55 protein-coding genes, 1 tRNA gene and 1 pseudogene (1 of these 57 running past the window's edge) are annotated in these 57,671 nt (G+C 44.4%); 12 read left to right on the forward strand and 45 right to left on the reverse strand.

Annotated elements, in window-relative coordinates; genetic code table 11:
• The first annotated feature begins 220 nt into the window (after positions 1-220).
• Both ADH49_RS06220 and ADH49_RS06225 read left to right on the forward strand, forming a co-directional pair.
• Positions 221-1,399 carry a hydroxymethylglutaryl-CoA synthase gene (locus ADH49_RS06220; RefSeq protein WP_048690801.1) on the forward strand — a complete coding sequence of 393 codons (1,179 nt, stop codon included), beginning with the start codon at positions 221-223 and terminating at the stop codon, positions 1,397-1,399.
• On the forward strand, positions 1,392-2,660 hold the full coding sequence (locus ADH49_RS06225) for a hydroxymethylglutaryl-CoA reductase, degradative (RefSeq protein ID WP_048690803.1): 1,269 nt from the start codon (positions 1,392-1,394) through the stop codon (positions 2,658-2,660). Before ADH49_RS06220 ends, ADH49_RS06225 begins: the two co-directional genes overlap by 8 nt.
• A 46-nt stretch (positions 2,661-2,706) precedes the next feature.
• Here ADH49_RS06225 and fni read toward each other — a convergent pair whose 3' ends face one another.
• From fni to ADH49_RS06260, 7 genes are all read right to left on the reverse strand, one after another.
• Positions 2,707-3,723 carry a type 2 isopentenyl-diphosphate Delta-isomerase gene (gene fni / locus ADH49_RS06230; RefSeq protein ID WP_048690805.1) on the reverse strand — a complete coding sequence of 339 codons (1,017 nt, stop codon included), beginning with the start codon at positions 3,721-3,723 and terminating at the stop codon, positions 2,707-2,709.
• The gene (locus ADH49_RS06235) at positions 3,701-4,726 is read right to left on the reverse strand and encodes a phosphomevalonate kinase (protein ID WP_048690807.1); all 1,026 of its coding nucleotides are present in this window, start codon (positions 4,724-4,726) and stop codon (positions 3,701-3,703) included. Before ADH49_RS06235 ends, fni begins: the two co-directional genes overlap by 23 nt.
• Complete coding sequence (mvaD, locus tag ADH49_RS06240; RefSeq protein WP_048690809.1) at positions 4,716-5,666, reverse strand: diphosphomevalonate decarboxylase; 951 nt, start codon at positions 5,664-5,666, stop codon at positions 4,716-4,718. The genes ADH49_RS06235 and mvaD overlap by 11 nt, the downstream gene beginning before the upstream one ends.
• A complete protein-coding gene (gene mvk / locus ADH49_RS06245) occupies positions 5,648-6,526 on the reverse strand; it encodes a mevalonate kinase (protein WP_048690811.1) in 879 nt (292 codons plus the stop codon). The genes mvaD and mvk overlap by 19 nt, the downstream gene beginning before the upstream one ends.
• Before the next feature lie 119 nt (positions 6,527-6,645).
• Entirely contained in the window at positions 6,646-7,599 is a 954-nt protein-coding gene (locus ADH49_RS06250; RefSeq protein WP_023027285.1) for a serine hydrolase domain-containing protein, read from the reverse strand.
• Between the two features lie 35 nt (positions 7,600-7,634).
• Entirely contained in the window at positions 7,635-8,369 is a 735-nt protein-coding gene (locus ADH49_RS06255; protein WP_048690814.1) for a CppA N-terminal domain-containing protein, read from the reverse strand.
• A gap of 105 nt (positions 8,370-8,474) precedes the next feature.
• The gene (locus ADH49_RS06260) at positions 8,475-9,752 is read right to left on the reverse strand and encodes an HdeD family acid-resistance protein (protein WP_023919173.1); all 1,278 of its coding nucleotides are present in this window, start codon (positions 9,750-9,752) and stop codon (positions 8,475-8,477) included.
• A 101-nt stretch (positions 9,753-9,853) separates the two neighbouring features.
• Between ADH49_RS06260 and ADH49_RS06265 the strand changes: the two genes are divergently transcribed.
• The 3 genes from ADH49_RS06265 to ADH49_RS06275 all read left to right on the forward strand — a co-directional run bounded on the left by ADH49_RS06265 (position 9,854) and on the right by ADH49_RS06275 (position 13,443).
• Positions 9,854-12,133 (forward strand): Xaa-Pro dipeptidyl-peptidase, encoded by a 2,280-nt coding sequence (locus ADH49_RS06265; protein ID WP_048690817.1) that lies wholly within the window; start codon positions 9,854-9,856, stop codon positions 12,131-12,133.
• Positions 12,134-12,245: 112 nt separating this feature from the next.
• Positions 12,246-12,761 (forward strand): DUF536 domain-containing protein, encoded by a 516-nt coding sequence (locus ADH49_RS06270; protein WP_048690819.1) that lies wholly within the window; start codon positions 12,246-12,248, stop codon positions 12,759-12,761.
• A gap of 88 nt (positions 12,762-12,849) precedes the next feature.
• The gene (locus tag ADH49_RS06275) at positions 12,850-13,443 is read left to right on the forward strand and encodes a 3'-5' exonuclease (RefSeq protein ID WP_048690821.1); all 594 of its coding nucleotides are present in this window, start codon (positions 12,850-12,852) and stop codon (positions 13,441-13,443) included.
• A gap of 39 nt (positions 13,444-13,482) precedes the next feature.
• Here ADH49_RS06275 and ADH49_RS06280 read toward each other — a convergent pair whose 3' ends face one another.
• Both ADH49_RS06280 and ADH49_RS06285 read right to left on the reverse strand, forming a co-directional pair.
• Positions 13,483-13,782 (reverse strand): YbaB/EbfC family nucleoid-associated protein, encoded by a 300-nt coding sequence (locus tag ADH49_RS06280; RefSeq protein ID WP_048690824.1) that lies wholly within the window; start codon positions 13,780-13,782, stop codon positions 13,483-13,485.
• Between the two features lie 140 nt (positions 13,783-13,922).
• Positions 13,923-15,269 carry an Nramp family divalent metal transporter gene (locus tag ADH49_RS06285; protein ID WP_048690827.1) on the reverse strand — a complete coding sequence of 449 codons (1,347 nt, stop codon included), beginning with the start codon at positions 15,267-15,269 and terminating at the stop codon, positions 13,923-13,925.
• 287 nt (positions 15,270-15,556) lie between these two features.
• On the opposite strand from ADH49_RS06285, the gene ADH49_RS06290 reads away from it, so the two are divergent.
• The 3 genes from ADH49_RS06290 to ADH49_RS06300 all read left to right on the forward strand — a co-directional run bounded on the left by ADH49_RS06290 (position 15,557) and on the right by ADH49_RS06300 (position 18,882).
• The gene (locus ADH49_RS06290; protein WP_006595548.1) at positions 15,557-16,087 is read left to right on the forward strand and encodes a hypothetical protein; all 531 of its coding nucleotides are present in this window, start codon (positions 15,557-15,559) and stop codon (positions 16,085-16,087) included.
• Positions 16,088-16,174: 87 nt separating this feature from the next.
• A complete protein-coding gene (locus tag ADH49_RS06295; protein WP_048690830.1) occupies positions 16,175-17,347 on the forward strand; it encodes an NAD(P)/FAD-dependent oxidoreductase in 1,173 nt (390 codons plus the stop codon).
• Between the two features lie 197 nt (positions 17,348-17,544).
• Positions 17,545-18,882 (forward strand): sodium-dependent transporter, encoded by a 1,338-nt coding sequence (locus ADH49_RS06300; RefSeq protein WP_048690832.1) that lies wholly within the window; start codon positions 17,545-17,547, stop codon positions 18,880-18,882.
• A gap of 39 nt (positions 18,883-18,921) precedes the next feature.
• Here ADH49_RS06300 and ADH49_RS06305 read toward each other — a convergent pair whose 3' ends face one another.
• The 6 genes from ADH49_RS06305 to tsaB all read right to left on the reverse strand — a co-directional run bounded on the left by ADH49_RS06305 (position 18,922) and on the right by tsaB (position 22,943).
• A complete protein-coding gene (locus ADH49_RS06305) occupies positions 18,922-19,593 on the reverse strand; it encodes a hypothetical protein (protein WP_414280969.1) in 672 nt (223 codons plus the stop codon).
• A 122-nt stretch (positions 19,594-19,715) separates the two neighbouring features.
• A complete protein-coding gene (locus ADH49_RS06310) occupies positions 19,716-20,045 on the reverse strand; it encodes an AzlD domain-containing protein (RefSeq protein WP_048690834.1) in 330 nt (109 codons plus the stop codon).
• On the reverse strand, positions 20,032-20,727 hold the full coding sequence (locus ADH49_RS06315) for an AzlC family ABC transporter permease (protein ID WP_048690835.1): 696 nt from the start codon (positions 20,725-20,727) through the stop codon (positions 20,032-20,034). The genes ADH49_RS06310 and ADH49_RS06315 overlap by 14 nt, the downstream gene beginning before the upstream one ends.
• Before the next feature lie 86 nt (positions 20,728-20,813).
• Positions 20,814-21,836 (reverse strand): tRNA (adenosine(37)-N6)-threonylcarbamoyltransferase complex transferase subunit TsaD, encoded by a 1,023-nt coding sequence (tsaD, locus tag ADH49_RS06320; RefSeq protein WP_048690837.1) that lies wholly within the window; start codon positions 21,834-21,836, stop codon positions 20,814-20,816.
• On the reverse strand, positions 21,826-22,263 hold the full coding sequence (gene rimI / locus ADH49_RS06325; RefSeq protein WP_048690839.1) for a ribosomal protein S18-alanine N-acetyltransferase: 438 nt from the start codon (positions 22,261-22,263) through the stop codon (positions 21,826-21,828). Before rimI ends, tsaD begins: the two co-directional genes overlap by 11 nt.
• On the reverse strand, positions 22,260-22,943 hold the full coding sequence (gene tsaB / locus ADH49_RS06330) for a tRNA (adenosine(37)-N6)-threonylcarbamoyltransferase complex dimerization subunit type 1 TsaB (RefSeq protein ID WP_048690841.1): 684 nt from the start codon (positions 22,941-22,943) through the stop codon (positions 22,260-22,262). Before tsaB ends, rimI begins: the two co-directional genes overlap by 4 nt.
• Before the next feature lie 283 nt (positions 22,944-23,226).
• Between tsaB and ADH49_RS06335 the strand changes: the two genes are divergently transcribed.
• Both ADH49_RS06335 and rnjA read left to right on the forward strand, forming a co-directional pair.
• The gene (locus tag ADH49_RS06335) at positions 23,227-23,457 is read left to right on the forward strand and encodes a DNA-dependent RNA polymerase subunit epsilon (protein ID WP_006595537.1); all 231 of its coding nucleotides are present in this window, start codon (positions 23,227-23,229) and stop codon (positions 23,455-23,457) included.
• A 3-nt stretch (positions 23,458-23,460) separates the two neighbouring features.
• A complete protein-coding gene (rnjA, locus tag ADH49_RS06340) occupies positions 23,461-25,143 on the forward strand; it encodes a ribonuclease J1 (RefSeq protein WP_023024486.1) in 1,683 nt (560 codons plus the stop codon).
• Positions 25,144-25,240: 97 nt separating this feature from the next.
• Here rnjA and glnA read toward each other — a convergent pair whose 3' ends face one another.
• The 16 genes from glnA to rsgA form a co-directional block, all read right to left on the reverse strand.
• On the reverse strand, positions 25,241-26,587 hold the full coding sequence (gene glnA / locus ADH49_RS06345; protein WP_048690843.1) for a type I glutamate--ammonia ligase: 1,347 nt from the start codon (positions 26,585-26,587) through the stop codon (positions 25,241-25,243).
• A 41-nt stretch (positions 26,588-26,628) separates the two neighbouring features.
• Positions 26,629-26,994 carry a MerR family transcriptional regulator gene (locus ADH49_RS06350; protein WP_048690846.1) on the reverse strand — a complete coding sequence of 122 codons (366 nt, stop codon included), beginning with the start codon at positions 26,992-26,994 and terminating at the stop codon, positions 26,629-26,631.
• A gap of 69 nt (positions 26,995-27,063) precedes the next feature.
• Positions 27,064-27,597 (reverse strand): FUSC family protein, encoded by a 534-nt coding sequence (locus tag ADH49_RS06355; protein WP_048690848.1) that lies wholly within the window; start codon positions 27,595-27,597, stop codon positions 27,064-27,066.
• Between the two features lie 146 nt (positions 27,598-27,743).
• Positions 27,744-28,943, reverse strand: coding sequence for a phosphoglycerate kinase (locus ADH49_RS06360; protein ID WP_048690849.1), 1,200 nt, complete (start codon positions 28,941-28,943; stop codon positions 27,744-27,746).
• A 200-nt stretch (positions 28,944-29,143) separates the two neighbouring features.
• Positions 29,144-33,943: an endo-beta-N-acetylglucosaminidase gene (locus ADH49_RS06365; RefSeq protein ID WP_048690851.1), complete on the reverse strand. Its 4,800-nt coding sequence runs from the start codon at positions 33,941-33,943 to the stop codon at positions 29,144-29,146.
• A 269-nt stretch (positions 33,944-34,212) separates the two neighbouring features.
• The gene (gene gap, locus ADH49_RS06370) at positions 34,213-35,223 is read right to left on the reverse strand and encodes a type I glyceraldehyde-3-phosphate dehydrogenase (protein ID WP_006595530.1); all 1,011 of its coding nucleotides are present in this window, start codon (positions 35,221-35,223) and stop codon (positions 34,213-34,215) included.
• 254 nt (positions 35,224-35,477) lie between these two features.
• The gene (gene fusA / locus ADH49_RS06375; protein WP_048690854.1) at positions 35,478-37,559 is read right to left on the reverse strand and encodes an elongation factor G; all 2,082 of its coding nucleotides are present in this window, start codon (positions 37,557-37,559) and stop codon (positions 35,478-35,480) included.
• Positions 37,560-37,824: 265 nt separating this feature from the next.
• The gene (rpsG, locus tag ADH49_RS06380; protein ID WP_003003105.1) at positions 37,825-38,295 is read right to left on the reverse strand and encodes a 30S ribosomal protein S7; all 471 of its coding nucleotides are present in this window, start codon (positions 38,293-38,295) and stop codon (positions 37,825-37,827) included.
• Positions 38,296-38,314: 19 nt separating this feature from the next.
• Complete coding sequence (gene rpsL / locus ADH49_RS06385) at positions 38,315-38,728, reverse strand: 30S ribosomal protein S12 (RefSeq protein ID WP_001142332.1); 414 nt, start codon at positions 38,726-38,728, stop codon at positions 38,315-38,317.
• Between the two features lie 216 nt (positions 38,729-38,944).
• Complete coding sequence (locus ADH49_RS06390) at positions 38,945-39,481, reverse strand: hypothetical protein (protein ID WP_048690856.1); 537 nt, start codon at positions 39,479-39,481, stop codon at positions 38,945-38,947.
• 21 nt (positions 39,482-39,502) lie between these two features.
• Positions 39,503-40,327, reverse strand: a complete 825-nt coding sequence (gene purR / locus ADH49_RS06395) for a pur operon repressor (protein WP_048690858.1) — start codon at positions 40,325-40,327, stop codon at positions 39,503-39,505.
• A 131-nt stretch (positions 40,328-40,458) separates the two neighbouring features.
• Positions 40,459-41,409 carry a 3'-5' exoribonuclease YhaM family protein gene (locus ADH49_RS06400; RefSeq protein WP_048690860.1) on the reverse strand — a complete coding sequence of 317 codons (951 nt, stop codon included), beginning with the start codon at positions 41,407-41,409 and terminating at the stop codon, positions 40,459-40,461.
• Positions 41,396-42,652, reverse strand: a complete 1,257-nt coding sequence (locus ADH49_RS06405; protein WP_048690862.1) for a DNA recombination protein RmuC — start codon at positions 42,650-42,652, stop codon at positions 41,396-41,398. Before ADH49_RS06405 ends, ADH49_RS06400 begins: the two co-directional genes overlap by 14 nt.
• Before the next feature lies 1 nt (position 42,653).
• Entirely contained in the window at positions 42,654-43,319 is a 666-nt protein-coding gene (locus tag ADH49_RS06410) for a thiamine diphosphokinase (protein WP_048690863.1), read from the reverse strand.
• Complete coding sequence (gene rpe, locus ADH49_RS06415; RefSeq protein ID WP_023024510.1) at positions 43,279-43,938, reverse strand: ribulose-phosphate 3-epimerase; 660 nt, start codon at positions 43,936-43,938, stop codon at positions 43,279-43,281. The genes ADH49_RS06410 and rpe overlap by 41 nt, the downstream gene beginning before the upstream one ends.
• 15 nt (positions 43,939-43,953) lie before the next feature.
• Positions 43,954-44,832 (reverse strand): ribosome small subunit-dependent GTPase A, encoded by an 879-nt coding sequence (gene rsgA, locus ADH49_RS06420; protein ID WP_048690865.1) that lies wholly within the window; start codon positions 44,830-44,832, stop codon positions 43,954-43,956.
• Between the two features lie 182 nt (positions 44,833-45,014).
• Here rsgA and ADH49_RS06425 point away from each other — a divergent pair.
• Positions 45,015-45,097, forward strand: a tRNA-Leu gene (locus ADH49_RS06425).
• A gap of 137 nt (positions 45,098-45,234) precedes the next feature.
• On the opposite strand, the gene rsmA is transcribed toward ADH49_RS06425, so the two are convergent.
• The 11 genes from rsmA to ADH49_RS06485 all read right to left on the reverse strand — a co-directional run bounded on the left by rsmA (position 45,235) and on the right by ADH49_RS06485 (position 53,231).
• Positions 45,235-46,110, reverse strand: coding sequence for a 16S rRNA (adenine(1518)-N(6)/adenine(1519)-N(6))-dimethyltransferase RsmA (rsmA, locus tag ADH49_RS06435; RefSeq protein ID WP_048690867.1), 876 nt, complete (start codon positions 46,108-46,110; stop codon positions 45,235-45,237).
• Positions 46,111-46,173: 63 nt separating this feature from the next.
• A complete protein-coding gene (locus ADH49_RS06440; protein ID WP_048690870.1) occupies positions 46,174-46,800 on the reverse strand; it encodes an immunity protein Imm33 domain-containing protein in 627 nt (208 codons plus the stop codon).
• 20 nt (positions 46,801-46,820) lie between these two features.
• Positions 46,821-47,405, reverse strand: coding sequence for a ribonuclease M5 (gene rnmV / locus ADH49_RS06445; protein WP_172605119.1), 585 nt, complete (start codon positions 47,403-47,405; stop codon positions 46,821-46,823).
• The gene (locus ADH49_RS06450; protein WP_048690873.1) at positions 47,377-48,147 is read right to left on the reverse strand and encodes a TatD family hydrolase; all 771 of its coding nucleotides are present in this window, start codon (positions 48,145-48,147) and stop codon (positions 47,377-47,379) included. Before ADH49_RS06450 ends, rnmV begins: the two co-directional genes overlap by 29 nt.
• A gap of 121 nt (positions 48,148-48,268) precedes the next feature.
• A complete protein-coding gene (gene rpmH / locus ADH49_RS06455) occupies positions 48,269-48,403 on the reverse strand; it encodes a 50S ribosomal protein L34 (RefSeq protein WP_003003086.1) in 135 nt (44 codons plus the stop codon).
• 146 nt (positions 48,404-48,549) lie between these two features.
• Positions 48,550-49,194: a hypothetical protein gene (locus tag ADH49_RS06460; RefSeq protein ID WP_048690875.1), complete on the reverse strand. Its 645-nt coding sequence runs from the start codon at positions 49,192-49,194 to the stop codon at positions 48,550-48,552.
• An 85-nt stretch (positions 49,195-49,279) separates the two neighbouring features.
• On the reverse strand, positions 49,280-50,224 hold the full coding sequence (gene jag, locus ADH49_RS06465; protein WP_048690877.1) for an RNA-binding cell elongation regulator Jag/EloR: 945 nt from the start codon (positions 50,222-50,224) through the stop codon (positions 49,280-49,282).
• Between the two features lie 15 nt (positions 50,225-50,239).
• Positions 50,240-51,055 carry a YidC/Oxa1 family membrane protein insertase gene (locus ADH49_RS06470; protein WP_048690880.1) on the reverse strand — a complete coding sequence of 272 codons (816 nt, stop codon included), beginning with the start codon at positions 51,053-51,055 and terminating at the stop codon, positions 50,240-50,242.
• Positions 51,056-51,059: 4 nt separating this feature from the next.
• A complete protein-coding gene (gene rnpA, locus ADH49_RS06475; RefSeq protein WP_048690882.1) occupies positions 51,060-51,401 on the reverse strand; it encodes a ribonuclease P protein component in 342 nt (113 codons plus the stop codon).
• Positions 51,402-51,507: 106 nt separating this feature from the next.
• Positions 51,508-52,203 carry a CPBP family intramembrane glutamic endopeptidase gene (locus ADH49_RS06480; protein WP_048690884.1) on the reverse strand — a complete coding sequence of 232 codons (696 nt, stop codon included), beginning with the start codon at positions 52,201-52,203 and terminating at the stop codon, positions 51,508-51,510.
• Positions 52,204-52,313: 110 nt separating this feature from the next.
• Entirely contained in the window at positions 52,314-53,231 is a 918-nt protein-coding gene (locus tag ADH49_RS06485; RefSeq protein WP_048690886.1) for a TDT family transporter, read from the reverse strand.
• Positions 53,232-53,412: 181 nt separating this feature from the next.
• On the opposite strand from ADH49_RS06485, the pseudogene ADH49_RS10280 reads away from it, so the two are divergent.
• Positions 53,413-53,580, forward strand: a pseudogene (locus ADH49_RS10280) (ISL3 family transposase); the annotation flags it as partial.
• 149 nt (positions 53,581-53,729) lie between these two features.
• On the opposite strand, the gene gltX reads toward ADH49_RS10280, so the two are convergent.
• From gltX to ADH49_RS06500, 3 genes are all read right to left on the reverse strand, one after another.
• Positions 53,730-55,190 carry a glutamate--tRNA ligase gene (gene gltX, locus ADH49_RS06490; RefSeq protein ID WP_048690888.1) on the reverse strand — a complete coding sequence of 487 codons (1,461 nt, stop codon included), beginning with the start codon at positions 55,188-55,190 and terminating at the stop codon, positions 53,730-53,732.
• A 98-nt stretch (positions 55,191-55,288) separates the two neighbouring features.
• Positions 55,289-56,071: an alpha/beta hydrolase gene (locus ADH49_RS06495; protein ID WP_048690889.1), complete on the reverse strand. Its 783-nt coding sequence runs from the start codon at positions 56,069-56,071 to the stop codon at positions 55,289-55,291.
• 74 nt (positions 56,072-56,145) lie between these two features.
• Positions 56,146-57,671, reverse strand: the 3' portion of a protein-coding gene (locus ADH49_RS06500; protein WP_048690891.1) for a ribonuclease J. It continues 136 nt past the right edge of the window; the window shows 1,526 of its 1,662 coding nt (coding positions 137-1,662); the start codon falls outside the window, past its right edge — the gene reads right to left on this strand; it ends in the stop codon at positions 56,146-56,148.

Below are 57,671 nucleotides of genomic sequence, written 5' to 3' on the forward strand. Positions count from 1 at the left end.
TGCGGAGGTGGGACGACGAAATCGAATTCTAACGAATTACCGATTTCTGTCCCACTCTCTTTTGTTTTTCGTCCTCTTTTTTTCAAAAAATCCCCTTGCCCAACTCGGTCCTAAGAATGATTTCCATTCTGTTCTGGCTTTTTCAAGGGAGTTTTGCTCTCAAATATGGTAAAATAGTAACGAAATATACTAGTAGATATCAAATTAAAAGAGGTTATTTATGACAATCGGTATTGATAAGATTGGATTTGCGACCAGCCAGTATGTCTTGCGCTTAAGTGAGCTAGCGGCTGCTCGAAATACTGATCCAGAAAAACTCAGTAAAGGGCTCTTATTGAAAGAACTAAGTATTGCCCCTATTACAGAGGATATCGTCACACTTGGAGCAAGTGCCAGCCATAGTATTTTAACCGAAGAAGAAAAAGAAGAAATTGATATGGTTATCCTGGCGACCGAGTCAGGAATTGATCAGAGTAAGGCTGCTGCTGTTTTCGTTCACGGTCTCCTAGGAATCCAACCCTTTGCTCGGAGCTTTGAAATGAAGGAAGCCTGCTATGCTGCAACGGCCGCTTTGGACTATGCTAAACTTCATGTTGAAAAGTTCCCACAGAGCAAGGTCTTGGTCATTGCAAGCGATATTGCAAAATATGGGATCGACACCCCTGGAGAGCCGACTCAAGGAGCTGGATCTGTCGCTATGCTGGTGACGCAGAACCCACGTATCCTAGCCTTTAATGATGATAATGTTGCTCAAACCCGAGATGTCATGGATTTCTGGCGTCCCAACTACTCCAGCACACCCTTTGTCAATGGGATTTATTCGACCCAACAGTACTTGGATTGTCTGAAAACAACTTGGATAGAGTATCAAAAACGGACTGGTTTGACCTTGGATGATTTTGCGGCGGTCTGCTTCCACCTTCCTTATCCCAAGCTCGCCCTCAAGGGCTTAAAAAAGATTCTTGACAAGAGTCTTTCTCCTGAGAAACAAGCCCAATTGCAATACAATTTTGAACAATCCATTCTCTACAGCCAAAAGGTTGGGAATATCTATACAGGTTCCCTCTTCCTAGGTTTGCTTTCTCTCCTAGAAAACCAACCTCAATTGGCTGCTGGCGACCGAATCGCCCTCTATGGATATGGAAGTGGTGCGGTAGCGGAGATTTTTAGTGCTCACTTGGTCGAAGGATTTGAGAAAATGCTCCATCCAAACCGTATGGCAGAATTGGATCAGCGAAAAGCTCTTACGATTGCCGAATATGAGAGAATCTTCTTCGAAGACGCACAATTAGATGCTGAAGGCAATCAAACCTTCCAAGGTTACCAAGATCAAACCTATGCCTTATCAGAAATCAACGAACACCAACGAACCTATGTAAAGGTAGAACACCATGGTTAAATTAACTGGTTTTTCAAAAGCAAGTCCAGCAGAGCGCATCGAAAAACTGGCTCAGGCCGGACTCCTTTCAGAAGAAAGTCTACAAACAGTAAGGGACAATGAAACATTGCCCCTTTCTCTTGCCAATGAAATGGTCGAAAACGTCCTCGGCACCTTGGCTTTACCCTTTGGTCTAGCTCCTGGCTTCCAGGTAGATGGTCAGGAAATCCAAGTCCCAATGGTGACGGAAGAACCCTCTGTCATCGCTGCTGCTTCTTACGCTGCTGGACTAATCAAGCGCTCAGGTGGGTTTCAGACCCAGGTTCACAAGCGTCAAATGATCGGTCAAGTAGCTCTTTATGACGTTAGCCATAAAGAAAAGGCCAGTCAGGCGATTGCAGAAGCTAAAGAAGAACTGCTCCAACTGGCCAATCAAGCCTATCCTTCCATCGTTAAACGGGGAGGTGGGGCACGAGATCTCTGGACAGAGGTGAAAGGTGACTTTCTCATTTGCTACCTATCCGTTGATCCAAAAGAGGCCATGGGGGCTAATATGCTCAACACTATGTTGGAAGCCCTGGTCGACCCTTTAGAAGATTTATCCGAGGGGCAGGGATTAATGGCTATTCTGTCTAACCTAGCGACAGATGCCCTGGTCACGGTAAGCTGTCACATAGACTACCGCTTCCTCAGTCGCGATTCCAAGGAAGCTGCTGAAATTGCTCAGAAAATAGCTCTGGCCAGTCAATTGGCGGCTGTTGATCCTTATCGAGCAGCCACTCACAACAAGGGAATTTTCAATGGCATTGATGCTGTCGTCTTGGCAACTGGGAATGACTGGCGGGCGATTGAAGCGGGTGGCCATACCTATGCTAGTCGAACAGGACAAGCTCAAGGACTATCTAACTGGATGGATCATCCAGAACACCAAGTCCTAGAAGGTCAACTGACCCTTCCCATGCCTATCGCTACCAAGGGAGGCTCCATCGGACTCAATCCAAGTGTCCAAGTGGCTCATGAACTACTTGGAAATCCCGACGCCCAGACTCTTGCACGGATTATTGTGTCCGTTGGCCTAGCTCAAAACTTTGCTGCGCTTAAGGCCTTGGTCAGCACCGGTATTCAACATGGGCATATGAAACTCCAGGCTAAGTCACTCGCCCTACTTGCTGGAGCTACTCCGTCAGAGGTGGCTCCGGTGGTGCAAGCATTGCTAGAGGACAAACCCTTTAACCTGGAAAAAGTCCAAGCTGTTTTAGAGGAAATTCGTCAAAGTAAGTAAAAAATCCTTCCGTGTAAACGGAGGGATTTTTGCTAGTTTCTTCAAGTTAATCATGGATGGAAGAGATTTGTTTGTGTCCTTCTTTTACTCGGCCATAGAGAAGATAGGGAACCTTTCTTAAATCGGCAATTGTCTGACAAGAAAGGGCACACATGATTAGGCGTAAATCCTCTTTCCAATCATTGACTTGGGCGATGACCTCGTCAATCGGCTTTGTCTCTACCAGTTCTAAGATGATCCGAGAAAGACCGACCCCCTTGGCTCCTAAAACGAGTGCCTTGATCATATCCAAGGGATGACGAACGCCACCTGAGGCGAGAACCTCGACCTGATCCATCAGTGGTTGAGCCCCAAGTAGGGCTTGGACCGTTGTTTGTCCCCAGTCATTGAGATAGGAGCGATTGCCTCCCCGACGGTTTTCGATATAGGCAAAACTGGTCCCACCTCTACCAGAAATATCAACTGTCCTGACACCTAGTTCGATGGCTCTTTGGATAGTTCCGGCATCCATACCAAAACCGACCTCTTTTAGCACCAAGGGCACTGGAAGTTGCTTTGCATAACCTGCTAAATGGCCTTGCCAGTTTCTAAAGCTTCGTTCCCCTTCGGGCATGAGAAGCTCCTGCATGAGGTTGACATGGAGTTGGAGAAAGAGGGGCTGGGTCTCCTCAATCGTCTGTATGCCCAATTCAAGCGGTTTGTCAATCCCGATATTGGTCGCAAAGAGTAGGTCCGGATGAAGGTCCTTGACTCGATAGGAGCTATCCTGAGGATCCCTCAAAGCTGCACTATAAGAACCTGTCACAAAGAGAATACCACAGGCTTCTGCCACCTGGGCCAACTTCCGATTGATTTCTCCCCCCTTGGCACTGCCACCTGTCATGGCATTGATATAAAAAGGGTAGTCCCAATCACGACCCGCAAAATGAGTCGTCAAGTCCACCTCATCTAAATCGATAGTTGGTAAAGAGGAATGAATCAACTCAACCTCATCAAAGCTATTGTAACCCGGAGTTTGTTCCAAGGCCAAGCGAATATGTTCATCCTTTCGGTTGGTCGTCATACTCTCCCATCCTTTCTGAATATAATAAATCAATCCCTGCTTCTTGCCAGCGTCTGACGATTTCTTGGGCAGCAGCCTCCTCAAATGCGAGGGCGATTCCACAATCTCCTCCTCCAGCGCCACTGGATTTTGCAATGACCTTTAACCCCTCTTCTGCCCTCTTTAATTGGGCTAGTTTTTTGGTATAAATTACCTCATTAAGAGATAGAAGTAAGTCACTAGCCCGACCGATAGAGGACCAGGCTAAGTCTCTGTCTGCTTCTTGAAAGGCCACTAAGAGGTCTTGTACAGCCTGCTCAGTACCCTTTAAAAAGACTGGGCCAATAGCCGAACGAACGCGGTTAATCAAGTCCCTTGAAATAGCAGGTTCTTGGGTCCAACCCACTAAAAAAGTATAGGACAACTGAGGGGCAAGAGGCTGGATTTCATATCCCCAATCAAGGACTAAGATCTGGTTTAAATCCTGATCTTGTAATTGCTCAGCCAACGCCCGTCTGTCAAAAGAGCGGTAGCTAACCAAGCCTTCATAGGCAATACAAGCTAGGTCTCCCATTGACCCATTGTCACCACGCTGAATCAAGACCAAACAGGCCAAACGAAAGAGCAAGTCTGCAGGCAGGGGGAAATCATAAAGAGCTGCCATGGCTTTGAGGGTCAACAAGACCACACTGCCACTAGAGCCAATTCCGAATTTCTTACCCTCTCGCTCAAATTTCCCCCCAATACGTAAATCAAAGGGAGAAATCGCTACTCCTTGTGACTGGAGGTAGGCGTTCATCAGATGCACGGTTTCTTGGATCAATGCATAGTCCGTATTCGGAGTCAAATCAACCGCAAAGGGAAACATGTCCGACTGAATCCGATAAGTAGATGCTGGTTGGATTTCTGCCTGCATGTAAATAGGGATAAACTGAATGATGGCTGTTTGTCCAGGAGTTAAGATAGAATATTCCCCAGCGACATACAGCTTCCCACCTGCACGAACTTCTTTCTTAATCTTCATGGGATAAATCCTTGGTCTTGGAGACAATGATACGGTAGTCTTGTTCAAAAAGTGGAACCAATTGGTCCAGATCCTCTTCTAGACAGAGAACCTTCACATTCGGACCTGCATCCATGGTGAAGTAGCAACGTTTCCCTTCTTCACGAAGAGAGCGCACGAACTCCATGGCCTCATAGCTCTTATCCGTCAGATAGGAAAAGGCTGGACTTGCAGTCTTGGTTGTAGAATGCATGAGAAGAGCATTCCGTTCGGTCAATTCCCCTACTTTTTCAAAATCATTGTCCTTCAGGTAACCCAGCATATCTTGGTAATCCCGGGCTGACTGGCGGATCCATTCTTGGAAATTGGTAGAGGTTTCCGTGCACCGTTTCATCCCTTCCCGACTAGAAAGAATTTTTTGTTGGTCGTTTAACACTAGCATGATCATAGCCAGTTTGAGGTCCGTTTCCACCTGGTAGATTGCTCCAGTATCCTTGTCCCAAGCCGCTAAAGGGCCAAAGAAAGAACGAGAAGACGAACCGGAGGCAAACTTAGCCGCTTGAGCTTGTTCTGCCTGCGTCATTCCCAGTTGGTAATAGCGATTGCAGGCTTTTACCAAGGCAGATAAGCCACTGGAACTAGAAGAAAGTCCTGCAGCTGTCGGCATGTTGTTGCTGGTATCAACCCGCACAAAGCCTGTCTCTCCTTCTGGTTTAAAGCGGTCGATGACTGCTCCAATCTTGGCCTGCTCCGCTTCATTTTGGAAGACCCCATCAATAAAGAAGGCATGGGACTTGGCTTCAGGCCCCAAAGGACTAAGTCGAGTCTCCGTATACATATTTTCCAAGGTCAAGGAAATGGAACTAGTTGATGGCACCATGGCTTCACTGTTTTCCTTGCCCCAATACTTAATAATGGCGATATTGGCATATGATTTCACGCTTACAGGCTTTCGATCCATAACTCCTCCACTCCTTTATTTCTTAGTTCTTTTGCGATTATCTCTGCATGTTCCTGGTCTGCAGCAAGGGCAATGATACAGCCACCGAGCCCACCACCACTCATCTTGGCTCCCAAGGCTCCACTCCCTAAGGCTAGTTCCACCAATTGATCCGCTTCTGGACAACTCACTCCCACTGCTTGCAAATGATGATGGCAGTCTGTTAAGATGCGTCCCAAGGTGAAAGCATCTTTTTGAGCAAGAGCTTTTTCTGCGTACTCAGTTAGAAGTCCAATTTCATGGAAACTAGCGAGGGCTGCTGTTCCCAACTCCTTGACCTTCTGAATGGCTTCTTTGGTATGGCCATGGATACCTGTATCTGCAATGACCAGCTTGGCACCCAAATTAACCTCTAATTCACTGAAGCCGACATTTCGAATGAATTTAATCGGCTGATCGCTGAGACAGGTCTTGGCATCCAGCCCACTTGGATTCACATGGGCAATCATTTCCGCTCGATTAACCAAGATTTCCAAAGTCTCTTGACTCAAATCTCGCCCAAAGTAATCAAAGACTGCTCGAATTGCCGCAATACTGACAGCAGCCGAGGACCCCATCCCCCGCTGGGACGGAATCATGGAGTCAATCCGGCAAGCGATAGCCGCCTCCTCAATCCCCAAATGCTCTAAAGAAGCGTAAACGGCCATAGATAAGCTATCATTCTCAAAAAGGACCCACGGACGCTCCGCAGGTACAATCTGACAAGTGACCTGAATGTTAAGGAGGGGCAAGGCAATGGCTGGATAGCCATAAACAACCGCATGCTCTCCTATTAAAATAATCTTGCTATGTGCTTGTCCGACACCTATCGATCTAGTCATATGTCTCTCAGTTATCTTCGTTCTTTCTGCTATAGATTGCTTAATACAATCCTCTCTCCTTCCATTTTAATATAAAAAAAGAAAAAAAGCGATGGCTAAACCACGCTTCTTTCTCCGTCTTAGGAAGGATTTTTTCCGGTTCCTTCCATTTCTCTTTTGATGAGCTCCATGAGTTGATTCCGATCCAGGATCCATTGGGCCCGCTCATCTTTTTCATAGGTCCGATTGGATAGGAAAATAGCTGCCAATTGGAGCTTGCGATTATAGAGAAGGAAGGTTCCTGTATAACCTGTATGGTCCAACCAGTCTCCTTCCAGATTCCAGGCCAGAGAGCGCATCTTCCCTTTTTCTAAAGCATAGTTCTGCGATAAAATCTCTGCAAAAGGATCCTGTAAGTAATGCTCCAGGAAAATTTCCATATCTCTAATGGTCGAAAACAGACCTGCACTTCCGGCATGGACTCCCAGTACACGCGCTTTCGGATCATGGACGACACCAGCTGGAACGCCACGAAGGGTTGGCACCGCTTGAGAAACCGGGCCAAAAGTAGTCTCCTTCATTTGCCAAGGTGCAAAGACTTGCTCCTGAAAAATCTGGGCCAAATCCTGACCATACCACTTCTCCAGAAGAAAGCCCAACAAAAGAAAATTGACATCTGTATAGTGGAACTGGCGATTGTCCTTGAGCTTCAAACGGTGCAGGGCTTCTTTTAAGCCCTCAGCATCCAAGTCATCTCGTCTAGGGATGAAAGGATCCAGCCCAGAAGTATGGGTTAAAAGCTGACGGATGGTCACCTCTGCCTGCTCCATATCCGGATAGTGAGAAGCTAAGGGACGATCGATATCAATTTGCCCTTGTCGGACCAGAAAAGCAAGAACCGTTCCAACTCCGACGACCTTACTCACACTGGCTAAATCATAGGTCAAGCCAGGAATAACTGGCTCTTGCTTGTCTGGATCAGCTAGTCCCAAGTAATACTCCTGCCAGCTTCCTTTCTGATAGAGCGCAAGAGAGGCACCTGGGTAGATGCCTGCTCCTATTTGCTCTTGAATTTTTTGGATGATTTTTTCCATTTTTCTTCACTCATTTCAATCAGCCAAAGACTTGCTTAGGCTTCGAACCACCATTCAATCTTGCTTGGATCCTCAACCAAGACAAATTGTTGCCTTTTTGGTACAAAAGTCACCTGATCTCCAAAGCAAGAGGCCACTTCACTTGCTACAAATGGCTCTAAAATGACCTTGACCTGACAAAGGTCCCAAGTCTGTCCATTTGCTAGTGTAAGGTCCGGACCATCTGATGCTTCTAACTCTAAATAATCTTCTAAGCCAGGTAGTTGTTGATAGAAAGCTGTAGAAGTCTCTACATTAGGTACTCGAAGCACCATCTTTTCTACGAAAAACTCCGTCAAGGTTGTAAACTCTTCATTCGCTTGAAAATCTGGAACTTCCTCAATTTCAGTTAAACTGCCCACTTGCTCTTCCGCATGGAGCAAGATACGATCTCCTTCTGGCGAAAGGGCTTCAAAGGCATAGCCATTTTTTCCTTTAAAGAGGCGATCAACTTGATGTCCACGAGCCAGAAGCCACTCAATTTCTTGTGGGTTGGTCACGCGAATCTTTAAGCAAGCCAGGCGTTTTGGGCCCTCCACCTTGCGGGTTCTCATACTAGGGGATTCCTCTAAATAGAGGCGATCTGTCTTCGATTGATCTCCAAGGGATAATAAAGCCCCATCTTCCAACAGGGTTTTCATTCCTAAGACCTTTTCAAAAAATTCTTGATTGACATTTCGATTGTTTGTTTTTAATACAGGTGAAATACTACTAATCTTATTTATGCACATAATTCCTCCAAGTCTTTTATATTTTAAAAGATTTTCTTTTTTTTTACAAGAAATCTTGTGCAAAAAAGACAGATTTTTCAAAAATAAAAATCTGTCTTTCTTTTTTTAGTATACTGTTCGTGTATGGACCCGCCCGTTTGGAGCTTCAAATTCGTATTCTAAGTAATCCTGATAGGTCCCTGGTGCAATCACTCCACGCACATCTAATACAGCCGTTCCTGCCTGTCCCACAATGGAATCTGCTAACAGGCAGCAATTAGTAGACAGAACAAAGTAAGATTTAAAACGCGAAGAAGTAAATTTATATAGCTCAGCCCCTAAATCATATTTCAATTTGTAAGCGTAGGTCGGCTGACCGTCTTCCAGTAACCTCCTAGGTGGATCCCAAGGTTCTAACAACTGATCAATTTCAGCTAGACGCTTCTCTACTGCCTGATTCTCTTCTTCGGTAAGGGATAGGCTGTAGCCAAACAGCGTCTTTTGACTCTCTTTTTTACATAGTTCGATGTATGGTTCCTTATCCACTTTAAACAGTACGCCATCCCCAATCGTCCCAAATAGACGCTCTGAAAAGGGATCGTAACTTCCGTAAGAAATGACCTTCCCCTGATAACAAATATCTACATGCCCAATCGCTCCAAATAAGTTGCTGTCAGAAGTATGAACCAAAATTTCTAATTCCCTTGCCTCTTCTTCTTTTTTCACCAATCGATAAGGGCCTGTGTGTCCCGCCGAGCTCCCTTTTTGAAGAAACTGGTTAAACCGTTTTAACTCCTTAGCAGGGATAAAGGCTGCAAAGATAACCGGTAGGCTAATACGAAAGCGACGTTTTAACTCTTGGCCTTGTTGGTCTTTGTCAAATAAAATACCATCTCGAATATTAGAAATCCCCAACAAGACCAGATAAGCCCCCAAGAGGATAAATTGGAAGTGCCCATCTGAACCAGGTTCCAAGACAGTTGCTAGACCAAGCCCACCGTTTAAAAGCGCATCCCATAAATAGAGCCAGCCTCCTTTTACCCGATTGGCCTTATAAAGCCAAAATGTGATCCCATAGACAATGGCACTCCCCAACTGATATGCCCCTAAACAAATCACAACTAAGTTTACGGGCAGACTACTCAGTCGATTCAACCAGATCAACGCAAGTGAAAGAAAAATAAACCAAATAGAGTGGCTATAGGAAATAGACTTGCTACGTAACAAAAAGCGAAGAAGAAAGCTTCCTAGTCCATCAACTAAAAAGTAAATGGCTAATAGATCCAAGGAAAATTTGGTGAAACCAACGCCGTTTCGAAAAATGAGAATCCCAAAAATGACGGCAAGAACCCCAAACAATAAGGTCCGTCTTCTTGCAACTTGTTCAAAAGATATTTTTTTCAATATTCCTTCTCCTTATAGACGAAAGGTCTTTAGACAAATACTATTTTATCAAGTATAATATAAAAAGTAAAGAACAAAGAAACTGATAAAAGGAGCAGTCTATGAAATACAATCAATATAGCTATCTATCTGTTGACCAAAAAGACATTCTTAAGGAACTAAAAGAAATTGGGTTTGACCTTCCCACCCACCTCCCAGAAAAAGAACTGTTTGAATGGTTTGTCCGCAAGGTTTACTTCACCTATAAAGATACAGATTATCCCCTCTCTAACCTAGTGGTGGATTCTAAAACAGACTTTTTAACGTATATCCAATCTGACTGCGAATGGTCTCCGAACATTTTTTACACAGTAGCCCTCCAATTACTCGGTTTCCGCTATTTTATTGATTTTGAAGATACGGATAGCTTCTTGAAAGAAGTCCAATTTCCGATTGAGTATGGAAACTTGGTAGAAAACCTCTACCACCTCCTCAATACTCGAACAGTCAAAGGGAATTTACTAATTGAGCAGTTGGTCAGCGATGGCTTGATTCCTGAAGACAATCGCTACCACTTTTTCAACGGAAAAAGTCTAGCTACCTTTAACTGCCATGATGTGATCCGTGAGGTGGTCTATGTAGAAAGTCGAATTGATAGCGATCAGGATGGTCTTCCAGATTTGGTCAAGGTCAATATTATTCGCCCACGCTATGAAGGAAAAATTCCAGCCGTCATGACTGCTAGCCCTTATCACCAAGGAACCAATGACAAGGCTAGCGACAAGGCGCTCTATAATATGAATGTGGACCTCGAGGTCAAAGAACCTCATACCATCCAAGTAGAAGAACCTCAATTAGAATTGGTGGATCCTGTCGGTTCAGCTCAACTAGTCTCTGAGGCTGAAGAAACCCTCACTCATATCAACTCCAGTTATACCCTCAATGACTACCTACTCGCTCGTGGCTTTGCCAATCTCTACGTCTCCGGTCTTGGAACCAAGGATTCCCAAGGCTTGATGACCAACGGGGATTATCGCCAAATCGAGGCCTATAAAAATGTCATCGACTGGCTCAACGGACGCTGTCGTGCCTTCACAGACCACAGTCGCCAACGCCAAATCAAGGCTGATTGGTCTAATGGCAAGGTTGCTACGACAGGCTTGTCCTACCTAGGGACCATGTCCAATGGACTGGCTACCACAGGTGTCGATGGCCTAGAAGTTATCATCGCAGAAGCCGGTATCTCTTCTTGGTACAACTACTATCGCGAAAACGGACTCGTGACGAGTCCTGGTGGCTATCCTGGAGAGGATTTTGATTCACTCGCTGAATTGACCTATTCACGTGCCCTTCGGGCTGGAGACTATCTCCGCCACCATGCAGCCCATGTCGCTGATTTGGAAGAGGTTAAGAAGCAATTGGATCGCAAAACAGGTGACTACAACCAATTCTGGCACGACCGCAACTATCTCCTTCAGGCAGACAAAGTCAAGGCAGAGGTCGTCTTCACTCATGGTTCCCAAGACTGGAACGTGAAGCCCCTCCATGTTTACCAAATGTTCCAAGCCCTTCCAGCCAACATCAAGAAACACCTCTTCTACCACAATGGAGCCCATGTCTATCTCAACAACTGGCAGTCCATTGACTTCCGTGAGAGTATGAATGCCCTCCTCTCTAAAAAATTACTGGGCTATGATTCAAGTTATGAATTGCCAACCGTCATCTGGCAGGACAATACAGGAGAGCAAAGTTGGACCTCATTGGAAGACTTTGGCAATCAAACAGCACAGCGGGCCTTCCCACTCGGAGATGGTGAGAAAGTCATCCAAAACCGCTATGCGACAGAAGACTATGAGCGCTATGGCAAGGCCTATCCGACCTTCTTAACCGACCTCTACCAAGATAAGGCCCAACAAGTGACCATTGATCTTCCGATCGAAGAAGACCTGCACCTCAACGGAAAAGCTCGCCTTCACCTGCGACTCCAATCTAGCACAAACAAAGGCCTGCTTTCAGCCCAACTCATGGAGCTAGGAAGCAAGAAATACCTCCAACCCTATCCAGCTGTCCTATCCGTCCGCACCCTTGATAACGGTCGCTACCATATGCTAGACAATTTGACCGAGTTGCCATTTAAGGAAACTAGCCAACGAGTGATTACAAAAGGGTATCTCAACCTTCAAAACCGTCATGACCTCTTAGAGGTTGAGGCCGTGACGCCAGGGGAATGGATGGAACTCGACTTTGAACTCCAACCAACCATCTACAAACTGGAGAAAGGCACTACTCTTCGTCTCGTCCTTTATACAACTGATTTTGAGATCACCGTCCGCGACCAAACGGACTACCAACTCACCATTGATCTGGCCAACTCCAGCTTAACCCTTCCTGAGATGGATTAAGGAATTTCATGCTTTTTCCTTGTCGTCCCTTCCCTTGCTTGATTTGACAGCCTTGCCTACTTATGATAATATCTAAGAGAGTATTTCATAGAAAAAGAGTTTAGAGGATATTATGGCTATCGAAAAAACAGTCAGCGAAATTGCTGAAATTCTAGGAGTTAGTCGCCAAGCGGTCAATAACCGTGTCAAGGCCCTAGATCCTGAAGATACAGAAAAAAATGATAAGGGAGTTACCGTCGTAACCCGTAGTGGCTTGATTAAGCTAGAAGAAATCTACAAAAAGACCATCTTTGAAGACGAGCCTGTCAGCGATGATGTGAAACAGCGTGAATTGATGGAAATTTTGGTAGATGAAAAAAATGCCGAGATCGTTCGTCTCTACGAACAACTAAAAGCAAAAGACGACCAGCTAAAATCCAAAGATGAGCAATTAGCTAAAAAGGATGAGCAGTTGCGTGTCAAAGATGTTCAGATTGCTGAAAAAGACAAACAGCTCGACCAACAACAACAGCTAACCCTTCAGGCTATGAATGACCGCGAAACATTGAAATTAGAATTAGATCAAGCCAATGAAAAGGTTCAAGAACAAGAGAGTAAAGGCTTCTGGAGACGCGTCTTTGGTCGCTAAAAACTGACTTCGGTCAGTTTTTTCTATGCCTTTGCCTCCCCTCAATAATTAGAAAATCCAAAAACACCCAATAGATGAAGGAGTTCCCTTGAAAGAATTAAGCCACTATGTCTCCTTTGATTTAGAATTTAATCAATTTGAAGGAAAGTACCACATTATCCAAGTTTCTGCTGTCCGCTTTGCAGATGGCCAAGAAGTTGCCCACTATGATTCCTATGCCTATACGGATAAACCACTAAAGAGCTTTATCAATGGCCTCACCGGGATCACATCTGATAAAATCCTCCAAGCTCCCCCACTCGAGCAAGTTCTAGAGGAGTTTCGAGATTTTGTTGCAGATAGTCCCCTCATTGGATACAATGCCATCAAGAGTGACCTCCCTATCCTAGCGGAAAATGGGCTAGAGTTCACAGACCAATATGCTGTTGATGTCTTTGAGGAAGCTTCTAAACGCCGGCCTTCTGACCTCCATGGGATCAAAAACTTGCAGCTCCATACAGTTGCTCAGTTTTTAGGAGTAGCTGGAAAATCGCATGATAGTCTAGAAGATGCCCGGATGACTGCCCTTGTTTATGAAGCCTTTCTCGAATCAGACCGGGCCCGGCAACTCCTAACCGAACAAGAATCCTTTTCTACCTCTCCTTTTGGTGGATTGGACCTCTCCAATTTTTTTAACGACTAAAAAAACCTCTATCATCTGATAGAGGTTTTCTCTGTATGCTTAGAATGGTAATTTACCAGCAAAAGCTCCCAATTTTTTCTTGGTTGCTGCATCAATTTCTTCGATGGCCGCATTGATAGCTTGAACAGTCATATCAGAAAGAGTTTCTGTATCTTCTGGGTCCACAACTGCCGGGTTAAATTCGATGGATACCACCTTTTTATCACCTGTCAAGGTAGCGACGACCAAGTCCTGAGCAGACTTACCAACAAATTGAGAAGCAGCCAATTCTGCCTGACTTTGTTCCATTTGTTTCTGAAGCTTTTGTGCTTGCTTCATCATATTTTGCATATTCATCATAAGATTTTCTACATTCCTTTCGTATCAAGGGGTTAGGACCTCTTGTTTAATGGTTACTGCCCACTTCTGCCCATTTTCTGACAAGATGGGGACTTCTCTCCTATTATAGCATGTTTTCCCCATCCGACAAAGCTGATTTTTTATTTAAAGAGCGTCGTCACAATGAGTTGGACGTTTAACAGAGTCAGAAGAGTAGCTACTCCGTAAGCTAAGTAGGTATTCCATTTTGCATTGACAAATTCTCCCATGATTTTTTTATTGGAGGTAAAGTAAACCAAGGGAAAAATTGAAAATGGTAGAGCCAGAGACAAGAAGACTTGAGAATAGACCAACAAATCATCTAGAACACTTTCCTGGTCTCCAAAGAGAAAGGCGACAATCAGGACAGGAGTGAGGGCCAACATCCGTGTAAAGAGGCGGACTAGCCATTGAGGAAGACGGAATTTAAGGAAACCTTCCATGACAATTTGTCCCGTCAAAGTGCCTGTAATTGTTGAATTCTGACCACTTGCTAACAAAGCAACAGCAAACAAAGTGGACAGAAAAGGACTTGCAATAGCTCCTGCAATGGCATTGTTTTGCAAGGCATCATACATACTAGAGAAGGCTCCAATTTCTTCTGCGTGTCCAAAAAAGAGGGCCGCTCCGAGAATCAGCAAGAGAGAGTTGACAACAAAAGCCAGAGTCAATTCAATATTAGAGTCCCAGGTCATGAAACGCACAGCCCGACGAACATCTGCAGGATCCTCATAATCGACCTTGCGTGTCTGTGAAATGGAGGAATGCAAATAGAGATTATGGGGCATGACGGTTGCACCAATAATCCCCAAGGCCAGTGTCAAGGCTTGTGATCTCTTAGGAAGACCGATACCTACGATTTCTTTCTGAGGAAGAAAGCCAGCAAAAATGCCACCTATATCTGGTTTTGATAGGACCACAAGGTAGATAAAAATCCCCAGAATGGTCAAAATCAAGGTGGAGACAATAGCCTCAATCTTACGAAAACCTAAGTGCATGAGTCCAAGGAGGAGGAAGACATCCAGGATGGTAACTAAAATAGAAAAGAGCAAGGGCCATCCGAACAGCAAATGGAGTGCAATCCCCGAACCAATGACTTCTGCTAAATCTGTCGCCATCAAGGCTAATTCAATCACTATCCAGAGAATATAGCGGAGCCACTTGGGCAAATGCGTCGCTGTTGTTTGGGCCAAATCTTTCCGATGGACAATCCCTAGTTTCCCAGCCATCTGTTGCAATTGCATGGCAATCAAGGAAGACAAGAGAACCACCGACAAGAGCAAGTAACGATAGTGAGCCCCTCCAACAACGCTGGTGATCCAGTTCCCAGGATCCATGTAGCCCACTGCTACTAGACTCCCCGGACCTGAAAACAATAACAAGGTCCTCCAAAAAGAAGTTCCCTTGGGAACCTTGACGGATTGATTGATTTCTTGGAGCGATTTCCGCTCTAACTGTTCTAAACTCATGATATCCTTCTTTCCATGACGTCACTTCCCCTTGATTATAGCACAAATGAAAGATTTCGGTAAATTTTCTTTGCATTTTCAAGAGAAGATTCCCTTCTTCGCCCCCACTTCCCCATTTTCTTCGTATTCCTTTAGCGATTTTTTCTCCCTTGCTCCTCCAAAATGAACCGAATAGCTTCAAAAATGAACCAAATAGATTTTTCCCCCTATCTGACTCCAAAAGCTTGTATACTATTCGTAACTGAAAGATAGCTCAGTTATTTACTCAATAGCAAAGGAAAGAAACTATGATCTATGTCATTGAATACAATTATCCCTCTAAGATGTTGGTCGAACATATTAACAACTATCTAGAGAAAAAACGGGTTCGTAATCTACCAGTCAAGCTGGTCTATAATGGAAATATCTCTTATATCGACTATGACTTGAAAAACATTTACTTCTTCTCCTGTCAAGGAAATTCTGGAATCAACGCCTACAAAGAGCTCGAACGCATCCGGAGAAATGATCCCTTCGGACGCATTATCGTTCACTCTAACAAGGTAGACGGACGTAGACTTATGGACCATAAGCTACAAGTCTATGGTTTGATGGAACTAAGCCTTAGTGACTACGGAAAGCCAGACCTCTATTATCAAGAGCTCGACTTCTTGCTCGGTGATCTCTACGAAGAGCTCTGGGAAATGGCGGCAGAAGCCAAGTACGCCGCTGGGAAGAAAACCAATCAGCTCTTCCCACGCTGGGGTCCTGAAATCGGCATTTACCCTCCTAAGCGTTATTCCATCCACCTCCGTCAAAATCCAGACGAAGACAATTAACTCATAACAAGTGGAGCCTGGGGACAGGGTCCATTTTTTATGTTACAATGAACTGGAAATAAAACGAGACGAGAAAAAGGAGACCTTATGAACCACTACGATACCATTGTCATCGGAGGAGGCCCTGCTGGTATGATGGCCACCATCTCTAGTGCCTTCTACGGGCAAGCAACCCTCCTCTTGGAAAAAAACCGCAAACTAGGGAAAAAACTAGCTGGGACTGGTGGAGGCCGGTGCAATGTGACCAACAATGGGAGCCTGGACGATCTCCTAGCAGGCATTCCAGGAAACGGACGTTTCCTTTACAGTGTCTTTTCTCAATTTGACAATCATGATATCATCCGCTTCTTCACAGAAAACGGGGTCAAACTCAAGGTCGAAGACCATGGTCGTGTCTTTCCAGCTTCAGATCGTTCCCAAACGATTATTCAAGCTCTGACAGATAAGATTGCCGAACTTGGCGGTCAAGTCCGCTGCCAAGTAGAGGTAACCTCTGTGAAGAAAATCGATGGACAATTCGTCATCAAATCAAAAGACGAGACCTGGACTGCAGACCGCTTGATTGTGACAACCGGTGGAAAGTCCTACCCTTCGACGGGCTCTACCGGCTTTGGCCACGATATCGCTCGTCACTTCCAGCACACTATTACAGAACTAGAAGCTGCTGAAAGCCCCCTCCTGACAGATTTCCCCCACAAGGCCCTTCAAGGGATTTCCTTAGACGATGTGACCCTCCACTATGGCAAACACCACATTACCCATGACCTCCTCTTTACCCACTTTGGCCTGTCTGGCCCGGCCGCCCTTCGCATGTCAAGCTTTGTCAAAGGAGGAGAGATCCTAACACTAGACAGTCTCCCTCACTATTCTAAGGAAGAACTCACAGCAATCCTAGAGGAAAACCGGGAAAAATCTCTAAAGAATGTTCTGAAGGCCTATCTGCCAGAACGCCTGGCGGAATTCTTTGCCCAGGATTTTCCGGAAAAGGTGAAGCAACTCTCTCCTAAAGAAATCGATGCCGTACTAGCGAAAGTAAAGGAACTCCCAATCCCTATAACTGGAAAGATGTCCTTGGCCAAATCTTTTGTAACCAAAGGTGGCGTCAGCCTCAAGGAAATCAATCCCAAGACCTTAGAAAGTAAGTTGGTCCCCGGTCTTCATTTTGCTGGGGAGGTCCTGGATATCAATGCCCATACAGGAGGCTTTAACATTACTTCTGCCCTCTGTACCGGTTGGGTGGCCGGAAGTCTCCACTATTGACAGCTTTTTCAAAAGATGTTAGGATTATTTTTAGAACAAATCCAGCAACAAACATAAGAGTCGTCTTCTTAGAGATGTCACTTTGCGTTTTTATGGCTATTTAGTTCGTACTAAATAGCCTTTTTCTTTTGTCTACGAAAGAGCCTTTGCTGGCCTTTGCTTTCTTCCTATATTTGAATTAGAAATGGAGAATCCATATGGAAAAATCTCAATGGGGTTCCAAAATTGGCTTTATCCTAGCCTCTGCAGGTTCTGCAATTGGTCTTGGGGCTGTTTGGAAGTTCCCTTATATGACCGCCGCTAATGGAGGCGGAAGTTTCCTTCTTGTTTTTTTGATAGCAACTCTACTTATCGGCTTCCCTCTCTTACTAGCTGAATTTACTCTAGGACGTGCAGCTGGTGTCTCTGCCATTAAGACCTTTGGAAAACTCAGTGGCCGTCGCCTTTATGATGGGATTGGTTGGATCGGTGCCTTTGCCCTGTTCATCCTCCTCTCCTTCTACAGTGTCATCGGTGGTTGGATCCTGATTTATTTGGGAGTCGCCTTGGGAGAGTTATTCCAACTTCTCTCAGTTAGTGACTATACCCAGCTCTTTGGAGAGATTATTTCAAATCCCTGGTTGGCTCTTGGGGCCCAGGCCATCTTCATCCTCCTCAATGTCTTGATTGTGTCCAAGGGGGTCGAGCAAGGGATTGAAAAGGCCTCAAAATTCATGATGCCACTTCTCTTCATTATCTTCTTAGTCATGATTGGTCGTTCCTTGACCTTACCTGGCGCTTGGGAGGGAGTTAGCTATTTCCTCAAGCCAGACTTCTCCAAGATGACTAGCCAAGGTCTGCTCTACGCTTTGGGCCAATCATTTTTCGCCCTATCGCTAGGGGTGACAGCCATGTTGACCTATGCTTCCTATTTGGACAAGGACACTGACCTGGTCCAATCCGGGATTTCCGTCGTCTTCATGAATATCGCCGTTTCTATCATGGCGGGCTTGGCGATCTTCCCAGCCATGTCAGCCTTTCAAATCCCTTCTACTAGTGGACCGGGACTCCTCTTTGTAGTCCTGCCACAAGTCTTTGACAAGATGCCTTTTGGTACCCTCTTCTACCTGCTTTTCCTTCTTCTCTTCCTCTTTGCGACCATTACCTCATCCGTCGTCATGTTAGAGATTAATGTCGGGAACGTCACCAACCAAAACAACAAACAGCGGGCTAAATTGAGCCAAATCATTGGTCTTCTGACCTTTGTCTTTGGGATCCCGTCTGCCCTTTCCTATGGAGTACTCTCCAAGTGGACCCTTTTTGGAAAATCCTTCTTTGATTGTATGGACTTTTTGGTTTCCAACCTCCTCATGCCTTTTGGAGCTCTCTGCCTCTCCCTATTTACAGGCTATATCTTTGATCAAGTCCTAGCCCAAGAAGAACTCAAGGTGGGAGAAGAGAAAACCAAGCGCTTCTTCTTCAAGCTCTGGATTTTCTTGCTTCGCTTTGTGATTCCAATCGTCATCCTCATTGTCTTTATTACACAATTTATCTAAAACAAAATCCACGACTCCTTAGGGATTCGTGGATTTTCTTTATTTTGTAAGGGAAACACGGAAATCATTGTATTTGCTATAATCAAAGTCTTCATTAAGCCCTGTTACAAATACAATCGGTGTATAATGGCCCTCTTCTAAGATGAAGCCGGGTTTTACCTTCATATTGGCTCCCCCAAGTCCAGCAATCCCTGGAAGAAGGGCATCAAAAGCGCCAGGTTCGTCTGTTTCCCAGTAATAGACATTACCAGATGCTTGAACTGCCTTGGCTTTCGTTGTTGCAGTACGAACAGGATTCAAATCAGCTTGATAAAAGTTCGCTGTTGTAGTGACCGTACCGTCTGCAGCCACGGTCATTTGAACATCTTTGGCAATTTCAGTTGTTCCCGTCCAAGTCCCTACCAGCTCTTCTGGCACCATTTGAGACGAGTCTGTAGCCTTGTTAGTGCTTGCTACAGCAGATCCTGCATCGGTTTGACCTGAGTTTCCTGCGTCTTGAGAAGCAGCTTGTGCCCCTTCTTGCGCATCCGTTTCAGTAGCTTTTGTCTCTTTCTTACCAGAAGCTGCCTTTGCTTTTTTCTGACTAGACTTCACCGTCGTTTGTGCTTCTTTGGCAGAAGATTTGTTCTCTTCTTTTTTTGAACCACAGGCTACGAGTAGGCTTGCAGAAGTTAATCCTAAAAGTGCTAAACTTGTCCATTTTTTCATCATGATGATCCCTCACTTCATTTGATAAAAACTATTATATTACAATATTACTCAATGTCAAGTGTTTTTGAAATATTTTTGTAATATTTGTAACAAATAGCAATCTATCTAAAAATTCAGGAGATTCAGGCGACAAGCAAACGTAAGAGGGCAACCAAGACAATCCCGAATAGAACCGTACCCATTAGGTTTTTGTAGCGAAAGGCTACTATCATGGTCGGAATGGTTGCGACCAGATCCACCCACCGAACTTGAGGAAGCTGGCCTACTTTCCCCTCTATCAGACTGGAAAGGATTAGGGCAAAAATGATGGCAATGGGAAGGTACTTTAGAAAACGCAGAACTGGATCCGGCAACCCCCGGTATTTGACCAAAACGAAGGGCAAAATGCGTGGAATCCAGGTGACCACTGCGGACGTCAAAATAACCAAGAAAATCCAACTATTCACGCGCATCGCACATCACCCCCACGAAACAACCTGTTAAAGTAGCCACTAAAACGGCCAAGGATTGGGTCAAAAAGAAGGTCAAGAGGAAAAAGCTAAGGGCTACTGCACCTAAAACAAGGAGCATGGTAGCCATCTTCTCCGTCAAACGCATGCCTTGAAACTGACCTGCAAAAATCCCAATAAACATGGCAACTAAGGCGAAGTCCAGGCCGAAGGCACTAGGATTGGGCAAGAGGGAGCCTAGGGCTGTCCCCAAAATGGTTGATAATCCCCAGGCTAGATAACCGACCACATTATTGCCATGCATCCAGGGAACAGTGATCCGGTCACTTTTCAATTTTTCACTCAAATAAACCCCGTAACTCTCATCTGTCAACAAACTACCAATTCCAATATTATGGACCAGGCTAGCCTCCTTGAAATCAGGGGAGGTATGCAGACTCATAAGCATATTGCGCAAATTGATGAAAAAGACGGTTAAGGCAATATTCATGAGGGACGAATGGACGGCAATCAAAGAGATCATAGCAAACTGAGAAGCCCCTGCGTAAACCAAGAGACTCATCAAGCCCATTTCTAAAGGGGAGAGATAGGGCGACGCCACCACACCACAGGCTAAGCCAATACTGATATAACCCAAGGCCGTCGGAAGGGCATCCCTGACCCCCTGCTGAAAATTCTTTTCCACTCTTTCTCCTTTCTTTTTTGATGCTATCTATTATAACAAAAAAAGGGACGGGAATCGTCCTCCCGTCGTTTATGTTCGTTTCTCAACTAATCTAAGTCCTCTTCTATCGGAGCAAAAGCAAGGCTAGGCTTAGCATTGAGGTCTAAGCTAGCAAAATTTCCCTTATTCCATTCGCTGACACTGGCATAGGCAATCATCCCCGCATTGTCCCCGCAGAGGCGCAGAGGAGGAATGATGACCTTAACATCTGTGATCTCAGAAGCCAGGCATTCACGTAATCCTTGGTTGGCCGCGACTCCTCCCGCCACCACCAGGGTCTTAACAGGGTATCTTTCTAGGGCTTTTTTGGTCTTGGCCATCAAGATATCCATCACCGCTGCTTGGAAGGAGGCCGATAGGTCTTCCTTGGACAGACTCTCGCCTTTTTGCTCGGCATTGTGGTGGAGATTGATAAAGGCAGATTTGAGCCCTGAGAATGAGAACTCCAGATTGTCTTCCTTGATCATGGCGCGTGGGAAATCGTAGATATCCTGACCCTTATGTGCCAACTCGTCAATCTCACGACCGGCTGGATAGGTCAAGCCCATGACGCGGCCGACCTTATCATAGGCTTCACCCACTGCATCATCACGTGTTTCCCCAACGATCTTATAATCACCCGCCTCCGAGACATAGACCAACTCAGTGTGTCCTCCGCTGACCAGCAAGGCCAAGAGCGGAAATTCTAAAGGCTCAACGCTTTGAGCAGCCATCAAGTGGCCAGCCATATGATTGACAGGAAGCAAAGGAATCCCATGGGCCCATGCAAAGGCCTTGGCTGCAGCAAGACCGACCAAAAGAGCTCCAACCAGACCTGGTCCGTAAGTTACCGCAACCGCTGTAACTTCTTCTTCTGTAATTCCCGCTTCTTCTAGCGCTTCCTCAATACAGGCCGTAATGACTTCGACATGGTGCCGACTGGCAACTTCTGGAACCACTCCCCCGAAGCGTTTATGGCTTTCAATTTGGCTGGCAATGACATTGGACAAGAGCTCTGTATCGTTCTTTAAGACGGCGACACTGGTCTCATCACAAGATGTTTCAAATGCCAAAATATATCTATCCTTCATTTGCTTCCCTTTTCATCATAATGGCGTCTTCGGTAGGTGCATGATAATACCCTTTCCGGCAACCAATTTCTTTAAATCCTTGTTTCTGATAGAGAGTTCGAGCCGGAGTGTTTCCTTCTCTCACCTCTAAAAAGACCTCTTTCTCCTGAGGAACAGTTTCTAGTAGCTGACCAGCAATCCCGCGACCTTGCCACTCTTTTCGAACAGCAATTTGGACGACTTCTAACTCATAGAGGTTTTCTTGTATAGCCAAGAAGCCCACCAATTCTTCCCCACTGTAGGCCAAGGCATACCAATTTTGAGGTTGACCGATATCCGCTAGGACTTGCTCCAAGGTCCAGGGGCTTTGTCCATAGACATTGTCTAAGATTTCTACCAACTGAGGGGCTAAATCGAATCGCCCCGCCTCCTTCTCGATACGGATCATAGGCGTTTAATGTAGGACTGACCGGACTCTTGATGGTCCTTGAGCCAGTTTTCTTCAGCTTCTACCCGCTTGAGGTAGTTGGGGACAAAACCATGGACGGAGACAGCTTCTTTTGTAAGTCCTAGTCGACCAATCCGTACCGCATCCGGTAGGGTTTCTACCATCTGAGCACTCGGCAATGCCTCTTGTATCTGCTCGCGAAAGGCTTCTACTTCCCCAAGGAAGGTCACCTTCTCAGCTCCCTTTGCTCTTTCTAATACGGCCTCAAAAGAAAGATGAGCCTCCGGGTAGACCAGCTGATCCTCTTGGTAAAAGCCCGCATAGACATGGTTACGGCGCGCATCCATGACTGGAATTACCAGACCTTCTATCTCTTCTGGTACCAAGGCTAGTAAGCTCGACACCCCTACTAAGTCAATCTTTAGCGTTTGAGCTAGGGTTTTAGCCGTTGCTACCGCGATCCGTAAGCCAGTATAAGATCCAGGCCCTTCTGCTACTACGATACGGTCCAAATCCGTCGGTTTCCAATCAATGCTAGTCATTAAAAATTCAATGGTAGGCATCAAGGTAATGCTGTGGTTTTTCTTGATCGTCAGTGTCAACTCTGCTAATCGGTTTTCTTCCTCCAAAAGGGCAACGGATAGGGCCTTACTGGAGGTGTCAAATGCTAATACTTTCATGTTTTCTCCTCGTTGTCTGCTTCATATTATACTACAAATAGGCGCCAAACGGTAGAGGAAGCACCCCCAGACTGTGAAATCACCTGCTCTCTATCCCTTCTAAAAAAGCGCTTCCTTCTGCTCTCAGAACCCGCTTGCATCTTTTCCTTAGAGCCTATTTATGGTATAATGAATAATAATTGTATCGAATCAGGACAAAAGAAAGCAAGAATAGGTGTCTCAGCTAGCTACTAGCTGTTTCTTTTCTGCTACAGTCCGAACATGTGAAAGGAACCGAAACGAAATGATTTACAAAGTTTTCTACCAAGAAACAAAAGAACGCAACCCTCGTCGTGAAACGACTCATGCCCTCTATCTCGATATTGATGCGAAGAATGAGTTAGAAGGACGCATTGAAGCTCGTCGCCTTGTTGAGGAAAATACATCTTACAACATCGAATTTATCACTCTCTTGTCAGACCAACACCTAGAATATGAAAAAGAGTCTGGCGCATTTGAAATTACGGAGTTCTAATCCATGGCATATACCTTAAAACCTGAAGAAGTTGGTGTTTTCGCCATTGGAGGTCTCGGGGAAATCGGTAAAAATACCTATGGGATTGAATACCAAGACGAAATCATCATTGTGGATGCTGGGATCAAGTTCCCTGAAGATGATTTGTTAGGGATTGATTACGTGATTCCTGACTATTCCTATATCGTTGAAAATATCGACCGTGTCAAAGGTGTCTTGATTACCCACGGACACGAAGACCATATCGGAGGAATTCCCTTCCTCTTGAAGCAAGCTAATGTACCAATCTATGCTGGACCTTTGGCTCTAGCCCTTATTCGTGGAAAATTAGAAGAGCATGGCCTCCTTCGTGGTGCCAAACTCTATGAAATCAACCAAAATACGGAGTTGACCTTTAAGCATATTAAAGCGACCTTCTTCCGGACGACTCACTCTATTCCAGAACCTTTGGGGATCGTTCTTCATACGCCTCAAGGAAAAATCGTCTGCACGGGAGACTTTAAATTTGACTTCACACCTGTAGGGGAGCCGGCCGACCTTCACCGGATGGCTGCACTAGGAGAGGAAGGCGTCCTCTGTCTGCTTTCTGACTCAACCAACGCGGAAGTCCCAACCTTTACCAACTCTGAAAAAGTCGTTGGCCAATCCATTATGAAGATTATTGAAGGCATTCATGGACGCATCATCTTCGCTTCCTTTGCATCTAACATCTTCCGTCTCCAACAGGCTGCAGATGCCGCTGTTAAAACTGGTCGCAAGATTGTTGTCTTTGGACGCTCGATGGAAAAAGCCATTGTCAACGGAATTGAACTTGGCTATATCAAGGTACCGCCTGGCACCATTATTGAACCAAGTGAAATCAAAGACTACCCGGCAAATGAAATCCTCATTATGTGTACAGGAAGCCAAGGGGAACCTATGGCGGCACTGTCTCGTATCGCTAACGGAACCCACCGCCAGGTGCAATTGCAACCGGGTGATACCGTTATCTTCTCATCTAGTCCAATTCCTGGGAATACAACTAGTGTTAATAAATTGATCAATACGATTTCCGAAGCGGGTGTCGATGTCATCCACGGTAAGATCAACAACATCCATACCTCTGGACACGGTGGCCAACAAGAACAAAAGCTCATGTTGCGCTTGATCAAACCGAAATACTTCATGCCTGTCCACGGTGAGTACCGCATGCAGAAGATTCACGCTGGACTTGCGCGTGATTGTGGAGTAGAGAAAGATAACATCTTCATCATGAGCAACGGAGATGTTCTTGCCCTGACGGCTAACTCAGCTCGTATCGCAGGAAGTTTCAATGCCCAAGATATCTATGTCGACGGAAATCGCATCGGAGAAATCGGAGCTGCTGTCCTTCGTGACCGCAAAGATTTATCAGAAGATGGGGTTGTCCTAGCTGTTGCGACAGTTGACTTCAAGTCGAAGATGATTTTAGCTGGACCGGATATCCTCAGCCGTGGCTTCATCTATATGAGAGAGTCCGGTGACCTAATCCGTGAAAGTCAACGCATCCTCTTCAATGCAATTCGAATCGCCTTGAAGAACAAAGATGCCAATATTCAAACCGTACATGGTGCTATTGTCAACGCCCTCCGTCCTTTCCTTTACGAAAGCACGGAACGTGAACCTATCATCATCCCGATGATTTTGACACCAGATGAAGAAAATTAAGTAAAAAGAATGGATGAGACCTGTCGGTCCCATCCATTTTCTTTGTATGAAAAATGAGCCAGGTCATCAAACCTAGCTCATTTTCGGATAAATTTGCTTAGTACAAGTCCAAGTAGTTATCAATTTCCCATTGTGAAACAAAGGTTGCATAGCTTGCCCACTCGATCCGTTTGGCTTCCAAGAAGCTGGTATAGATATGTTCGCCAAGAGCATCCTTAACAACTTCATCTTCGGTCAAAGCTTTCAAAGCATTGTGAAGGGTAGATGGGAGGTCAGTGATTCCAGCTTCTTTCCGCTCTTCTGCAGTCATGATGTAGATGTTTTCTTCGATAGGAGCCGGTGCTTCGATTTTGTTCTCAATCCCGTGCAAACCAACTTCCAAAAGAACAGCCATAGCAATATAAGGGTTGGCCATTGGATCCACTGAGCGCAATTCCAAACGTGTTCCCATACCGCGTGAAGCAGGTACACGAACCAATGGTGAACGGTTGCGACCAGCCCAAGCGATGTAAACAGGTGCTTCATAACCTGGAACCAAACGTTTGTAGGAGTTAACGGTTGGGTTCATGATCGCTGTGTAGTTGTAGGCGTGCTTGATCAAACCGCCAAGGAAGTGATAAGCTGTTTCTGACAACTGCATTCCTTTTGGATCACTTGGATCAAAGAAGGCATTGTTTCCTTCCGCATCAAACAAGGACATATTGCAGTGCATCCCGGAACCAGCGATCCCAAATTTTGGCTTAGCCATAAAGGTTGCATACAAACCATGTTTGCGAGCAATGGTTTTGACAACGAGTTTAAAGATTTGAATCTTGTCACAAGCACGAAGCACTTCATCGTACTTAAAGTCAATTTCATGCTGACCTACGGCCACTTCGTGGTGACTGGCTTCTACTTCAAATCCCATTTGAGTCAAGACATTGACGATCTCACGGCGAGTGTTATCAGCAAGGTCTGTAGGCGCCAAGTCAAAATAGCCACCCTTGTCATTCACTTCAAGAGTTGGATCCCCATTTTCATCGAGCTTAAAGAGGAAGAACTCTGGCTCTGGTCCAAGGTTGAAAGATTTGAAGCCAACTTCTTCCATGTGACGAAGGGCACGTTTGAGGTTTCCACGTGGGTCTCCTGCAAAAGGTTCCCCTTCTGTTGTATAGACATCACAAATCAAGCCTGCGACACTACCGTTCTCATCTCCCCAAGGGAAAACCGTCCAAGAGTCCAAGTCTGGATAGAGATACATATCAGACTCATTAATCCGAACAAACCCCTCGATAGAAGATCCATCAAACATGGCCTTGTTTGAGAGAACCTTTTCCAACTGTTCATCTGTCGCTGGAATTTCAACATTTTTCATGGTCCCTAAGATATCTGAGAACATCAACCGAATAAAGGTTACATTTTTTTCTTTGACTTCGCGACGAATATCTTCAACAGTAATTGACATGTGTGTCTCCTTATGAGTATAGCATTAAGCAAAAAGAATGATCAGCGTAACTGACCATATGGCGATGAGGTCGTATGAAAGCGGCTTTGCTGGAGAATATCACGGTGAAGGGCCTTGCGGACATCCTTTTCACTGATAATCTTGGCAGCTTGACGTTGAGCTTCTTTCTCAGCAATCCGTTTTTTAATTCCTGCAATATTAAGGCCTTCAGATAAATAATCCTTAATTTCCAACAGGCGATCCATATCGTTGAGAGAAAACATCCGACGATTGCCCTCTGTACGATCTGGAGTAATGAGTTGTTGATCTTCGTAGTAGCGAATTTGACGAGCTGTTAAATCTGTCAATTTCATAACACTACCAATCGGAAAGACCGCTAACGTTCGTCTTAATTCCTTTTCTTTCATACAAGACCCCCTTTCTATTCTATTATAACGCAAAAAAAACCGATGTCAAGATTAAAATGTCACATAATCTCACATGGTTTTTTTTCTTTCTTTTATAAAGTCCCGAATCCGATCCACATCTGAATTGACTAAAATCGCAACGAAGACTCCGATAAAGGTTTCAAAGATGCGGGCAAAAACATATAGGAACGTTTCTCCTGTCGGAATGGAGAGGGTGATGATCAACATGGCTGAAACTCCACCGATGATTCCAGCTTTGTTGTTCATAGCGACGTTTGTCATTATGGTTAACATGGTCGCAATGGGCACAAAAATCAGGGTCACCCAAAAAGCATTGTGGAAGAGAATCTTGATCATAAAGAACAGCAGGGCATAAAAACCACCGATGCTGTTACCCATCACGCGCGAAGCTCCGAAGTGAACACTCTTATCAAAATCTTCTCTCAAACTAAAGACAGCTGTCAGCGCCCCAATCTGCAAGCCCCGCCAGCCAAAGATACCAAAAATCAATAGAACCAGAAAAACGGCTATCCCTGTTTTGAAGGTTCGCATTCCTAATCGAAATTTGGAACGGTCAAATTTATGTCGTTTAAAGTAATCCATTGTCCCCTATCTTTCTATCTCTTTTATTCTAACATATTTCTAGAAAGGTTCAAGCGGGGAAATGAAGATCGACTAGCTTCCTTCTACTCACATCCAATAGAAAAAGCACCTTTCGGTGCTTCTTCTATGGTTCATGAGGAACCGTCTTATTTTTCAGTCAATGCTGCAAGTCCTGGAAGAACTTTACCTTCAAGAAGTTCCATTGATGCTCCACCACCAGTAGAGATCCATGAGAACTTGTCTGCACGTCCAAGGTTGATCGCTGCGGCAGCTGAGTCACCACCACCGATGATTGATTTAACGCCTGGTTGTTTCACAATAGCGTCCATTACACCGATTGTACCAGCTTGGAAGTCAGGGTTTTCAAATACACCCATAGGTCCGTTCCATACAACTGTTTTCGCACCAGTCAAAGCTTCGTCGAATTTAGCGATAGATTTAGGACCGATATCCAAACCAAGGAAACCTGGGTCTACTGCTTCACCTTCAGTGTCTTTCACTTCAGTGTAGTCAGCAAATGCGTTTGCTTCTTTTGAGTCAACTGGCAAGATCAATTTACCATTTGCTTTTTCAAGAAGAGCTTTTGCAACATCCAATTTGTCTTCTTCAACAAGTGAGTTACCGATTTCGATCCCTTGCGCTTTGTAGAATGTGTAAGTCATCCCACCACCGATAAGAACTTTATCAGCTTTTTCAAGCAAGTTTTCGATCACACCGATCTTGTCTGAAACTTTTGAACCACCAAGGATCGCTACGAATGGACGTTCTGGAGCTTCAACAGCTTCTTGGATGTAAGCAATTTCGTTTTCAAGAAGGAATCCAGCAACAGCTTTTTCAACGTTTGCTGAGATACCAACGTTAGATGCGTGTGCACGGTGAGCTGTACCGAATGCATCGTTTACGAAGATACCATCTCCAAGTGATGCCCAGTATTTACCAAGTTCAGGATCGTTTTTAGATTCTTTCTTGCCGTCAACATCTTCGTAACGAGTGTTTTCAACCAAGAGAACTTGTCCATCTTCAAGAGCGTTAATCGCTGCTTCCAATTCAGCACCACGAGTAACACCTGGAAGGAAAGCAACGTCTTGACCCAATTTAGCAGCCAAGTCAGCCGCTACAGGAGCAAGTGATTTACCTTCTTTGTCGGCTTCTTCTTTTACACGTCCAAGGTGAGAGAAGAGGATTGCACGTCCACCTTGCTCAAGGATGTACTTGATTGTTGGAAGAGCAGCAGTGATACGGTTGTCGTTTGTGATCACGCCATCTTTTACAGGTACGTTGAAGTCAACACGAACGAGAACTTTTTTCCCTTTCAAGTCAACGTCTTTAACAGTCAATTTTGCCATTGGATATGACTCCTTCTATTTTTAATACATGATAATTATATCACAAAAGCTGTAAAAGAGGTAGAAAAATAGTGGATTTCTACCTCTTATTAGCTAGTCAGGAGTGTTGCACCTCGATTAGGATCTGCATCATAAAACCTCCCTTGTTTTTTACAAAGGAGGTTTACGATTGAATTTAACTTTTAAAGACGCTTAAAAAGTTACTCTTCTTTCTTCTTGCCAGCTAAGAGGAAACCACCAAGCGCTGCTAGGAGAACTGCTTCTACTGCAAACGTAGCCTCTAAACTTGCCGTTGTTGGCAATTCCTTATCAGTATCTTTGCTAGCTTGATCTTGTTGAGAAGTTCCTTCTTTAGATGGTGTTAAATAGCGACTCAAAACTTGTTGAACTCGTTGATCCAGAAGGTCTGATCCGTTTTCCTTTTGATTCAATGGATCAGTTGGTTTCGTCGGATTCACTTGTTCTGGTGTCGGTTGATTGCCATCCGGTTGTTCTGGTTTTGTTGGATTCTCCGGCTGAACTGGTTGATCTGGTGTCGCTGGTTGATCCGGTTTAGTAGGCTCCTCTGGTTGAACAGGCTGATCAGGTTTAGCAGGTTCTTCTGGTTGGATCGGTTGATCTGGTCCTTCCGTTTTTGCTGACTTATAGACAATCGCATAGTGGGTAAAGTGAGGAGCTGTAAAGATAACGGTATCTCCTTCTCGCTCAAAGGCTAAGGATTGAGGTGCTTGACCTTCTGGGAAGAAGAGAACTTGCTCCACTTCTTTATCCTTATCCACAGGGATTTTCACAAGGGATGGATGCTGGGTATCGACATCCTGACCACTTGCATCGACTCCTTCGATATCAAAGATAGTCGCTTCTCGTTCCTTCAGCTCTTCTTTTTCTGCCTGATTGGCTTCAACTTTCGCGACTTTTAGTCCCTTAATAGCAGTAGTCTCCAAGTTAGAGAATTGAACTTCGACTCCAGTCACAGGGTCTACAAAGACCGCTGGCTTATCTTCTTTCAGGAGCGCAATCAATGTTTCTAGACCTGTTTTTGCGGTTGCGAACGCTTCAGGAGTGAGTTCTGAAGAAGCTAGGAGTTCTTTATTTTTCTCAACCAGTGACTGTAAAGCGTCACCAGAAGGGTGGTTTGGCTTACTTGCTAATAGAGCGGTCGCTTCCTCTGTCAGAGCAGAAAGAGCTTCTTTCTCTTTGACTAGATTAGCTTGTCCATCCAAGGCTTTCAAGAGAGCGGTCAATTGGTTCAACTGCTCATTGACTTGATCTTGTGTGCTGGTATCATGCTCTTTCAAGACTTTTTCAGAAGCAGCCATTCCAGCCAGCAAGGCTTCTTTGACTTCAGGACTAGCAAATGTAAAGTCTACTTTGGCTTTTGCAGCTTCAGCTTCAGCCAATTTTTGCTTGAGGTATTCATCGTTGAGAGCTGGTTTTGGATTAACGAGGACATCAAAGCTTGTGCTAGCTCCTTTGTAATGGATAGTGATGGTTTGACGGCCTTCCTTGCTCGCATCAAAACCAGTTACTTCAACCCCTTCATCGGTCAAGGCGTGCGTTTCGGTTGTTTCATCATCAAAGACAACTGTAAAGCGTCCGCCTTCTTTTTCCAATGCTTCGCCGACGATATATTCTACTTTTGGTTTGTCGGTCAATTCTAGACCAGCAACTGCTTTTTCACCTGCTTCCTCTGCACTGACCACAAAAACAGTGAGAGTCTTATCCAATTTCTGACCAAGGTAAGAAACTTCTAGGTGTTGTTCTCCAAGCTTGCTACTGTCAAATCCATGAATCTCTACACCTGAGTTGGTGAGGTTGACCAGTTGATCTGCTTGGCCATCTTTATAATGAACACGGAGAGTCGCCCCTTTCAAGGAAAGAGCATCCCCTTCCCGGTAAACCTTCTTGGTCAAACCATCTTCAAATTGAAGTCCCGCAATTTCTTTATCATTTTTTGGAACTTCGATCGCTAGAACATTACTGATATCTTTGCCAGGTTCTTGCGCACGATAGTAGAGAAGAGATGGGGTTGATTCAAAAGCCAGTGGTTTAAAGATCAGATTTCCAGCTTGATTGGCTGTCATGGTCGCAATTGGGCTAGTCGCTTCTTTATCGGCATAAAGAGTCAGTGTGGTATTGGCCGGTACATCTTTGAAGCCGACTTGGACAAAATGATTGCCTAAGTTTTGCGCTGCAGCATGTTTCATCGGGATGTTGACCGTTTCCGTATCCAGACTTTCATACATCTTCCAGTTGTAAATCCGGATGGCTTGCCATGGGGTTCCGTTATCTGCCGTAATGACATGGAGACGCCATTCTTGAGCCTTGATTGGATGGTCGAGTGTAATGTCGGACACATGGGCTTTATTGCCACGAACTTCCTTAGCGAGCTTCCATTCACCCGCTTCATCCTTGTAGTAAAGGTCGAAGTCACGGGTATTCATCTTGCCATCGTCGACAGATTCTCCACCCGCACCGGCATGGTCCATCACCCAACGAACAATGGTCCGTGGTTGTGTCAAGCGAATATCGACGGTTCCACTCAATTGAGCAGAAGACCATTTATCTGAAAGACTGGTAATGGTACCATTTAACATACCTTCGATGCCTTCACTACCATCCGCATCTGGGAAGCTCGAACCGATCACTTTGGCTCCGATGACCACGTTTGGTGCTAGAGCTTTTGGAAGACTGGTATCTGACACGGTCATGCCCCAATCAAAGGCCACAGTCCCTGCATCTGAACGTTGGCCATTCTTCCCAACTGCAACGACCTTGAGGTCCTGAGTCGTTCCTTCAGCACTTGCTGAACGGCTAACTTTTGGTAGATAGACGGTTGTCGCAGAAGATCCTGTTAAGAGACGCCAGTTGTCGCCATCTTTTTCGTAGACTTCATAATAATCTGCGTCCGCTACCCCTTTAAAATTGAGGACCGCTTCTGCTTCCTGGGCATTTTGTAGGCGTTTTGCCCGAACAGTCACTTCAGATGGGGCTACTGGTTTTTCTTGGTTCGACGTAATCGACAATTGACCGAGGTTGAACTTGTAATCTTTGACATCTGCATCATGATCAAAGAATAATTTAATCGCATAAATGGTCTTGCCAGCCAGGTCTCCCAAATCGAAGGTTTGAGTTGACCAATCTGCGCTTGGCGTCAATTCCTTCCATACATATTCGGAGTAGTCTTCTTTTGTAGCAACAGCTATCCAAGCAGCTGCACCAACCCCACCCTTGTGAGAGACGCTCAACTTGGTCGTTTCTGTCACAGGGATTTTGGTCGAATAGAGCATGACATTTTGGCTGCTATTAGCTTTCAAATCCCCTTCAAAGGTTAAAGAGTTCCCTCCGTTAAAGGCTTGATCAAAATCATAACGTCCCTTCAACGGAGTGCTGTCTTCACTATGCTCCACCCACCAACGCCATGTTGGAAGGTAGCCAGAAACAGAACGATAATTCCATTCACTATCTTTTGAAATTTTTCCATCTACGAACCAATATTTCCCGTGACCAGTATTAAAGGACGTATTAAAATCAGCGTTTATGATTGGCGTTTTATCCACTACTAGATTGGACATGCCATACCAAGATTGGTCTGCTGGTTTTCCTTTGGTTGGATCCCCTTGGAAACCAGTCCAGAAGAGATCTTCGTGGGTATGGTAACCTTCTCCTGTCTTTCCTAGACCCGTAATGGTATCTGGCGCATAAAGACCAAGAGATAGACGCAGCTTGCCATGTTCATCTAAAATGGCATTCCAGTCTACATTAGTCTTATAAGAGCCTCCTTTTTGGAGCTCAAGTCCAGCTAGAACATCATAAGGATTCCGATGAATCCATTTGGCTGTACTGATCGAATAATCGACTTCTGATTTGCCCCAGTTAAAGTTGGCAAAGAAGGTATCAACTGGATTTTCCCCATTTTCAGGTTGCATGAAATTGTAGTTGTATTCACCCAGTGCATTTTCATGGTAGCGACCATATTCATAGGTCATGGCATCATACCAAGAGTACTTGATCGGATAGTTGACGCTCTTCGCATATTCCTTGGTATAAAGAAGGAAATCTCTTAATTTTGGCCCCAAAGGCTCTACTAAGTTCCCTGTTGTTTCTTGATTGATAAAGTAGCCATCGAAACCATAGTACTTGGCTAGATCAACCAATTTCCGAGCAATCGGGAAGGTTTTTGAACCTTCACTATCTTCTTTCAAGGTTTCTGCAAAGCGCTCTTGATCCTTGATGCTACTAGACCAGTTGTAAAAGAGTGTTCCGTAGATGGGAACCCCATTTCTATGAGCCGCATCAATCACGTCTGCTGAAGGGACAAGTCCTTCCCAAAAGACCATAGAATCCAAATATTGCCAGTAGTCAAAAGCATAAGCCTTAAACTCTTCCCCACCGACGGAAGCATGATCCTTAGCCTTTGAGTTCATGTTAGAAAGGGCTTGAATCTTTGCATCTGGGTTGGCTTGCTCGTTGATTTGCTTCCCTTGAAAACGACTCGCAAGTGGGACGCTTGCTCTGTTCATATCGTCATCCACTCGTTTTCCTGGTTCCCACTTCAAGAGATCGTCCCAGGTATCGAACTTAACTTCTTTCGGTCTTAATTGTTTTTCTTCATTGGTTGGTAAATCTTCTACTTTTTCTGCGACTGCTTTTGGTTGTTCTGTCGCTGAAACGGCTGGAGTATCTGTCGTCGGGCTAGCTTCAGTGCTTGCAGGACCTGATTCTGGAGTTGCTGGAGTTGCCCCCTCAACTGGTTTTGCTGTTTCAGCAGTTGGCAAAGCAGCATCTGCAGTGTAGACTCCCGCTTCCCTGATCAAATGATTGACATCTTCCGTATTTGCTGTGGAAGCTTCTAAGGGTTGTTCATTAGTAGCATGCGTCTCATCTGCTGAGACTGCGCCCGTTCCTAAAAATGCCAATCCAATCAATGCAGAACAAACTCCTACACTGAATTTTCGGATACTAAAACGTTGTTGTTTTTCAAATTGATGACTTTTCATCTTGACCTCCTCAAATGGATTTTTTCTTTTTCTTGAGCGATTTCCATTGGCTCCTTCCTCTACAACTTGTAATCGCTTTCCATTGGCTCCTTCCTCTACAACTTGTAATCGCTTTCATTTCTTTGTATTAGAAATCTCCAATCAAGAATAGGATACCGAATCCAGTTAACACTGTCAATCCATTTTGGCAAGTCCTATAATATGATGAGGAAGGTCTAAAAAAAGTACAAAAAAAGAGGAGGTTACCCTCCTCTCATCATACAGATGAATTATTTAGCAATTTTTGCGAAGTATTCAAGAGTACGAACAAGTTGTGCAGTGTAAGACATTTCGTTGTCATACCATGAAACAACTTTAACCAATTGTTTACCGTCAACGTCAAGAACTTTAGTTTGAGTTGCGTCAAACAATGAACCGTAAGCCATACCTACGATATCTGAAGATACGATTGGATCTTCTGTGTAACCGTATGATTCGTTAGCTGCTGCTTTCATAGCTGCATTTACTTCATCAACAGTAACGTTCTTTTCAAGAACTGCAACCAATTCAGTAACTGATCCAGTTGGAGTTGGAACGCGTTGTGCAGATCCGTCCAATTTACCGTTCAATTCTGGGATTACAAGACCGATAGCTTTAGCAGCACCAGTTGAGTTAGGAACGATGTTAGCTGCACCAGCGCGAGCACGACGAAGGTCACCACCACGGTGTGGTCCGTCAAGGATCATTTGGTCACCAGTGTAAGCGTGGATAGTAGTCATCAATCCTTCTACAACACCGAAGTTATCTTGAAGAGCTTTAGCCATTGGAGCCAAGCAGTTTGTAGTACATGAAGCACCAGAGATAACTGTTTCAGTACCATCAAGAATGTCGTGGTTAGTGTTAAATACAACTGTTTTAACGTCATTTCCACCAGGAGCAGTGATAACAACTTTCTTAGCTCCACCTGGGTGCAAGTGTTTTTCAGCAGCTTCTTTCTTAGCAAAGAAACCAGTTGCTTCAAGAACGATTTCTACACCGTCGTTAGCCCAGTCGATTTGTTCTGGATCACGTTCAGCAGAAACTTTAACGAATTTACCGTTAACTTCGAATCCACCTTCTTTAACTTCCACAGTACCATCGAAACGACCTTGAGTTGTGTCATATTTCAACAAGTGTGCAAGCATAACTGGATCTGTAAGGTCGTTGATGCGAGTAACTTCAACACCTTCTACGTTTTGGATACGACGGAAAGCAAGACGACCGATACGACCGAAACCGTTAATACCAACTTTAACTACCATTCGTGATTTCCTCCTTATGAAAATCAAAAAATTTTTTATGTGAAAAGAGTAACTTGATAGGTTACAAATCATCTTTCAACAATATTATTATATACTTTCTTCCCCTAAAATGCAACTGATTTCATTAGGATTAGAAATATTACACAAACTTTCATATTCATTTTCACTATCTCTTATGAGGAAGAGGTCTAAAGCTCTTTTCGAATCAAAAAAGCTTTCCTCATAGGAGGAAAGCTTTTAGCTAGACGGTAAAATTATGCTTCACCTTTAGCTTTTTTAATGATTTCTTCTTGTACTGATTTCGGTACATCTTCGTAGTGGTCAAATACCATCATGAAAGTACCACGTCCTTGAGTTGCAGAACGAAGGACAGTAGCGTAACCGAACATTTCAGCAAGTGGTACATAAGCACGAACGATTTGGCTTGCACCGTGTGCTTCCATACCGTCTACACGTCCACGACGAGCAGTTACGTGACCCATAACATCCCCAAGGTTTTCTTCAGGAACTGTGATAGTTACAAGCATCATTGGTTCAAGAATAGCTGGTTGTGCTGATTTAGCTGCTTCTTTAAGAGCAAGAGATGCAGCGATCTTGAAGGCAGTTTCAGATGAGTCGACATCGTGGTATGATCCATCGTAAAGCTTCGCTTTTACGTCAACCATTGGGTAGCCAGCAAGTACACCGTTAGCCATAGATTCTTGAAGTCCTTTTTCTACTGCAGGGATGAATTCACGTGGAACCACACCACCGACGATCGCATTTTCGAACTCGAATCCTTTACCTTCTTCGTTTGGAGTAAATTCGATCCAAACATCACCAAACTGACCTTTACCACCAGATTGACGTTTGAAGAATCCACGTGCTTGTGTAGAAGCGCGGAATGTTTCACGGTAAGATACTTGAGGAGCACCAACGTTTGCTTCAACCTTGAATTCACGTTTCATACGGTCAACAAGGACATCCAAGTGCAACTCACCCATACCAGAGATAACTGTTTCACCAGTTTCAGGGTTTGTTTCAACGCGGAATGTTGGATCTTCTTCAGCCAATTTTTGAAGGGCAATACCCATCTTATCTTGGTCTGCTTTAGATTTTGGCTCAACCATCAATTGGATAACTGGTTCTGGAACTTCGATTGACTCAAGGATAACTTTTGCTTTCTCATCAGTCAATGAGTCACCAGTTGTTGTATCTTTCAAACCAACAGCAGCTGCGATATCTCCAGAGTAAACTGTTTCGATTTCCATACGAGTGTTGGCGTGCATTTGAAGGATACGTCCGATACGTTCACGTTTACCTTTAGATGTGTTCAATACGTAAGATCCAGAGTTCAAGACACCTGAGTACACACGGAAGAATGTCAAACGACCTACGAATGGGTCAGTCATGATCTTGAAGGCAAGCGCAGCAAATGGTGCTTCATCAGATGCTGGACGTTCTTCTTGTTCGTCTGTATCTGGGTTGATACCTTTAATCGCTGGGATATCAAGTGGGCTTGGAAGGTAGTCAAGGACTGCATCCAACATCAATTGAACCCCTTTGTTCTTGAAGGCAGAACCACACAATACTGGGAAGAATTCAACATTGATAGTTGCTTTACGGATAGCAGCTTTCAATTCTTCGTTAGTGATTTCTTCACCTTCAAGGTATTTCATCATCAAGTCTTCATCAGTTTCAGCAACTGCTTCAACCAATTTTTCACGGTATTCTTGAGCTTGGTCAAGGTATTCAGCTGGGATATCTTCTTCAAGAATGTCTGTACCAAGGTCGTTGGTGTAGATTTCAGCTTTCATCTTGATCAAGTCGATGATTCCACGGAAGTCATCTTCTGAACCGATTGGCAATTGAATTGGGTGTGCGTTTGCTTGAAGACGATCATGAAGTGTGCTTACTGAGTAAAGGAAGTCAGCACCGATTTTATCCATCTTGTTCGCAAATACGATACGAGGAACACGGTATTCAGTCGCTTGACGCCAAACTGTTTCTGTTTGAGGCTCAACACCTGATTGTGAGTCAAGAACCGTTACAGCACCGTCCAAAACACGGAGTGAACGTTGTACTTCGATCGTGAAGTCCACGTGTCCTGGTGTGTCGATGATGTTAACACGAGTGTCTTTCCATTGAGCGGTTGTCGCAGCAGATGTGATGGTGATACCACGTTCTTGCTCTTGCTCCATCCAGTCCATTTGTGACGCACCTTCGTGAGTTTCACCGATTTTGTGAATCTTACCAGTGTAGTAAAGGATACGCTCAGTTGTAGTTGTTTTACCAGCATCGACGTGGGCCATGATACCGATATTACGAGTTTTTTCAAGTGAAAATTCGCGTGCCATGAGGTTTTGTTCTCCTATATTTTTTATTTCTATACTATTATAACATGATTTAACAAAAACGGATAGGCAGGACCTACCCGTTCTCATTGTTTATTCTGTTTGGTTTAGCTGATTTGAGCTCAATTGAACCCAGGCTAAAGTTAGTTAGCCGATTTGAACCCGAGCGAGGCCCGGCGCAAAAAAGATAAACTGCCTTGTGTTCATGGAACACTGTATCAGTTTCCTATTTTTGCCTTGGGCCTTTTGCGCTCTTGGTATCTTAATCTTACCAGCGGAAGTGTGCGAAGGCACGGTTAGCTTCAGCCATACGGTGAGTGTCTTCACGTTTCTTAACAGCTGCACCAGTGTTGTTTGCAGCATCCAAGATTTCTTTAGCAAGGCGGTCAACCATTGTGTGCTCACCACGTTGACGAGCGATGGTTACCAACCAACGAAGACCAAGTGTTGTACGACGTTCTGGACGAACTTCAACTGGGACTTGGTAGTTAGATCCACCAACACGACGTGCACGTACTTCAAGTACAGGCATGATGTTTTCCATTGCTGTTTCAAATACTTCAAGCGCGTCATTTCCAGTAGCTTCTTTGATTTGCTCAAAAGCACCGTAAACGATTGAAGCTGCTGTACCACGTTTACCATCAAGCATAACGCGGTTGATAAGACGAGTAACTAGTTGTGAATTGTAAAGCGGATCTGGCAATACATCGCGCTTTGGAGCTCTATTTTTACGACTCATTTCTCTTTATCCCCTTTCCTTATGCTTTTGGACGTTTAGTACCGTATTTAGAACGGCCTTGTTTACGATCGTTAACACCTGCAGTATCAAGTGCACCACGGACGATATGGTAACGTACCCCTGGAAGGTCTTTTACACGTCCACCGCGAAGAAGCACCACGCTGTGCTCTTGCAAGTTGTGTCCGATACCTGGGATGTAGGCAGTAACTTCGATCAAGTTGCTCAAACGTACACGAGCGAATTTACGAAGGGCAGAGTTCGGTTTTTTAGGTGTCATTGTTCCAACACGAGTTGCAACACCACGTTTTTGTGGTGAAGAAACGTTTGTTTGAACTTTTTTATGACTGTTGTAACCAACGTTCAAAGCTGGTGATTTAGATTTTTCTACTTTTGATTTACGCGGTTTGCGAACCAATTGGTTAATTGTAGGCATCTACATTCTCCTGTATTTTTTTATTTTTGGTGATGATACACTTGGTGACAGCTACCATCTGTGTGTACTTTTGCAACATTTGTCAGCACGTCCCTGTACACTCTTGAGAGACCAAAAGTAAAAAGTACCGTCTATTATTGTAACATAGCGGCACTTTCACTGTCAAGATTTTTTTCTCTTTTTTGCACGATTGCTTCTTCTTAAAATCGCGCTAGATTATTGTTCAGATTGTTGCGTTACAGCTGGTGTGGTAGCATTCGAAACCTGAGGAACCTCATTGGACTGATACTGAGGGACTTCTGCTGGAACGACTTGCTGAGGTTGACCTGTTTGGCTAGCTTGATTCGTATCAGTTGATTGAGTATTCTGGTTGGTTTGCATTCCGTAATAGTCTACAATGTACTGAATACGAGCTTGAAAGGCCTGTTTTTTGGTTTCGTCCTTCACTTTTTCTACGGCCTCTTTGGCAGCGGTTAAGGTTTCTTGAGTTGCAGTCGTTTCAAAATGAGCAACTGCTTTTTCAGCCGCTTCAGCGATTTTCGCTTCCTCTTCTTCTTTGGCTTTTTTAGGATCTTTCTTCTTAATAGGAAGAGAACCTGTTTTTTTGGTTTCTCGCTTCACTACTGTAACTTGGTCTGCAGAATTTTTACGAACCGTATAAAGCCCACCGACAAGAACTCCTGTCAAGATGAATATCGTTGCCAATCGAAGCCATAGGGGACTACGATCAAAACGGTCTAAAATTGTTTTCATTTTCCTTTCTCCCTCTCCAGCTTAGTCCTTATCAAAAATATTTCCGATTTCTACATCAATTTTATTTTCTGCTACATCAATATTGGTCACACGTAGAAGTGACTTGTGATCAAATAAATCTTTACTTCTAGCCGAAGCATTGTCCGCAAAAATAGCAACTCCTGCCAACTCTGAATCGAACTCAGCTAAGAGGCTGACCATCCCACTGATAGTTCCCCCTCCTTTAAGGAAGTCATCGACAATCAGAACACGGCTTCCAGCTTTCAAACTACGTTTAGATAGGAACATTTTCTCAATCCGATCGCCACTGGAACCAGATACGTAGTTGACACTGACCGTTGAGCCTTCTGTAATTTTTAGATCGCGTCGTACAATGACAAAAGGAACATTTAAGACATTCGCTACCGCGTTTGCTAATGGAACACCCTTAGTGGCCACCGTCATGACTGCATCGATTTTTTGATCTCGGAAGGCCTTGGCAATAATGCGTCCGATATTATTTAAGATTTTTGGATCACTTAGCAAATCCGAAAGGTAGATATACCCACCTGGTAAAATCCGGTTACTTTCTGACAATTGATTGCACAAATTTTGGACAATTTCTTTTGAATCTGCATCCGAAATCGATGGTGTAAAGATGACCCCTCCACCTGCACCAGTAAGAGTTTCAATGCTTCCAATTTCCATTTCTTCAAAGGCCCGTTTAATAATGACAATGTCCTCAGAAATAGATGATTTAGCAGATTCGTATTTTTCGGCAAATGTATTTAAACTCGTCAATTCGTAGGGATGATTAATCAAGTAATTCGAGATCACAACCATCCGCTCACTTCTTCTTAGCTTCATTTTCTCTCCACATAGTTTTTTTTATTGTATTATACCATATTATACCAAAAAACGAACATTGTTAGTCTCACAACATTCGTTTTTGGTTTTTTTACTAACAAACTAAGAGCAGCTTATTTAAAGCCAGTTCATTACGAATCTTTTAAATTTGGCTTATAGAAGGAGCGATTGTCCAAGGCAAAAATCTTATTGGTCATCTCACCAGGGCCAACTAAAGCTAAGGCAGAAGTCATCATCATCATTTCTGCATCTAGGTTATCAATCATATGGATGATCTCGGCTTCCATGATTTTTGGACGAACCGGGCTACCATATTCTAGTAGACCATGGTGACTCAAAATCACATGGCGCAACACAACCACATCTTCTTTTTGATCGTCAATCTTTAACTCTTGTAAGACCTTGGTAATTTCTTCATCGATCAGAGCGATGTGCCCGATGAGGTTTCCTCGAACGGTATACTCTGTATTTTCAGGCCCTGATAGCTCCAGTACCTTGGCAAGATCATGAAGCATGATACCGGCATAGAGGAGACTCTGGTTTAATTGAGGATACACCTGAGAGATGCTCTCAGCCAAACGAACCATAGTGGCTGTGTGATAAGCTAAGCCTGTCTCAAAAGCATGGTGGTTGGTTTTGGCCGCAGGATAAGAGTAGAACTCTTTGTCATACTTGCTGTATAGCGCCCGCACCACACGTTGCCAAACTGGATTTTCTATTTTGAAAATCATCCCCGATAGGTAGTCCTTCAAATCGACTGGGTTTACTGGAGGCTTTTCCTTAAAGTCTGCTGGATTTGATGGCTCCCCGCTTTGAGGCAACCGCAAGGTCAACTGATTGACCTGGGGCGTATTGTTGTAAATTTCCCGACGGCCGCTCATATGAACGACGCGACCAGCTTGGAACTGCTCCACATTATGTGGCTGAGCATCCCACAATTTTCCTTCAATCGTACCTGTCTCATCTTGGAAGACAAAGGCAAGATAGTTCTTTCCAGCACGTGTCTGACGAAGATCTGCTGACTTAATGAGGTAGAAACCTTCAAACAATTCGTCTTTTTTCATTTGATTAATTTTGACCATCATCTTCTCCAACTTCTAAATTCAATAGGCTTTCTATATCTAGATTCTCTGACGTTTCAATGTTTCGGAGTGTACGCTCGATAGCATTTGTTCTTCGGTTTAAGAGGTCATCAATATTGCCAGAGGCATGCTTCAACTGCCGTTGGGTCTTTTCTAAAACACCTCCAAATTTTTGGAACTCCGTCTTGACGGATGCAAGGACCTTGCTAATATCATCCGCACTTCGTTGAATATTCAGGGTCTTAAATCCAACCGATAGGGAATTCAACAAGGCTGAAAGCGTACTTGGCCCCGCGACGACGATCTGCTCCTCTCTTCGGAGGCGATCAAAGAAGGCTGGGTCGCGGACCACTTCTGAATAGAGCCCTTCCGTCGGTAAAAAGAGAATCCCAAAATTAGTAGTGGCAGGCGGATAGAGGTATTTTTGATGAATGTCCTTAGCAAATTGTTTGATACTAGCCAATAGGAGTTTGCGACACCGTTCAATCTCCTCTTTCTCCCCACTTTCATAGGCTTCTTCCAGTCGGTAATAACCGTCCAGAGGAAACTTAGAGTCGATTGGCAGATAGACGTATTCCCCTCTGACCTGACCAGGCATCTTGATGGCATACTCGACGCGTTCGCTGGAATGGGGAACTGTTACAAACTCTCTTTCATATTGGGCGGGAGTTAGGATATCTTCGATGATCTGGCCGAGTTGGAGTTCTCCCATAATCCCACGGGTTTTCGTGTTAGAAAGAACCTTATTGAGACTTCCCACATCTCTAGCGACCGTCTGCATTTCCCCAAGACCTTTATTGACCGACTCCAATTGTTTGGAGACCGTCTCAAAAGAGGTTTGAAGACGACTGTGCAAGGTTTTTTCCAACTTTTCTTCGACCGTTTGACGCATCTGCTCCAAGCGCAAATCATTGGAAGCTTGAATCTGTTGCATCCGCTCGTCCGTTTTGTCTCGGTTTTTAGTGAAACTCTCAGCAAGTTCTGTTCGTAAAGCAGTCGTTTGCTGATGCATTTCTGTCCGTAATTCCATAAGACGGTCACTGATCGCCATCTCTATCTGCTGGCCAGTGATTTGCTGAGCTTGTCGCTCTCTCTCAAATCGGTAATCCAGCTGATCCGAAAGATGATCTTCTTGGTCTTCCAGTAAGTCACGGACCTGTTTGTTATCAGCTGTCCGTTGCTGGTAGAGCAAGAAGAGCAAGACAAGATTTCCCACTCCTAATACAAAAAGGATTATTTCCATCTTATTTCCCATCCTTGCTATAAATGATAAGGGCGTAGCCTCGATCAACAGTTAAGGTAATCGGCTGATTGATAAACTCGTTGGAACCATAAATAGCCTTTTTAAAATAATTGGTCTGATTTAAGGGATACTTGGCTCCTTCAATCTGGATGGAAGCTCCCTCAACTGGCATAAAAGCTACATAGGTATAGCCTGCTATAGGCAGAATGGTATGGCGGCCTGCTGGACGATAGCAGAGATAATTTTGTTGGTCCATCAAGTAAAGTTGCGACATAGAGGGTGCAATCTCTGGATCGCTGGGCAAAAAAACGCTGGCCAAGTGGTGATCCAGACGACCACCAAAGGCTCCAAAAATCAGAATGTCCTCTTGAGGCCAACGTTCTAACACTTCCTTAATCGCCAATTCCAGATCCGTATCATTTTTTTCTGCTACCGAAGTCTGTAATTCATGAGCCGCAGATTGAATACTCTGGAATTCTTCAGGCTCGACCGAGTCAAAATCTCCAACTGCTAAAGATAGTTCCAATCCTTGCTCTAATAGGAAAAGGCAGCCTGCATCTACCCCGACATAAACATCCAAGTCTAGCGGAATGGTTTCCACTCGTCCTCCAGCTACAATCGCAACCTTAGTCTTGGATGGCTGCTCGAAGGGTTTGAACTCGTTCATTCACATCTCCATTAAACACATAGGAACCTGCTACAAAGACATTTGCCCCTGCTTCTTTCGCGGCGTGAATCGTTTTATCATCAATTCCCCCATCGACTTCAATATCGAAATCCAAGCCTTTTTCTTCACGCAATTGAACCAATTGACGAATCTTATCCATGGTTTCTGGCAGGAAGGCTTGCCCACCAAATCCTGGGTTGACAGTCATGACAAGTACTTGATCTACCAAGTTCAAGATGTGTTGGATACTTTCAACAGGGGTTCCTGGATTGATGACCACACTTGGCTTCACCCCTGCCAAACGAATTTTTTGAAGGGCGCCATGGATGTGTGGCGTCGCTTCGACGTGAATGCTAATGATATCTGCTCCGGCCCGCGCAAACTCTTCGATATGTTGCTCAGGATTGGTAACCATTAAATGGCAATCAAACACTAGCTTGCTGTGAGGACGCATACTAGCAACTACACCAGCACCAAAGCTGATATTAGGCACAAAGTGGCCGTCCATCACATCGATGTGAGCGTACTCTGCACCAGATGCTTCCAATTTCTTCAATTCACTTTCAAAATTTGCATAATCTGCACTCAAAATAGAAGGGGCTAATTTGTTTGTTTTCATATTCTTCAGGTCTCCTTATTTGGGTAATTTTTTCGATACTTTTTTGTAGGTTTCACGCCTATTTTCGATCTCGCTCAAAAACTGTAAGTAATTCTCATAGCGGAAGGAAGCTATGATCCCTTCCTCAACAGCGGGCTTGACGGCACAGGATGGTTCATGTGTGTGGGTACAAGTACGGAACTTGCAAGCCTGGCTCACCTTGGCGATATCTGGAAAAGCATGATTGAGATCTTCCGCATTATCGACTTCATAATCTAGAGAGGAGAAGCCAGGGGTATCCGCAATTTTGCCCCCATTGAGATCATAAAAACTGACAGCTCGCGTCGTATGGCGGCCGCGTCCAAGACTGTCGGAGATTTCTCCTGTCTCTAGTTCCAACTCCGGAGCCAAGGTATTCAAGAGGGTGGATTTCCCCACTCCTGTTTGGCCCATAAAGACCGTCACCTGATCCTTCAAGAGAGGCAAGAGCTCTTCCTTGTCAGTGACAAAGTCATAGCCCATTTGGCGATAGACTTCCTGGAAAGGAAGCACCTCAGCTGGATCTTCTAGTAAGTCCATTTTTGAAATATAGACAATCGGATGAATCACTTTTTGTTCCAAGAGGACTAAAAAGCGGTCCAATAAATTAACATTAAAATCCGGCTCTTTGGCAGACATGATGACGACAGCCTGATCTATATTCACAATGGGTGGGCGGACTAAGCTATTCTTTCTTGGGAATATTTTTAAAATATAGCCTTCCGAATTTTCTTCAGCTGAAAATTCTACCTTATCTCCAACATAGGGAGTTTGTCCCTTTTTCCGGAAATTTCCTCGGGCGCGTGTTTGGTAAATTTCTCCCTCGCACTCCACATAATAAAAACCGGCCAAGGCTTTAACAATCGTTCCTTGCAACTGGCACTCCTTTAAAGTTAATACTACCATTATATCAAAAAATATACGATAACGCTTGCGAACCTTAAATTCTATATATATTAGGATTTTATATTACCTTAAGACTCCGTACAGAATCACTATATAAATTCTGTTACTATTTTTTCTTGGCTTTTCTTTTAAAAAGAGTATAATAGAACTATGCGGAGGTGGTGGAACGGCAGACACGCATGCTTCAGGCGCATGTGCCCCTTCGGGCGTGAGGGTTCAAATCCCTTTCTCCGCATCTTGGAAAGGTGGCTCAGCTCGGTACGGCACCGGACTCGAAATCCGGCAAAGATTTTCTTCATGCGCGGGTTCAAATCCCATCCTTTCCTTCCATCATTCAAAAAGACATGAGATTCATATCTCATGTCTTTTCTATTATTTTATTCCTGCTTCTAGAAGTCCGTCAGCCAAACGAGCGAAGTCTTCTAAGCTAAGGGATTCTCCTCGTACAGAAGGTTGCAGGCCTGCAGCTTGAATCCCTCCTTCCAGTTTGGCTTTGATTTCTTCAGTCTTGCCAAAGCGACTGGTCAAGTTGTTCCATAGAGTCTTGCGGCGGTGGACAAAGCTAGCCTTGCTGACAGAGAAGAAGAAATCTTCATCCTTGACTGCCACTGCTGGTTCTGGGCGACGCACCATCTTGAGGATGGCAGAATCGACGTTTGGCGCTGGCACAAAGACGGTGCGAGGCACGATAAAGGCTACTTTAGCGGTCATATAGTATTGGACTGCAATGGACAAAGACCCGTAAGCTTTGGTATTAGGTTCGGCTGAAATACGGTCTGCCACCTCTTTTTGCATCATAACCACAAATTCTTGGAAAGGAATCTTGGATTCGATCAAGTGCATAAGGATGGGAGTCGTGATGTAGTAAGGAAGATTAGCCACTACCTTGATCGGAAGCTCTGGATTTTTGAACTCTGCGATGTACTGGTTGAGGTCTACCTTGAGGATGTCTTGGTTGACAACCGTGACATTGTCAAAATCACGCAAGGTATCCGCTAAGATAGGCACCAAGCGGTCATCAATCTCAAAGGCCATGACTTCTGCGGCATTTTCTGCCAAAAACTCCGTCAAAGCTCCAATTCCGGGACCAATTTCGATGACATTGACTGTTTTATCAATCTCAGCCGTATCGACAATCTTTTGAAGGATATTGGTATCGGTCAAGAAGTTCTGACCGAAGGATTTTTTAAAGGTAAAACCGTGACGCTCTAGCACTGCCTTGGTCACGCTATAATCTGCAATTCTCATTTTTTCTCTTTTCTAATCCGTTTAGTGTGAGACATACTCTCTCTTTTTTCTCCGCAGGCCAGTCTAACAGTCTTCTACAAAGGCATTCTGCTCCGCTTGGTAAACATAAGCTTCCCCGTTCTTATCTAAGACGGTTTCCAACAAGGGCTCCATTTCCAAGGCGTCTTCAAGACTGATGATGGTAATCTTAGACGGATCGTCCAAGTCTTCCTGGGACTCATAACCTGTAAAGAACTGCCAACCACTATCTTGTGAATGATGAGGGACATCGTGAATCGCCCAATTAATCTCACGTCGTAGGAAGCAATCCTTGGTAATCATGGCCCCTTTTTGCGTATCAAGATTCAGCGGAGGAACCATCAGACTGGCGATATGTTCCTGGGCAAATTCCAGCTCATCTCCAAGCTGGATGGTGGTAATATAAGCCGGTTGATTGGTTAAACATCCTTTGAACTTCCCATCGCGGATTTCAGTGAGTTCGACCCACATACGCTCTGCTCGACACCCATTCTCCAAGACTGTATCCAGCACAAAGATGAGGCGAACCTGGTCCCCAAGCTTCAATTGGTTGATTTCTTCTTGACTTGGAATCAAAAAATGCCGTGGATTCTTTTGATGTTCTGCGTGAACATTCTCCAAAGAAAATCCTATCACTTTTTTCTTATCTGTAAACAGGTCGAACAATCCCATCTTCCACCTCTATCTCTTTTTTAATAACTGGCCATCGTTTCTTCGACTTGCGCTAAACAAATTCCAAACAACTCCAAGCGATTGAGCAGTTGTTTGCCATTGCAGTAGCCGATGCGCAAGGCTTCTCCTAGATATTCCCGTCGTTTGCGACTTTCACTGCCCATCAGCAGACCGAGTCGCATCAGATCTGATTTGGTAATATCAAAGAAATGCTCATCTTTATAGGAGCCCACCAGTCCAGCAAGGGCTTTTTCCAAGTCTTCAAAGCTGGCATGCTCGACTCCCAAGGAACGGCCCTTGGTTTTTGATTTGGGTACTGCTTCGCCACGATTTAAAAAGGCATGCTTGGCCTGCGGAATTTCTTGCATGATGATCTTACGAATGCGCTCCCCATTGTAATCCGGATCCGTAAAAACTATGACTCCACGCAACTCCTGCAAGGTGGCAATTCGTTCTAGGTCATCATGATTAATGGCGGATCCACGTGTCTCATAGGTATCCACCTCATAATAGCGTTTCAGATTGGCCGTATCATCCTTGCCTTCAACAACAATCACTTCTGGTATTTTTCTTTTCTCAGTCAAGGCCAAATACCTTTCTCGCATTGTCATAGGTGGCTTGAGCTACTTCTTCTGTTGTCAAGCCACGTAGTGTTGCAATATGATCCACTACATAGCGGGTGTAGGCTGTTTTATTTTCCCGGCCCCGCTTAGGAACTGGTGCCAGATAAGGGGCATCTGTCTCAACCAATATCTTATCAAGCGGAAGGCCAGCTGCCGCTTCTTGGACATCTGTCGCCTTCTTAAACGTCACCACTCCAGAGAAGGAAATCATCATTCCCAGATCCATGAAACGTTTGGCTTCTTCAAGACTACCGGAGAAAGAATGCATGATGCCACCGCGCGGGCCCACTCCTTCACTCTTGATAATGGCGTAGGTATCTTCGAGAGCATCACGCGTATGCACTACAAAAGGCAAGTCCAAGTCCTTAGACAGTTGGATCTGACGGCGAAAAACCTTTTCTTGAACGTCTTTTGGTGCCGTCATCCAGTGGTAATCGAGACCGATTTCTCCTAGGGCGACGACTTTAGGATGTTTCAACTGTTCAAGTAAATAAGCCTCTACTTCAGGACTATAGTCGCCCGCCTCAGTGGGATGCCAACCCAGGGTAAGATAAACTTCCGGGTACTGGTCGGCCAAGGCTATTGCTCGTTCGATGGTTGGTTTGTCAAAGCCAACAACATTGTGGGCATGGACTCCCAGCTCTTTAGCTAGTTCTAATTCCTCTTTTTCTCTCCCTGCAAACTCTTCAACGTTGAGGTGAGTATGAGTATCAAAAATCTGCATATGGATCCTTTTCTACGATTTTTCTCATTCTATTATAACAGAAAGCCTAGCTGAATACACTTTTGGCAAAACAAAAACCAGTAGTCTCGAGTTTCTACTGGTTTTTAGTTTTTTATCTGAATTACGCAGCCAAAACTTTGCGTCCTTTACGACGACGAGCTGCCAATACGCGACGACCGTTTTTAGTTGCCATACGGTGACGGAAACCATGTTTGCGCGCACGACGAAGTTTACTTGGTTGATAAGTACGTTTCACGATGAATACCTCCTCATAGATTTTGTATTCGTTTAGCCGGCTATAATGTGATCAGTTACTAAACATACTTTACTATTCTATCTGATTCACGTCTGTTTGTCAATAGCTATGAAAAATTTGTTGGGGCAGGTTCAATGATACCGCTTTTATTGGGCATCTCCTTCTATCCTTTGACGAGTCGCTTCATAGTAAGGAAGCAAGCTAGCCATTCCTTTTTTTAATTCCTCAAGAATGGCATCTCGACTCGTCGCTTGCGATAGATTGACATCGACTTTTACCAAGACCTTTCGGACCTGGCCAGTTTCCACACCTTTGAGAAGTCTCTGGCGATTGGCTTCTGTCCCTTGGAATCGTTGACTGACACCTTCTATTTGGGCGAAGTAATAGACTGGCGAAGAAACCGGAAGAGTTAAAACGCGGTTCTGCTTTTGTAGACTCTCCTCATCCTTCTTGCGTTCGATAAAACTTACTTCCAGTGACACACCAAAGTCCTTCGCATCTCCATAAAGTCGCAAGGCAAACATCGGATCCGTTATCTCTCCCTCTCCTTGGAGATAAGCCCAAAAATGAGGGCGAAGAATTTGAGCTTGATTCATCCACTGACTGGTCCGATCTTGTTTTAAATGCGGAAAGAGCTTCTGAAAATCGCTGACCAAGTGGGTGAATTCCTGCCGAGCTTCTTGCCCTAACTCGCGATACTCTACCATTCGCTCTGCATCCTCACCAGCTTTAGCAGGAGCCAGGTACTTGATCCCCTGATAATTCAAAAAGTCTCTTATCTTACTATACATTCTAGTTTTCCTTTCTCAGACAGAAAAGGAGAGAGCAAGCTTACACCCCTCTCTCCCTTTAGCATCTTCCTTTTTTGATGGCAGATTAACCTTCAATATCGACGACAACGTAACGATTTGGTTCTTCTCCTTCAGAATAGCTGGTGACTCCATCCATTTTCGATACGATGCGGTGGATGATCTTGCGTTCGCTATTAGACATTGGATCTGTATGTTGCGCTCGACCTTCTTCTAGAGCACGACTTGCCAATTTTTGCGCATAGCTTTGAAGGACTTCTGCACGGTGTTCAACATAATCATTAACGTTGATCGCAATGTAGAAATTCTTAGAATACTGATTGTAAAGGTAGTTCTGTGCCAACAATTGAAGGGCCTTGAGAACTTTCCCGTGGTAGCCAATGACACGGCCTGGCTCATTGGTATCAATCTGCATATTGATGGTGCGACGGTTGTAGCTGCTTGAGATGCTAGCTTCGACATCCATTTCATCAATAACGGTTTGAACATAGGCAGTGACATCAGAAACAACCTTTTCAATGTCATAGCTTTCTTCTACTTCAATGCCCAAGTCAGCAAAATCAGACGTTTGGCGGATCTCAGCTTCGTTAAGACTTGAATCGAGAATCTCTCCATGACCTTGTTCTTCAAGAATGGTTTCAGGAGCCTTCTCATGTTTGAGAATCTCAGCCTTCACTTCTTCAGAAACTTCTTGGCCTTCTTCTTCAACTTTTTTAATCGCTGCTACCACGCGCCCCAAATCAACAGTCTCTTCACTGACACTCTTGACAGGTTCATTTTGAGCATTAATTTCCTCAGGAACTCCCTTAACAGCTTGTTGATTGGCTTTTGTCACTGTAGTTTCTGCAATTGGTTCGATGTCTACCACAGCTGGCTTCTTACCAAAGAGACCAAGGAACCCTTTCTTTTCACGAGAAACGACAGTAATATGTGCTTTCATGCGCGGGATATCTAATTCTTTCAAACCATTTTGAATGGCTTCTTCAACATTGACTCCTGTATATTGGACCATCTGTCAAACTCCTTCTTAGTTTTTCTTTTTCTGTGCTTTGTTAAATGCACGTCGTTTTTGTTTTTCTAGATCTTTGATTGCCTGTTGCTCTGCTTCACGCGCCGCAATAATCTTAAATGGATTGTTCAATAGGTAAGTTTGCCCAACTTGGTAAGCATTGGAAACCACCCAGTAGAGAGCAACCCCGCTGGCTGAGTACATAGCAAAGAAGAAAATCATCACGGGCATTGCATACATCATGGCTGTCATTCCACCATTTTTTTCTGGCATGGCTTTGTTGCTCAACCAGGTGCTAAAGAAGGTGAAGACGGCTGCCAAAACTGGCAAAATAAAGGTTGGGTCTGTTGCGCTCATATCCAACCAAAGAAAATGACCGACTTTTAGGAATTCTACCCGACTCAAAGCTTGGAACAAGGCCATCAAGACTGGCATTTGAACAAGCAATGGCAAGAAGGCAGAGGAAGTCTTGACGCCTTTTTCTTTATAGAGTTCCCGCATTTCTTCTGACATGCGAGTGCGGCTTTCCAAATCCTTCCCAGGATACTTGGCCTGGATTTCTTTCACTAGTGGCTGAATCTCCTGCATTTTGCGCGAGGAGGTCATTTGGTATTGGAAAACTGGCAAAAGAATGGTCCGAATCAAGAGAGTGAAGAGGATAATCCCGACTCCGATGTTTCCTCCGATAGAAAGAAAACGGATGACTTCAGCAAAGAAGTAAACAAATTTTTCCCAAACTCCTGATGATTGGGAAGTCACTTCAGACGTTCCACAGGCTGTTAATAAAAGGAGGGCTCCTCCGAGTAAGCTAGCTACTTTTAGTTTCTTTTTCACGTAATTACCTTTCCTGACGATAGACTTGCGCTAATTTTAATACATGGACTAGATTTTTTTCGACCTGATCAAAATCCAGTTCTTCAACTCCCTTTCGAGCAATCACAACAAAATCATCTGCTACAAGATGATCCTGGTGCTTCATTAAAACATGCCGAATCAAGCGCTTGATTCGGTTGCGTGTCACAGCATTTCCTAGTTTTTTACTCACGGATAAGCCGACACGGAAATGGGGCTGCTCTTGTGGCAAACGGTAGATGACAAATTTTCTATTTGCACAATTCTTGCCGCTTTTAAAAATGGCATTGAAATCTTTTTCTCGCTTGACACGATAGCTTTTTCTCAAACTCCCACTCCCTCTTTTAAATTTATTCTATTATACCATAATTTCAAAAAAAACCAACGACCTTCTGGCTCTTGGTTTAAAGCCTCCTCCAGTGCCGTCAAAACGGCTAGGAGAAGAGATGCTGGATGGTTGATAAGATGATGGGTAAGCTATAAATGAAGTTCAAGCCGATATGAGCAAGGATAGGATAATACAATGAGCTCGTCTTTTCATTCAATAATCCAAAAATAAGGGCGGGGATGGTATAGATCAAAAAACTCAAAAAAGTAAAAGGATGCTGGAGGAATTGAAGTCCACTATAGATAAGGGCTGGGGCCCATACACTCGCGTAGAAGGGCCATTTTTTAAAATAGGCTTGGACAAGCGCTCCACGAAAGATCAGTTCCACGGTCATCGGTCGAATGATGACCACTAATACAAAGAGGATGAGAGATCCTAAGGCTTCCAAGGTCACCGGAAAAGAGTGATAAATAGCTAGACGTCCTTTGGTGAACCCACTAAGAAAGTAGTCTAGCCAGTAGATGGCACAACTGGAGAATATAGTAGCGTAGATAGCGGGAAGGAATTGTTTCTTCTTCGCCCACTGAAAAACCATACGTGGACTGTATTTCTTTACCAATGAAAAAACAAGCACCAAATAACCTGCCTCTAAAAAGAGAAGGGTCCAAAAATAGCTAAGAGCTTGGCCGACTTGGTTGCTGACTAGTTGGGCCAACTCGCGAAATTGTGGCCGAACTAAGATATAGAAGACCAGTAGTAAAAGTGGATAAAAGAGCTTGGCTTTTGTCTTTAAAAATTTCATACATTCCTTTCGAGGGAGACAAAAAATGATTTATTGCATCTTACCATAATCATTCCTAGGATTCAATTAGAAAGTGAACCCAAAAAGGTCGAGACAACCGTCTCTGACCTCTAATTTCTATTGGAATGCTCGTTCTCCCCTTTTATGTAAATCACAAAGCCTACAAGCACGGACACAAGAATGGCTAGACACAGAATGGTTTCTAACCAGACAAGGGGCCTTAACAGAGAACTGTGCAATAGGCCTTGGGCCATTTTCAGGGAAGTAGCTGTGATGACCGTCGGGAAGGTTAAGGCTGAAAAGGCTGGTTGAAAGCCCTCTTTTAACATTTTAGGCAGACGCGTTAAAACGAAGAAATAAAAAGCTTGAGAGAGTCCAACCATGGTGTATAACAGCCAAACAGGTAGACTGGCTCCACCCACACGAACCAGGGCCGCTAACAGAAGAGAAAAGGGGGCACAATAGATGCCTTCTTGCCCTAATAAGTGGCTCGGTAAAGGGGCGGTCTTCAACCCCTGGTAGATCAAGGGGTAAAGAATCAAGGTTAAGACAAAGCCAAATCCGAAAGTCAGATAGGCCAGCCCAACCACTCCTACCACTGGGTAGGTCAAGGCAGCAACAGCAATCCCCACATAAAGAACGGTCCAACTAGGGGTGGCATTGGCTCTTGGTTTTGCCAATATATGGGTCTTGGTAAAGTAGAAGATCAAGCCACAATCTAAGAGGAAAGCAGCCCACCAAACTGCCTGGGCGAGTCCTCCAAATGTCGGAAAGAGTCGTAAGAGATAAGTCGATAAAACCATCCCAGCCATGGGGAAGGTCGCCATCCCAGATAGAAGGGCCGGTTCTTGTAGTTCAATCTTGGTTTCTGACCAGTAGATCAGATGGTGACATAAAAAGAAAACCCATAGGATCAAACCCGTCAAACTGAAGAAATGAGCCAGAACTGGGAAGGTATCAGACAGAAGGTTTCCAGCCCCTGCTAAACCTAACAGGCAGCCTGAAAATGCTAAAGGAATCTTTTTCATCTTGATCTCCAATCATTTTATCGCTTTCAGTATACCATAAAATACCAGGAGGGATCATCAAAAAAAAGTAGACACTAAAACTACTTCTTTTTTAAAATGCTTTAATTACTCTAGTATATAAGGAATTATGGAGTTTTTTTGCTGTAAATAAGCCCCATAAATCTCTAAAGACCATTAACACATAGAACTCCCCTATTCAAATGTAAAACTGAAAGCTACCAATAACCTCATCAAAGGCATCAAGCAAAATACTGTTGCTTTCCAGAACATTGACCACTTTAAAACTAGAATTTTCATCGTTTTGAACATCAAAAAGGAGAGAACCAATTCGATCCTCTCCAAGGTGTAACGTTTCCTCACCCATTATAGCTGACAAAATACCCAGAGTCCTTCTCCAATCTCCCTCTGAGATTTTAGAGTAGCAATCTTGACACTTACTTCTTTATAATGCAATCTATAAGCCTCTGTCAACATTCTTAAATAAGAATAAATGTATTCCTATTTTGCAATTTCTTCCAACATTTTTTCAATGTGTTGGATAGATTTCTCGCGACCAAGCAAGTAGATGGTTTCTGGCAATTCTGGTCCGTGCATCTCTCCTGAAACGGCGATACGGATTGGCATGAAGAGGTTCTTCCCTTTGATACCTGTTTCTTTTTGAACTGCTTTGATTTGCGGGAAGATATTTTCTGCCACAAACTCGTCATCTGACATGGCTTCGAGCTTGGCTTTGAATGCTTCAAGTACCGTTGGTACTGTTTCACCAGCCATGACTTCTTTCTCAGCTTCGGTCAATTCTGGGAAGTCCGAGAAGAAGAGGTCTGTCAATGGAACGATTTCATCCACTGACTTCATTTGTGGTTTATAGAGTTCCACCAATTTCTCAGCCTTGTCTGTCAAACGTCCTGCTGCTTCGAGGAATGGTTTTGCCATTTCAAAAATGGTCGCAAGATCTGCATTCTTGATATACTCATTGCTCATCCAGTCCATTTTCTTTTGGTCGAATGCTGCTGGAGACTTGCTGAGGCGGTTTTCATCAAAGAGCTTGATGAGTTCTTCGCGAGAGAAGATTTCGTCTTCCCCACCAGGGTTCCAACCAAGAAGGGCGATAAAGTTAAAGACTGCTTCTGGAAGGTACCCTTTCTTACGATAGTCTTCGATGAACTGAAGGGTATTGGTATCGCGTTTAGACAACTTCTTACCAGTTTCAGAGTTGATGATCAAGGTCATGTGACCGAACTCTGGAGCTTCCCATCCAAGCGCTTCATAAACCATGAGCTGTTTTGGTGTATTGGCAATGTGGTCATCTCCACGGATGACGTGAGAGATTTGCATGTCATGGTCATCGATCACAACGGCAAAGTTGTAAGTTGGGTAACCATCTTTCTTTTGGATAACCCAGTCACCACCGATATTGCCACCTTCAAACTCAATATCGCCTTTGACCATATCATGCCATTTGTAGATACCTGACTCATTCACTGCCAAGCGAACCGTAGGAATAATTCCCGCTGCTTCACGTTCTGCGATATAAGCTGCTTTTTTTTCTTCGCTCATGCCAAGGTATTCATTGATATAGCGAGGTGTTTCACCCGCCGCTTCTTGGCGTTCACGTTCCGCTACCAACTCTTCTTCTGTAACGTAAGATTTATAGGCTTTTCCTTCGGCCAAGAGTTGGTCAATGTATTTTTGATAGAGTTCCAAACGTTCAGACTGGCGGTAGTTCTCATGCGTCTCTGGACTTTCATCCCAGTCCATACCCAACCAACGAAGGTTTTCCAGCTGGGAACGTTCTCCATCTTCGACGTGGCGCTTACGGTCCGTATCTTCGATACGGATGATAAAGGTTCCACCATGGTGGCGCGCATACAAGTAGTTAAACAATGCTGTACGAGCATTTCCGATGTGTAGTAGTCCGGTTGGACTTGGTGCATAACGCACACGAATATCTTTAGTCACGTATGTTTCTCCTAATTGTTCATTGATTCTGGGCTTCTCTTCTAACTGGCCCAGGCACTTTTCACTCTATTATAGCATATCTCTGCATGAGTAGCTTCCTAATCGAGTCGTTCTTCTAGTTCAAAATCAATTGGCAGGGTTGCTAAGAAATGCTCCAACTCCCGCTCCCAATAAAACCATTCATGTTTTCCTGGTCCATGGCTGTAGGTGATATCAAAACCGAGGTCCTTCAGATGATCAACAGCTGTATTGTTGGCCTCATACAGAGCATCCTGCTCGCCACACCACGCCCATAAGACCGTCTTTTTATCTGAGTACTTCTCCGCAATGCTCTCCAAGGAGTAAGGACTCGTCGTCCAATCTTCTAGCTCTCCAAAGACCCCTTGCCAATAAGCCTTACTGCCAAGGTCAGTGTCTGCCAGTTGACGTCCCTCAAAGCTAAGAGCACCAGAAAAGCTAGCAGCATGCGAGAAGCGATTGGTTTGAAGGGCGAGTTTGAAAGATCCATAGCCCCCCATCGATAGACCAGCGATAAAGGTCTTCTCCCGCTTCTTAGTCATATTGGGGAAGAAGCGTGCCAAGGTCTTAGGCAATTCCTCTGCGATGGCTGTGTAGTAGGGATAGCCATACTGGGTATCCGTATACCAACCATTATTGGTATTAGGCAAGACAACAATCAGATTGGTCGAACGTAAGATCCGTTCTACATTGGTCCGTTTCAACCAGGAGTACTGATTGCCATTCATCCCATGAAGGAGATAGAGGACCGGGATATCTTGATCATCTGGATTTTCCACCCGAGATCCATCTGGGTAGAGGACGTTGATCCCCCACTCCATTGCGAGCGCTTCTGAATAGTATTCAATCTGCATTACTGCCATCTATCTTTCCTCACTATTTCTTCTTTTCCTTGATAAGAAAAAGCCGACGATCGACTTTTCCTCTTATCTTAATCCTAGCGTACTTCCATGACGACTGGCAAGATAGCTGGTCGACGTTTGGTCTGGTCAAAGAGGTACTTGGCCAAACTATCACGAACAGCACCCTTGAGCTCGCCCCAATCGAAGCTGTCCTGGGCTAAGTATTCTTCCACACTTTGGTTGACAATCTCAGCACTTTCGCGCAAGATATCGCGACTCTTCTTCACATAGATAAAACCACGAGTGTGAACTTTTGCCTTCGAGATAATGCGTTTTTCACGACGGTTAACCGTAATGGCCACAATAAAGATACCATCTTCTGAAAGGACTTTCCGGTCACGGAGCACGACATTTCCAACATCCCCAATGGCATTCCCATCGATGAGGACATCTCCAGCAGAGACGCTACCTGCAGGAACGAAGTCACCATTATCATATTCCATGATGGTGCCTTTTTTCGGAATGAAGATATTTTCAGGCAAAATCCCCACTTCCATCGCAAGCCGTGCATGGGCATCCAATTCGCGGTATTCCCCTTGAATTGGGAACAGATAGTTGGGGCGCAGGAGGTTGATCATCAATTGAAGATCACGCGCATTTCCGTGTCCTGATACACGCAAGCTTTGAGTAATCGCTTTTACGACCCCGCCTGCTTGATAGACCATGTTTTCTACACGTGCCATAACCGCTTCTTTAGCGATAGATGGAGTTGTTACGATATAGACCAAGTCACCATCCTTGATTTCAACATAGCGGTGACGGCCAATGGACATTTTACGGAGGCCGTTGATGGGTTCACCCATCCGCCCCGTTTCAAGAATAATCAATTCATGATCCTCAAAACGAGACATTTCTTTTGGCTTGATCAATATTTTTTCGTTGGCCAAAGACAGTTTATTTAAACGAATCCCTGTCCGGACAATATTTTCTACGTCAAATCCAGTCAAGACAACCCGGCGTCCTGTCTCTGCAGCTGCGTCAAAGACTTGCTGGATCCGTGATAGGTTACTTGCAACAGCGGCTACAATGATACGGCCATCCCAGTCAGCAATCGTATCTAGGATTTCATCCCCAACCTCTTGCTCACTAGCCACTTGAATCTTACTATCGGCATTGGCAGAGTCACTCAAGAGAGCGAGGACGCCTTCTTGTCCAATCTCTGCCAAACGAGCAAAGTCAGTCGCATAAAACTCACTCGCTGTCTGGTCAAACTTGAAGTCTCCTGTATAGACGATACTTCCTTCAGAAGTCTTGATGACAATTCCTAAACTTTCTGGAATAGAGTGGGTTGTCTGGAAGAAGGAAACAACGGTTCCTCCAAAATCAATCTCTGAGTTGGCATCGATTACATGGAAATCATTGAACTTCTTGACACTGTCATTGCTCTTGACAAAGAGTTTGGCCAACTCGATGGTCAACTCTGACCCAAATACGGGAACTTTAGCCTCCGCTAAAAGATAGGGAAGGGCTCCAATGGCATCCGCATGCCCGTGCGTTAAAAAGACTCCTGCGATACGATCGCTATTCTCAAAGAGGTAGTCCATGTTGGGAATAACGACAT

This window comes from Streptococcus sp. 400_SSPC (assembly GCF_001072745.1).
Lineage (GTDB): Bacteria > Bacillota > Bacilli > Lactobacillales > Streptococcaceae > Streptococcus > Streptococcus xiaochunlingii.

Bases quoted from the DNA above. Each gene is read 5' to 3' on its own strand.
- ADH49_RS06495 (WP_048690889.1), bottom strand. From the start codon at position 56,071: ATGGCAGTAATGCAGATTGAATACTATTCAGAAGCGCTCGCAATGGAG.
- rpsL (WP_001142332.1), bottom strand. From the start codon at position 38,728: ATGCCTACAATTAACCAATTGGTTCGCAAACCGCGTAAATCAAAAGTA.
- ADH49_RS06485 (WP_048690886.1), bottom strand. From the start codon at position 53,231: ATGAAAAAGATTCCTTTAGCATTTTCAGGCTGCCTGTTAGGTTTAGCA.
- ADH49_RS06390 (WP_048690856.1), bottom strand. From the start codon at position 39,481: ATGAAAACAATTTTAGACCGTTTTGATCGTAGTCCCCTATGGCTTCGA.
- ADH49_RS06360 (WP_048690849.1), bottom strand. From the start codon at position 28,943: ATGGCAAAATTGACTGTTAAAGACGTTGACTTGAAAGGGAAAAAAGTT.
- ADH49_RS06265 (WP_048690817.1), top strand. From the start codon at position 9,854: ATGAAATACAATCAATATAGCTATCTATCTGTTGACCAAAAAGACATT.
- tsaD (WP_048690837.1), bottom strand. From the start codon at position 21,836: ATGAAGGATAGATATATTTTGGCATTTGAAACATCTTGTGATGAGACC.
- ADH49_RS06480 (WP_048690884.1), bottom strand. From the start codon at position 52,203: ATGAAATTTTTAAAGACAAAAGCCAAGCTCTTTTATCCACTTTTACTA.
- ADH49_RS06305 (WP_414280969.1), bottom strand. From the start codon at position 19,593: ATGATGAAAAAATGGACAAGTTTAGCACTTTTAGGATTAACTTCTGCA.
- ADH49_RS06235 (WP_048690807.1), bottom strand. From the start codon at position 4,726: ATGAAGATTAAGAAAGAAGTTCGTGCAGGTGGGAAGCTGTATGTCGCT.
- gap (WP_006595530.1), bottom strand. From the start codon at position 35,223: ATGGTAGTTAAAGTTGGTATTAACGGTTTCGGTCGTATCGGTCGTCTT.
- ADH49_RS06280 (WP_048690824.1), bottom strand. From the start codon at position 13,782: ATGATGAATATGCAAAATATGATGAAGCAAGCACAAAAGCTTCAGAAA.
- tsaB (WP_048690841.1), bottom strand. From the start codon at position 22,943: ATGAAAGTATTAGCATTTGACACCTCCAGTAAGGCCCTATCCGTTGCC.
- ADH49_RS06285 (WP_048690827.1), bottom strand. From the start codon at position 15,269: ATGAGTTTAGAACAGTTAGAGCGGAAATCGCTCCAAGAAATCAATCAA.
- purR (WP_048690858.1), bottom strand. From the start codon at position 40,327: ATGAAGCTAAGAAGAAGTGAGCGGATGGTTGTGATCTCGAATTACTTG.
- fni (WP_048690805.1), bottom strand. From the start codon at position 3,723: ATGACGACCAACCGAAAGGATGAACATATTCGCTTGGCCTTGGAACAA.
- ADH49_RS06255 (WP_048690814.1), bottom strand. From the start codon at position 8,369: ATGTGCATAAATAAGATTAGTAGTATTTCACCTGTATTAAAAACAAAC.
- ADH49_RS06440 (WP_048690870.1), bottom strand. From the start codon at position 46,800: ATGGGATTGTTCGACCTGTTTACAGATAAGAAAAAAGTGATAGGATTT.
- rnjA (WP_023024486.1), top strand. From the start codon at position 23,461: ATGGCATATACCTTAAAACCTGAAGAAGTTGGTGTTTTCGCCATTGGA.
- fusA (WP_048690854.1), bottom strand. From the start codon at position 37,559: ATGGCACGCGAATTTTCACTTGAAAAAACTCGTAATATCGGTATCATG.
- ADH49_RS06400 (WP_048690860.1), bottom strand. From the start codon at position 41,409: ATGGTCAAAATTAATCAAATGAAAAAAGACGAATTGTTTGAAGGTTTC.
- ADH49_RS06290 (WP_006595548.1), top strand. From the start codon at position 15,557: ATGATCTATGTCATTGAATACAATTATCCCTCTAAGATGTTGGTCGAA.
- ADH49_RS06405 (WP_048690862.1), bottom strand. From the start codon at position 42,652: ATGGAAATAATCCTTTTTGTATTAGGAGTGGGAAATCTTGTCTTGCTC.
- mvk (WP_048690811.1), bottom strand. From the start codon at position 6,526: ATGACTAGATCGATAGGTGTCGGACAAGCACATAGCAAGATTATTTTA.
- ADH49_RS06350 (WP_048690846.1), bottom strand. From the start codon at position 26,994: ATGAAAGAAAAGGAATTAAGACGAACGTTAGCGGTCTTTCCGATTGGT.
- ADH49_RS06220 (WP_048690801.1), top strand. From the start codon at position 221: ATGACAATCGGTATTGATAAGATTGGATTTGCGACCAGCCAGTATGTC.
- ADH49_RS06295 (WP_048690830.1), top strand. From the start codon at position 16,175: ATGAACCACTACGATACCATTGTCATCGGAGGAGGCCCTGCTGGTATG.
- ADH49_RS06355 (WP_048690848.1), bottom strand. From the start codon at position 27,597: ATGGATTACTTTAAACGACATAAATTTGACCGTTCCAAATTTCGATTA.
- ADH49_RS06365 (WP_048690851.1), bottom strand. From the start codon at position 33,943: ATGAAAAGTCATCAATTTGAAAAACAACAACGTTTTAGTATCCGAAAA.
- ADH49_RS06225 (WP_048690803.1), top strand. From the start codon at position 1,392: ATGGTTAAATTAACTGGTTTTTCAAAAGCAAGTCCAGCAGAGCGCATC.
- ADH49_RS06300 (WP_048690832.1), top strand. From the start codon at position 17,545: ATGGAAAAATCTCAATGGGGTTCCAAAATTGGCTTTATCCTAGCCTCT.
- rimI (WP_048690839.1), bottom strand. From the start codon at position 22,263: ATGATCCGTATCGAGAAGGAGGCGGGGCGATTCGATTTAGCCCCTCAG.
- ADH49_RS06460 (WP_048690875.1), bottom strand. From the start codon at position 49,194: ATGTATAGTAAGATAAGAGACTTTTTGAATTATCAGGGGATCAAGTAC.
- glnA (WP_048690843.1), bottom strand. From the start codon at position 26,587: ATGTCAATTACTGTTGAAGATATTCGTCGCGAAGTCAAAGAAAAAAAT.
- ADH49_RS06250 (WP_023027285.1), bottom strand. From the start codon at position 7,599: ATGGAAAAAATCATCCAAAAAATTCAAGAGCAAATAGGAGCAGGCATC.
- rpsG (WP_003003105.1), bottom strand. From the start codon at position 38,295: ATGAGTCGTAAAAATAGAGCTCCAAAGCGCGATGTATTGCCAGATCCG.
- rsmA (WP_048690867.1), bottom strand. From the start codon at position 46,110: ATGAGAATTGCAGATTATAGCGTGACCAAGGCAGTGCTAGAGCGTCAC.
- rnmV (WP_172605119.1), bottom strand. From the start codon at position 47,405: ATGCGAGAAAGGTATTTGGCCTTGACTGAGAAAAGAAAAATACCAGAA.
- ADH49_RS06410 (WP_048690863.1), bottom strand. From the start codon at position 43,319: ATGAACGAGTTCAAACCCTTCGAGCAGCCATCCAAGACTAAGGTTGCG.
- ADH49_RS06310 (WP_048690834.1), bottom strand. From the start codon at position 20,045: ATGCGCGTGAATAGTTGGATTTTCTTGGTTATTTTGACGTCCGCAGTG.
- jag (WP_048690877.1), bottom strand. From the start codon at position 50,224: ATGGTCCAATATACAGGAGTCAATGTTGAAGAAGCCATTCAAAATGGT.
- ADH49_RS06335 (WP_006595537.1), top strand. From the start codon at position 23,227: ATGATTTACAAAGTTTTCTACCAAGAAACAAAAGAACGCAACCCTCGT.
- ADH49_RS06270 (WP_048690819.1), top strand. From the start codon at position 12,246: ATGGCTATCGAAAAAACAGTCAGCGAAATTGCTGAAATTCTAGGAGTT.
- ADH49_RS06450 (WP_048690873.1), bottom strand. From the start codon at position 48,147: ATGCAGATTTTTGATACTCATACTCACCTCAACGTTGAAGAGTTTGCA.
- mvaD (WP_048690809.1), bottom strand. From the start codon at position 5,666: ATGGATCGAAAGCCTGTAAGCGTGAAATCATATGCCAATATCGCCATT.
- rpe (WP_023024510.1), bottom strand. From the start codon at position 43,938: ATGAAAACAAACAAATTAGCCCCTTCTATTTTGAGTGCAGATTATGCA.